Source organism: Aquimarina sp. AU474 (assembly GCF_900312815.1).
Classification (GTDB): Bacteria; Bacteroidota; Bacteroidia; order Flavobacteriales; family Flavobacteriaceae; genus Aquimarina.
In genome coordinates, this window is the sequence record NZ_OMPE01000009.1 from 1,499,461 (window position 1) to 1,557,131 (window position 57,671).

Annotated in this window: 42 protein-coding genes and 1 tRNA gene (2 of these 43 only partly in view); 23 read left to right on the forward strand and 20 right to left on the reverse strand. The window is 33.0% G+C overall.

Annotated features, from left to right (window positions below; all coding sequences use genetic code 11):
- The 7 genes from topA to DK508_RS20005 form a co-directional block, all read left to right on the forward strand.
- Positions 1 to 961: the 3' portion of a type I DNA topoisomerase gene (gene topA, locus DK508_RS19975; RefSeq protein WP_109302542.1), read on the forward strand. It extends 1,547 nt beyond the left edge of the window; 961 of the gene's 2,508 nt are visible here — the last part of the coding sequence; the start codon falls outside the window, past its left edge; the stop codon is at positions 959 to 961.
- 3 nt (positions 962 to 964) lie between these two features.
- Positions 965 to 2,128, forward strand: coding sequence for a formimidoylglutamase (locus DK508_RS19980; protein ID WP_109302543.1), 1,164 nt, complete (start codon positions 965 to 967; stop codon positions 2,126 to 2,128).
- Between the two features lie 110 nt (positions 2,129 to 2,238).
- On the forward strand, positions 2,239 to 3,612 hold the full coding sequence (gene gldK / locus DK508_RS19985; RefSeq protein ID WP_109302544.1) for a gliding motility lipoprotein GldK: 1,374 nt from the start codon (positions 2,239 to 2,241) through the stop codon (positions 3,610 to 3,612).
- A gap of 77 nt (positions 3,613 to 3,689) precedes the next feature.
- Positions 3,690 to 4,316, forward strand: coding sequence for a gliding motility protein GldL (gene gldL, locus DK508_RS19990; protein WP_109302545.1), 627 nt, complete (start codon positions 3,690 to 3,692; stop codon positions 4,314 to 4,316).
- 51 nt (positions 4,317 to 4,367) lie between these two features.
- The gene (gene gldM, locus DK508_RS19995; protein ID WP_109302546.1) at positions 4,368 to 5,915 is read left to right on the forward strand and encodes a gliding motility protein GldM; all 1,548 of its coding nucleotides are present in this window, start codon (positions 4,368 to 4,370) and stop codon (positions 5,913 to 5,915) included.
- A gap of 16 nt (positions 5,916 to 5,931) precedes the next feature.
- Entirely contained in the window at positions 5,932 to 6,825 is an 894-nt protein-coding gene (gene gldN, locus DK508_RS20000; protein WP_109302547.1) for a gliding motility protein GldN, read from the forward strand.
- A gap of 69 nt (positions 6,826 to 6,894) precedes the next feature.
- Entirely contained in the window at positions 6,895 to 7,950 is a 1,056-nt protein-coding gene (locus DK508_RS20005; protein ID WP_109302548.1) for an FAD-binding oxidoreductase, read from the forward strand.
- On the opposite strand, the gene DK508_RS20010 is transcribed toward DK508_RS20005, so the two are convergent.
- Entirely contained in the window at positions 7,923 to 8,309 is a 387-nt protein-coding gene (locus DK508_RS20010) for a DUF983 domain-containing protein (protein WP_109302549.1), read from the reverse strand. The genes DK508_RS20005 and DK508_RS20010 overlap by 28 nt on opposite strands.
- Positions 8,310 to 8,367: 58 nt before the next feature.
- Between DK508_RS20010 and DK508_RS20015 the strand changes: the two genes are divergently transcribed.
- The 7 genes from DK508_RS20015 (at position 8,368) to DK508_RS20045 (ending at position 17,277) form a co-directional block, all read left to right on the forward strand.
- Positions 8,368 to 10,287, forward strand: a complete 1,920-nt coding sequence (locus DK508_RS20015) for an ATP-binding cassette domain-containing protein (RefSeq protein ID WP_109302550.1) — start codon at positions 8,368 to 8,370, stop codon at positions 10,285 to 10,287.
- 224 nt (positions 10,288 to 10,511) lie between these two features.
- Entirely contained in the window at positions 10,512 to 10,970 is a 459-nt protein-coding gene (locus DK508_RS20020; protein WP_109302551.1) for a MarR family winged helix-turn-helix transcriptional regulator, read from the forward strand.
- Positions 10,971 to 11,145: 175 nt separating this feature from the next.
- Complete coding sequence (locus DK508_RS20025) at positions 11,146 to 12,300, forward strand: efflux RND transporter periplasmic adaptor subunit (RefSeq protein WP_109302552.1); 1,155 nt, start codon at positions 11,146 to 11,148, stop codon at positions 12,298 to 12,300.
- Positions 12,300 to 15,530 carry an efflux RND transporter permease subunit gene (locus tag DK508_RS20030; RefSeq protein ID WP_109302553.1) on the forward strand — a complete coding sequence of 1,077 codons (3,231 nt, stop codon included), beginning with the start codon at positions 12,300 to 12,302 and terminating at the stop codon, positions 15,528 to 15,530. Before DK508_RS20025 ends, DK508_RS20030 begins: the two co-directional genes overlap by 1 nt.
- Positions 15,499 to 16,872: a TolC family protein gene (locus DK508_RS20035; RefSeq protein WP_235016444.1), complete on the forward strand. Its 1,374-nt coding sequence runs from the start codon at positions 15,499 to 15,501 to the stop codon at positions 16,870 to 16,872. Before DK508_RS20030 ends, DK508_RS20035 begins: the two co-directional genes overlap by 32 nt.
- A 48-nt stretch (positions 16,873 to 16,920) precedes the next feature.
- Complete coding sequence (locus DK508_RS20040) at positions 16,921 to 17,103, forward strand: CPXCG motif-containing cysteine-rich protein (RefSeq protein WP_109302555.1); 183 nt, start codon at positions 16,921 to 16,923, stop codon at positions 17,101 to 17,103.
- A 101-nt stretch (positions 17,104 to 17,204) separates the two neighbouring features.
- Positions 17,205 to 17,277: transfer RNA gene (locus DK508_RS20045), tRNA-Met, on the forward strand.
- 154 nt (positions 17,278 to 17,431) lie between these two features.
- On the opposite strand, the gene DK508_RS20050 is transcribed toward DK508_RS20045, so the two are convergent.
- The 8 genes from DK508_RS20050 to DK508_RS20085 form a co-directional block, all read right to left on the reverse strand.
- On the reverse strand, positions 17,432 to 19,408 hold the full coding sequence (locus tag DK508_RS20050; RefSeq protein WP_109302556.1) for a trehalase family glycosidase: 1,977 nt from the start codon (positions 19,406 to 19,408) through the stop codon (positions 17,432 to 17,434).
- Positions 19,405 to 20,472: a proline racemase family protein gene (locus DK508_RS20055; RefSeq protein WP_109302557.1), complete on the reverse strand. Its 1,068-nt coding sequence runs from the start codon at positions 20,470 to 20,472 to the stop codon at positions 19,405 to 19,407. The genes DK508_RS20050 and DK508_RS20055 overlap by 4 nt, the downstream gene beginning before the upstream one ends.
- The gene (locus DK508_RS20060; RefSeq protein ID WP_109302558.1) at positions 20,465 to 21,430 is read right to left on the reverse strand and encodes an ornithine cyclodeaminase family protein; all 966 of its coding nucleotides are present in this window, start codon (positions 21,428 to 21,430) and stop codon (positions 20,465 to 20,467) included. Before DK508_RS20060 ends, DK508_RS20055 begins: the two co-directional genes overlap by 8 nt.
- A gap of 63 nt (positions 21,431 to 21,493) precedes the next feature.
- Positions 21,494 to 23,281 (reverse strand): aminopeptidase P family protein, encoded by a 1,788-nt coding sequence (locus tag DK508_RS20065; RefSeq protein WP_109302559.1) that lies wholly within the window; start codon positions 23,279 to 23,281, stop codon positions 21,494 to 21,496.
- Positions 23,282 to 23,359: 78 nt separating this feature from the next.
- A complete protein-coding gene (locus DK508_RS20070) occupies positions 23,360 to 25,612 on the reverse strand; it encodes a prolyl oligopeptidase family serine peptidase (RefSeq protein ID WP_109302560.1) in 2,253 nt (750 codons plus the stop codon).
- Positions 25,613 to 25,899: 287 nt separating this feature from the next.
- Complete coding sequence (locus tag DK508_RS20075) at positions 25,900 to 26,115, reverse strand: substrate-binding domain-containing protein (protein WP_370443866.1); 216 nt, start codon at positions 26,113 to 26,115, stop codon at positions 25,900 to 25,902.
- Between the two features lie 109 nt (positions 26,116 to 26,224).
- Positions 26,225 to 27,073 (reverse strand): DUF4249 domain-containing protein, encoded by an 849-nt coding sequence (locus tag DK508_RS20080; protein ID WP_109302561.1) that lies wholly within the window; start codon positions 27,071 to 27,073, stop codon positions 26,225 to 26,227.
- A gap of 3 nt (positions 27,074 to 27,076) precedes the next feature.
- Positions 27,077 to 29,482, reverse strand: a complete 2,406-nt coding sequence (locus DK508_RS20085) for a TonB-dependent receptor (protein ID WP_109302562.1) — start codon at positions 29,480 to 29,482, stop codon at positions 27,077 to 27,079.
- A gap of 156 nt (positions 29,483 to 29,638) precedes the next feature.
- On the opposite strand from DK508_RS20085, the gene DK508_RS20090 reads away from it, so the two are divergent.
- The 5 genes from DK508_RS20090 to DK508_RS20110 all read left to right on the forward strand — a co-directional run bounded on the left by DK508_RS20090 (position 29,639) and on the right by DK508_RS20110 (position 33,777).
- Complete coding sequence (locus DK508_RS20090) at positions 29,639 to 30,181, forward strand: RNA polymerase sigma factor (protein WP_235016445.1); 543 nt, start codon at positions 29,639 to 29,641, stop codon at positions 30,179 to 30,181.
- Positions 30,181 to 30,729, forward strand: coding sequence for a hypothetical protein (locus DK508_RS20095; protein WP_109302564.1), 549 nt, complete (start codon positions 30,181 to 30,183; stop codon positions 30,727 to 30,729). Before DK508_RS20090 ends, DK508_RS20095 begins: the two co-directional genes overlap by 1 nt.
- Positions 30,713 to 31,798 (forward strand): hypothetical protein, encoded by a 1,086-nt coding sequence (locus DK508_RS20100; RefSeq protein WP_160114808.1) that lies wholly within the window; start codon positions 30,713 to 30,715, stop codon positions 31,796 to 31,798. The genes DK508_RS20095 and DK508_RS20100 overlap by 17 nt, the downstream gene beginning before the upstream one ends.
- A gap of 61 nt (positions 31,799 to 31,859) precedes the next feature.
- On the forward strand, positions 31,860 to 32,525 hold the full coding sequence (locus DK508_RS20105) for a hypothetical protein (RefSeq protein ID WP_109302566.1): 666 nt from the start codon (positions 31,860 to 31,862) through the stop codon (positions 32,523 to 32,525).
- Between the two features lie 517 nt (positions 32,526 to 33,042).
- Positions 33,043 to 33,777 (forward strand): hypothetical protein, encoded by a 735-nt coding sequence (locus DK508_RS20110; protein ID WP_109302567.1) that lies wholly within the window; start codon positions 33,043 to 33,045, stop codon positions 33,775 to 33,777.
- 72 nt (positions 33,778 to 33,849) lie between these two features.
- Here the strand turns inward: DK508_RS20110 and DK508_RS20115 are convergent, their stop codons facing one another.
- A complete protein-coding gene (locus DK508_RS20115; protein WP_109302568.1) occupies positions 33,850 to 34,272 on the reverse strand; it encodes a glycosyltransferase in 423 nt (140 codons plus the stop codon).
- A gap of 172 nt (positions 34,273 to 34,444) precedes the next feature.
- Between DK508_RS20115 and DK508_RS20120 the strand changes: the two genes are divergently transcribed.
- The 3 genes from DK508_RS20120 to DK508_RS20130 are packed head-to-tail and all read left to right on the forward strand — an operon-like array spanning position 34,445 to position 40,310.
- The gene (locus DK508_RS20120) at positions 34,445 to 37,534 is read left to right on the forward strand and encodes a hypothetical protein (protein ID WP_109302771.1); all 3,090 of its coding nucleotides are present in this window, start codon (positions 34,445 to 34,447) and stop codon (positions 37,532 to 37,534) included.
- The gene (locus DK508_RS20125; protein WP_235016446.1) at positions 37,534 to 38,766 is read left to right on the forward strand and encodes a hypothetical protein; all 1,233 of its coding nucleotides are present in this window, start codon (positions 37,534 to 37,536) and stop codon (positions 38,764 to 38,766) included. Before DK508_RS20120 ends, DK508_RS20125 begins: the two co-directional genes overlap by 1 nt.
- A complete protein-coding gene (locus DK508_RS20130; protein WP_109302569.1) occupies positions 38,763 to 40,310 on the forward strand; it encodes a glycoside hydrolase family 2 TIM barrel-domain containing protein in 1,548 nt (515 codons plus the stop codon). The genes DK508_RS20125 and DK508_RS20130 overlap by 4 nt, the downstream gene beginning before the upstream one ends.
- A gap of 132 nt (positions 40,311 to 40,442) precedes the next feature.
- Here DK508_RS20130 and DK508_RS20135 read toward each other — a convergent pair whose 3' ends face one another.
- The 9 genes from DK508_RS20135 to DK508_RS20175 form a co-directional block, all read right to left on the reverse strand.
- Positions 40,443 to 41,669 (reverse strand): glycosyltransferase, encoded by a 1,227-nt coding sequence (locus tag DK508_RS20135; RefSeq protein WP_109302570.1) that lies wholly within the window; start codon positions 41,667 to 41,669, stop codon positions 40,443 to 40,445.
- Between the two features lie 245 nt (positions 41,670 to 41,914).
- Positions 41,915 to 42,214, reverse strand: a complete 300-nt coding sequence (locus DK508_RS20140; RefSeq protein ID WP_109302571.1) for a hypothetical protein — start codon at positions 42,212 to 42,214, stop codon at positions 41,915 to 41,917.
- A 26-nt stretch (positions 42,215 to 42,240) separates the two neighbouring features.
- Positions 42,241 to 42,537, reverse strand: a complete 297-nt coding sequence (locus DK508_RS20145; RefSeq protein WP_109302572.1) for an STAS domain-containing protein — start codon at positions 42,535 to 42,537, stop codon at positions 42,241 to 42,243.
- Between the two features lie 112 nt (positions 42,538 to 42,649).
- Positions 42,650 to 43,846 carry an oligosaccharide flippase family protein gene (locus DK508_RS20150; RefSeq protein WP_109302773.1) on the reverse strand — a complete coding sequence of 399 codons (1,197 nt, stop codon included), beginning with the start codon at positions 43,844 to 43,846 and terminating at the stop codon, positions 42,650 to 42,652.
- A gap of 234 nt (positions 43,847 to 44,080) precedes the next feature.
- Positions 44,081 to 48,058: a DUF4114 domain-containing protein gene (locus DK508_RS20155; protein WP_109302573.1), complete on the reverse strand. Its 3,978-nt coding sequence runs from the start codon at positions 48,056 to 48,058 to the stop codon at positions 44,081 to 44,083.
- A gap of 96 nt (positions 48,059 to 48,154) precedes the next feature.
- A complete protein-coding gene (locus tag DK508_RS20160; RefSeq protein WP_109302574.1) occupies positions 48,155 to 48,961 on the reverse strand; it encodes a glycosyltransferase in 807 nt (268 codons plus the stop codon).
- Positions 48,962 to 49,623: 662 nt separating this feature from the next.
- Positions 49,624 to 51,003 carry a glycoside hydrolase family 71/99-like protein gene (locus tag DK508_RS20165; RefSeq protein ID WP_109302575.1) on the reverse strand — a complete coding sequence of 460 codons (1,380 nt, stop codon included), beginning with the start codon at positions 51,001 to 51,003 and terminating at the stop codon, positions 49,624 to 49,626.
- A 316-nt stretch (positions 51,004 to 51,319) separates the two neighbouring features.
- Positions 51,320 to 51,754: a DUF2158 domain-containing protein gene (locus DK508_RS20170; protein ID WP_109302576.1), complete on the reverse strand. Its 435-nt coding sequence runs from the start codon at positions 51,752 to 51,754 to the stop codon at positions 51,320 to 51,322.
- Between the two features lie 137 nt (positions 51,755 to 51,891).
- Positions 51,892 to 52,698, reverse strand: coding sequence for a glycosyltransferase (locus DK508_RS20175; protein WP_109302574.1), 807 nt, complete (start codon positions 52,696 to 52,698; stop codon positions 51,892 to 51,894).
- A 723-nt stretch (positions 52,699 to 53,421) separates the two neighbouring features.
- On the opposite strand from DK508_RS20175, the gene DK508_RS20180 reads away from it, so the two are divergent.
- Positions 53,422 to 55,443: a lipopolysaccharide assembly protein LapB gene (locus DK508_RS20180; protein WP_109302577.1), complete on the forward strand. Its 2,022-nt coding sequence runs from the start codon at positions 53,422 to 53,424 to the stop codon at positions 55,441 to 55,443.
- 34 nt (positions 55,444 to 55,477) lie between these two features.
- Here DK508_RS20180 and DK508_RS20185 read toward each other — a convergent pair whose 3' ends face one another.
- On the reverse strand, positions 55,478 to 57,671 hold the 3' portion of the coding sequence (locus DK508_RS20185) for a DUF4114 domain-containing protein (RefSeq protein WP_109302578.1). It continues 1,814 nt past the right edge of the window; only the last 2,194 of its 4,008 coding nucleotides appear in the window; its start codon lies off the right edge, out of view; it ends in the stop codon at positions 55,478 to 55,480.

The window sequence follows — 57,671 nt, forward strand, 5'->3', positions numbered from 1 at the left end:
TACAGATGTTGGGATGGTGGTTAATGACTTTTTGGTAAATCATTTTTCTTCAATTTTAGATTACAATTTTACAGCCAAAGTAGAACAGGATTTTGATGAAATTGCAGAAGGTCAGGAAGATTGGACAAATGTGATGAGGGAGTTTTATCAAGAATTTCATCCTAGAGTAGAAGATGTGGCACAAAATGCCGATCGCGAAGTTGGTGAACGAATCCTAGGAGAGGATCCTGCTACAGGAAAAGTAGTGAGCGTGCGATTAGGTAAATTTGGACCGATGGTACAAATAGGTACTGTAGACGATGAAGATAAACCAAGATTTGCAAGTCTGCCTCCTGGGCAAACATTAAGTGGGATAACCTTTGAAGAAGCAATGGATCTCTTTCAGTTGCCCAAAGAATTAGGTGATTACAAAGGAGAAACCCTTGTGGTTAATAATGGTAGGTTTGGTCCTTATGTTCGTTATGGTGAGAAGTTTGTTTCCCTGGCAAAAGGAGAAGATCCATTAAATATATCTTTGGATAGAGCTAAGGAACTTATTGATGAAAAGGAAAAAGCAGATGCTCCTATATATACATATGAAAATCTTCCAGTTCAAAAAGGTAAAGGTAGATTTGGTCCATTTATTAAATGGAACGGAATGTTTATCAACGTAAATAAAAAATACGATTTTGATAATTTGTCTGATGAAGATATCGTAAACCTTATCGAAGAAAAAAAGCAAAAAGAAATTGATAAGGTGATTCATAACTGGGAAGAAGAAGGGATTCGTGTAGAAAAAGCAAGATGGGGAAGAAGTAATATTATTAAAGGTAAAGTCAAAATAGAATTACCGAAAACTGTAGATGCTTCAAAATTGACTTTGGATAAAGTGAAAGACCTTATCGAAAAAAATGCTCCGAAGAAAAAAACAGCTAAAAAGAAAACTACTACCAAAAAGAAAACTACTACCAAAAAGAAATAATACATGTCTTTCGAATTTCTTGCTCCAGTTAGTGATTTAGTAGCAGCACATACCAAATTGCTTTCAGATCATTCTTTAGGAAAAAAAATAAAAATTCACACTGTGGATAATGGTGTGCCTAATCTTGAAAAAGTTGATATTGCTATTCTTGGAGTTCAGGAAAATAGAAATGATGTAGATTTTTTGGGTGAGCAGTTGAATTTTGATTCCATTCGAAGATCTTTATATGAATTATATCCAGGTAATTGGGATACGTCTATTGTAGATCTTGGTGATGTAACACCAGGTAATGAAGTTAGTGATACATATTATTTGGTTCAAGAAGTTTTATCTACACTTTTGCAAAAAAATATAATCCCTATTATTTTAGGGGGCAGTCAGGATGTGGTATATGCCCAATACAGATCTTTTGATATTTTAGAACGTATGGTTAATATGGCTAATGTAGATAGTAGATTTGATCTAGGAAATTCTTCTCAGCCAATTACCAACACTTCATTTGTAGGTAAGATTATTGTAGAGCAACCGTATAATCTTTTTAATTATAGTAATATAGGATATCAAACCTATTTTAATGCTCAGGAAGAAATAGATCTTATCGAGAAACTATATTTTGATGCGTATCGCTTGGGTGAGGTAATTTCTGATGTAACTATTGTCGAACCTATTATGCGTGATGCAGATATTGTTACAATAGACATTGGAGTTATGAATTCGAATAGCATGCACGGAGCCGTGGCTTCACCTAATGGTTTTGATGGGAGAGAAATATGTGCGATATCAAGATATGCTGGGATAAGTGATAAGGTCAAAAGTTTTGGGATCTATGAGTTTAAGAATTTTAAAAATGAAGAAACTGCTTCATTATTGATAAGCCAAATTATTTGGTATTTTATCGAAGGAGTTAACTACAGGTCCGAAGAACTGGATGTCAAAAATCAGAAAAGTACACTACATTATAGCGTTCCTATTGAAGACGAAATATTGTCTTTCTACAAGAGTGCTAAAACCGGAAGATGGTGGATAGAAATACCTTTTATTTCATCTGGTAATAATAAATTGAAAAGACACACGTTATTACCTTGCACGTACAACGATTATGAGCGAGCTTGTAATCAAGAAATACCTGAAAGATGGTATAAGGCAAAACGAAAAAACGAAGTTTAACATTTTTATTAGGCAGATTTAAGGTTTTTTTTAGAAAAAAATTGTTTTTCTGGAAATAAATAAATAGGTTTACGTCCTTAAATCTAGAAGATCTTAACCTAAAACACGTTATGAAGAAATTTGTATCACTCTTTGCTATTTTAGCAATGCTCTATAGTTGTGGTGGAGGAAACCGAGGAGAGCTAATAGGAGCACAAGGAAAAAAATGGCACCCGCAAAAGCCGTATGGAATGGCCCTCATCCCCGGAGGATCCTTCATTATGGGTAAGTCGGATGATGACAAAGCAGCGTTAGCAAACGCACCCACCAAGATGGTTACCGTTCGTTCTTTTTACATGGATGAGACGGAAATCACTAATAGTGAATATAGACAGTTTGTTCATTGGGTCCGCGATTCCGTTCTTAGAATGAGATTTGCGATTATGGCTGATGAATTAGGTAAAGCTCCTGGTGACGATGGCATTGGTGAGTACGCATTTCTAGATGCTGATACCGAAGATATGTCTGTTTACGAAAAATACATGTACGATAACTATAGTGGTACAGGAGAAACTGGCTACGAAGGTAGAAGACTTAATAAGGATATCGATATCGAATGGGATATTGATGATTATCCAGACGAGTTTTATGCAGAGGTTATGGATACCATGTATATTCCCCTAGAAGAATCCTATAATGGTAGACGTACATTAGATGTAAGTAAATTTGAGTTTAGATTTACTTGGATGGATATTCAGGCAGCAGCAAGAGCTAGAAAAGGTGGAAGAAAAGATTTTGTAAAAGAAGAAGTTATACAAGTTTATCCAGATACCACTGTGTGGATCAAGGATTTTAACTATTCATATAATGAGCCGATGCACAACGATTACTTCTGGCATAGTGCATATGATGATTACCCTGTAGTAGGTGTTTCTTGGGAACAAGCTAAAGCCTTCTGTAGATGGAGAACTATTGAGAAAAATACCTTTCAAAAGAAAAAAAGTAAAGAATTTGTAAACTATTTTAGATTACCAACTGAGGCCGAATGGGAGTACGCCGCAAGAGGAGGTCTAGAATCGGCAACCTATCCATGGGGAGGACCTTACGCCCTAAATGATAGAGGTTGTTTCCTTGCAAATTTCAAGCCTCTTAGAGGAAACTACGCAGCAGATAACTTCTTATATACTGTCGAAGCCAAAACATTTGAGCCAAATGATTATAATTTATATAACATGGCAGGTAATGTTTCAGAGTGGGTGCAGTCATCCTATGATCCAGCAGCTTACGAATACGTGTCGTCAATGAACCCTAACGTTAATGACGACGATAATAAGCGTAAAGTAGTACGTGGAGGATCCTGGAAAGATGTTGCTTATTTCCTACAAGTAAGCACCAGAGATTACGAGTATGCTGATTCCGCGAGAAGTTATATCGGATTTAGAACCGTTCAGGACTATATGGGTACTGACGTGACTGGAGAAGATAATACCGTGAATCAAAAATAAGTCCCAAAATTTTCTATCAACTTAATTACTAACCCTTTTTTTAAAAATTTAGATTTAAAAAACAAAACAAATTTATTATGGCAAATTCAAAAGCAAGCAAAAAGTTAATGAACATGGTATACGGTCTAGGAGCGGCCGTTGTAATCTTAGGTGCACTATTTAAAATTATGCACTGGCCATTTGGTAATCAAATGCTTATTATTGGTTTGATCACAGAAGCATTTGTATTTACTGTTTCTGCATTCGAACCTGTGGATGACGAAGTAGATTGGTCTCTTGTATATCCTGAACTAGCAGGAGGTAACAAAAAAGATAAAAAAGAAAAAGAAACTCCAGAAGGATTGTTATCTAAGAAATTAGATGATATGCTTAAAGAAGCTAGAGTAGATACTAATTTAATGAACAGCTTAGGCGAAAGTATTCGTAATTTTGAAGGAGCTGCTAAAAATATCTCTCCTACAGTAGATGCAATCCAGGGAACTAAGAAATATAGCGAGGAGATGGCTCATGCAGCTTCTCACCTAGAATCTTTAAATAGCTTATATAAAGTACAGTTAGAATCTTCTGCTAAACAAGCTGAAGCTAATCAAGCTATCGCAGACAATGCTGCAAAACTTAAAGATCAAATGGAAAGTCTTGCTGGTAACCTTTCTTCACTTAATGGAGTATATGGTGGTATGTTAACTGCAATGAATAGAAGTTAACATTTTAGTAATTAAATAATTATATAATAACTACCAAAATCTAAGAAGAATATGGCAGGAGGAAAACTATCCCCAAGGCAGAAGATGATTAACCTAATGTACTTGGTTTTCATCGCGATGATGGCATTAAATATGTCAAAAGAGGTATTATCAGCTTTCGGTTTGATGAACGAAAAACTTACCGAATCTAATACAATCTCTACAGAACGTAATAATTCATTTATGGCTGGTCTGGCTGAAAAAGTAACAGAACAACCTGAGAAATATACACCGCTTAAAGAGAAAGCAGATCAAATTAGTACGCTTTCTAATGAGTTTAATGCATATTTAGACAAGGTTAAAGCCGAAATAACTCAAGACTTAAGCGATCCAACTGATTATGAAACAATGGATAAGTCTCTAACTTTAGATCAAAAGTTTTTTGCAGGAGGTAAAGTTACTCCGGGAGCACAAGAATTTTTGGATAATGTTTCAAAATATAGAGATGGTGTATCTGCTGCAATTAAAGAGGTGAAAGAAGTGGATCCTTCGGTTGCAGATGATGTTATTAAAACTTTTTCTACTAGTGATGTTAAAGACAGAGCTGGTGTAAACAAAAAGTGGTTGAATTACAATTTTGAAGGATTTCCTTTAGTTGCTACTTTAACGAAGCTTACTCAAATGCAAGCAGATGTTAAAACTACTGAAAGTAAAGTGCTTTCTGCTTTATTAGCAGGTCAACAAGCATCAGAACTTTCGTTTAGTAACTATGAGGCAATTGTTGTAGCTGATAAAACAGCATTCTTTAGTGGAGAGAAATTTAAAGGTAGAATCGTTCTAGGACGTTTTGATGCTACACTTAAACCAACCAAAGTAATGGTTAATGGTAAGGAGCAGACAGAAGTTCAAAATGGTCAAATTATGTTAGATTTCCCTGCAGGAAATGTTGGAGAAAGAGATGTAGCAGGTGAGCTTGAATTTAAAGAGGGTGACTCTATAGTAAAAATTCCTATTAAGAGTTCTTATACTGTAATTCCGAGACCAAACTCTGCTGTAATTTCTGCAGATAAAATGAATGTGGTATATCGTGGGGTAAACAACCCAATGACGATTTCTATTCCTGGTGTGCCAAATGTAAATGCTACGGCTCCTGGTTTAAGAAAAACTGGTGGTGCTGGTAAATACATGATGAATGTTACAACTGTAAGAGCACGTGAAGTGAGCATTAAAGTAAGTGGTAAACTTGCTAATGGTACTTCAGTAAGTGATAGTAAGAAATTTAGAATTAAGGATATTCCAAGACCAGTAGGAACTGTTCGTGGAGAAGATGGTGCAATAAAAATGGCAAGAAATGCATTAAATATTTCTTCTATTGGAGCTATCTTACCAGATTTTGATTTCGATATCAAACTTAATGTAACAGCATTTAAGTTTAAAGTAGAAGGACAACCTACTGTAAGCGTACGAGGAAAAAGACTTGATTCTAAGGCTAAATCTGCATTACGTAAAGCAAAAAGAGGTTCTTCTATACAGATTATAGATATAAAAGCACAGTTAACTACAAATGCTGGATATAAATTGAAAAAGATATCTCCGGTTATTGTTGAGTTAACGAACTAAAATAAACGTATTAGTTATGAATTTGAAAAATTTTATATTAACCGTTTTTGGTGTATTGATCTCGGCAGTTGCGCTAGGTCAAACCAATAATATATTAAATGCCGAGCAGCCCGATGATATCGGAAAGAAAACTGCAGAACAAATATTGTATGATAACGATCACCCGTTAGAATATGGTTATGTTGATAAACGAGATGTATTATGGGCTAAAACAACTTGGGAAACTATTGATCTTGATGAGAGAATTAATTTTCCTTTGTATTACCCTATTGATACTTTTAATATAGGTGCTAATCGTCGTTCTTTATATGATGTATTAGTTTCTAATATCAAAAACGGAAAAGTAAAAAGTATTTATTCAGATTCATATTTTACTGAAACGCGTACTTTCGAAGACCTTCAGTCTACAATGTCTAAGATAGACACTACAGATTTAGGGTATGAGCAGTATAATGCAGGTGAAACAGTAGATCCTCAATATATTAATAGAAGAGATATTAATTCTGCAGATATTGCCGAGTATAAAATAAGAGGATATTGGTATTTTGATAAACGCCAAGGAGAATTGAGATACAGATTGCTTGGGTTAGCACCTGTAGCTCCGGATGTAAACTTTATCGATGATGATGAGCCTGATATGGTTGCATTATTTTGGGTATGGTATCCTGATGTAAGAGAAATTCTTCATAATGCGCTTGCTTTCAATAGAAGAAATACCTCCATGCCTTTTACTTTAGATCATATTTTAAATGCTAGGCGATTTAACTCGATTATTTATAAAGAAGATAATGAACAAGGTGACCGTGAGATTAAAGATTATATCGTGGATAACGCCTTAATGCAACTTCTAGAAAGTGAACGAATTAAAGAAAGTATTCGAAATTTCGAAATGGATATGTGGAGCTACTAAGTTCTATTATATAAAATAACTTATACAAAAAACGCCCAACCTAGTTGGGCGTTTTTATATTTTTACATCATGTTAGATTATATTGTTGTCGGTTTTGGGTTATCTGGTTTGTCTTTTATAGAACAATTAGAAAAAAATGATAAGTCATTCTTGGTTTTTGAAGATTCTTCTCAAAAATCCTCTAGAGTGGCAGGCGGGTTATATAATCCAGTAATATTAAAGCGTTTTACCGCTGCATGGAACGCCAAAAAACAACTTCAAAAAGCGATACCTTTTTATAAAAATGTTCAAACTAAACTTAATGAACAATTGGTGTTGGAGCTTCCTGTTTTACGAAGATTTAATTCTGTAGAAGAGCAAAACGCTTGGTTTGAGGCTTGTACCAAACCTATTTTAGAAGATTTTCTGGATCAGGAGCTAATGTATAATAGTAATGAGGGACTGGATATTCCTTTCCATTATGGGAGAGTACATCATACAGGTAGAATAGATATAAAAAACATGCTTTCGTGCTACTTAAACTATCTTGATAAAAAAGATTGTTTGGTAAACGAATCCTTTGATCATGAACAATTAATTATAACAGATAATTTTGTTTCGTATAAGGGTCAAGAAGCGAAAAACATATTATTTTCTGAAGGTTTTGGAGTGCAAAACAACCCTTTCTTTAAATATTTGCCATTGGTTGGTAATAAAGGCGAGTATTTGGTGATATCATCTCCTAAGTTACAATTAAATGAAGCCGTAAAATCTTCAATATTTATTATACCTCTTGGTAATAATCGATACAAAATTGGTGCTACATATAACAATCAAGACACTACTTCAGGGGTTACTTTAGAAGCAAAAGAAGAATTATTACGCAAATTAGAACGTTTTCTCAAGGTACCATATGAAATTATAGACCATGTAGCAGGGATTAGGCCGACAGTTAGAGATCGAAGACCTTTGGTGGGGACTCATCCAAAACATAAAAAGCTACATGTTTTAAATGGCTTAGGAAGCAGAGGTATACTAATAGGGCCTACTGTTGCCGAGAACTTATACGATGCGATTGAAAACGATACTGCTTTAGATAAAGAAATCGATATCAAACGCTACGACAACTTTTTTTCTTTGTTATAATGCATAAAAAAGTTGATCCAAATATTTCTGGATAGCCTTAAAATTATCGGTAATGAGATAATCATAGTCGCTGCAATTAATAAAAAAGTGGCAACTAAATTAAGTTTAAGAAGAAAATAACCAATTAAAAAAGCCGAAACCGCAAAGATAATGCCTACTGGATAGCTTACATACATGGCGCCATAAAAAAAAGAAGGTTCTATTTTATATTTGGTCTCGCAATGACTGCATCGTTCATGCATTTTTAGTGTTTCATTCAGTTTATAGGGGTTAGATACTTGGTACATGCTTTCTTGTTGACAAACCGGACAACTGCCTGTCATAATACTGTAAATCTTAGTTCCTTTTAAGAAGTTCATATGCTGCTTTTATGGTAACACAAAATTAAGCATCTTTGCAGAAAATATTCAAAAGCTCATGTTAAACATACACAACTTATCAATATCATTTGGAGGAGAGTACCTTTTTGAAGAAATCAGCTTCAGATTAAGTGCTGGGGACCGTGTAGGGTTGATAGGAAAAAATGGAGCAGGAAAATCCACAATGCTAAAGATTTTATCCAAAGAGCAAGAACCCGATACCGGGCAAATTGCTATGGATAAAGAGGTGAAAATTGGCTTTTTAAAACAAGACATTGATTTTGTTCAAGGTAGAACAGTATTAGAAGAGGCGTACGAGGCTTTTGTCGAAATTAAAAAGGCAGAACGCCAGATTGATAAAATTAACGCGCAATTGGCAGAACGTACAGATTATGAGAGTGATTCTTATAATGAGCTGATTACAGAACTTAGTGACCTTACACAACATTTCGAAATCATTGGCGGGTATAATTATGAAGGAGATACAGAACGTGTGTTGCAAGGTTTAGGGTTTGTAAGAGAAGATTTTGGTAGATTAACCGATACCTTTTCTGGGGGATGGCGAATGCGTATTGAATTGGCTAAGCTGTTATTGCAAAACAATGATATATTATTACTAGATGAGCCTACTAACCACTTAGATATAGAATCTATAATATGGTTAGAGAACTTCTTAAAGAGCTACTCGGGGGTAGTAATAATAGTATCTCACGATAAAATGTTCCTCGATAACGTTACTAATCGTACCATTGAGATTTCTCTGGGGCGTATTTATGATTACAATACCTATTACTCTAAGTATTTGGTGCTTCGTAAGGAAATGCGAGAACAACAATTAGCAACTCAAAAAAATCAATCCAAACAAATTGAACAAACCGAAAAACTGATTGAAAAGTTTAGAGCAAAGGCTTCTAAAGCTTCGATGGCGCAATCATTGATTAAAAAATTAGATAAAATAGAGCGTATTGAAGTAGATGAAGATGATAATGCAGTTATGAATGTTAGCTTTCCTATAAGTATACAACCAGGAAAAGTGGTAATTGAGGCAGATGATGTAGGTAAATCATATGGCGAAAAAGAGATTCTGAAGGATATTAATCTTTTGGTAGAACGCGGGTCTAAAATAGCATTTGTTGGTCAAAATGGTCAAGGTAAAACTACATTAGCCAAAATTGTTATTGATGAAATATCACATGAAGGAAATCTAAAACTCGGTCATAATGTTCAAATCGGATATTTTGCTCAAAATCAATCCGAATATTTGGATGGTGATATAACTGTTCATGAAACCATGATCAATGCTGCTAATGAGAAAAATCGTAGCAAAGTTCGGGATATGTTAGGTTCTTTTTTATTTAGAGGAGATGAAGTAGATAAAAAAGTAAAAGTGTTATCAGGAGGTGAGCGTAATAGATTAGCATTGTGTAAAATGTTGCTAGAACCTTTTAATGTGTTGGTGATGGATGAACCTACCAATCATTTGGATATTAAATCTAAAAATGTATTAAAAGAAGCCTTAAAAAGTTTTGAAGGTACGCTTATACTCGTTTCGCATGATAGGGATTTTCTTCAGGGATTAAGTAATACCGTTTACGAATTCAAGAATAAACAAATCAAAGAATATCTAGGGGATATAGATTTTTATTTAGAGCAACGCAGGGTTGATGACCTTAGGGATATAGAAAAGAAAGACAAGCAACAAAAAGAAGTATCAAGCACAAAAGAGACTGCAAAACAATCCTATCAAGATCAAAAGAAATTAAAATCACTCAACAATAAATTGAGTAATGTAGAGGCCAAAATCAATAAGCTTGAAAAAGAAATAAAAGAAATTGATTTAGAATTAGCTATCAATTATGATAAAACTATCGAAAAACCCAATTTTTTTGATTCTTATCAAGCAAAAAAGGACCTTTTGGTAACGTTAATGGAAGATTGGGAGACAACGCAAGGAGAAATAGACCAAATAACAAACTAATAAATATTGAGCATATTTTTGTTGAATTCGTAAAATCATCGTGATTATTTTTAATATATATAGTAGTCCGAGGTTTTTTATGAGAATCTTGTAGAATGGTGAGGTTGTTTTACGATTACTAAAAAAATGGTATGTTACTTTTACGATATTTTTGCCTTTAGTTGCAGGTGCAACTAGATTTTTATGAATATTTTTGTACTCTGAAAAATTAAAAGTAAATATCTATGAGTGATACAAAAGTCATCGATTTAAATGCTCATGCTTTGTCTTGGGTGGGTAAAATTCATTATGATTTTGGATTTTTGGTGCAAAAGGCATTTGAGGAAAACGGAATTGATTTATCCAAAGAGCAGTGGAGTGTTTTGAAGAGATTATATGTTGATGATGGACAGCCACAAAATGATCTAGCTTTTATTACCCACAGGGATAAAACCTCAATGACTAGATTAGTGAATACCATGGAAAGTAAAAATCTTGTGGTTCGAAAAAGTGATGAGAATGATCGAAGAGTGAATCGTATCTTTCTAACAAATCATGGTAAAGAGGTTATAGCAAAAGTGCGACCTATAATGTATGATTTGATTCCTATGGTACAAGAAAGTTTGGATGATCAAGAAATAGAAGTTTTAATCACTGCTTTAAAAAAAGTGAAAGCAAAAATTGCAGAGATAGCAGAAGAATAATAGTCATAATTTTTGACCTTTAAAAACACCTATTCAATAGGTGTTTTTTTTGTTTTTATCTCTTCGAAAATTCACCTTTTAATTTTTATGAGTTCTTTAACTGCAACCTAACTGGGTTGTTGATAGTTTTGTGCAGCTTTTTGTAAATAAGAATAAGGCGTAAACAAAATAATGTATGAGAAAAATAGTACTTTCTATACTTGGAGTAGTGTTAATAGCAGTAGCTCTTTTTTTTGCTAAAACAATTGTAGATAGCAAAAAAAGAATTAAACCTCGATCTGCCAAAGTGATCAAAACGGTCTTTGTGGATACCGTACAAAATAGGACTGTGCCTATTATTATTGCTGCCAATGGTACTCTTACCGCAAAAAGACGACTAGAATTGTTCTCAGAGGTGCAAGGTGTGTTTAGAGGAGGATCTAAACTTTTTAAAACAGGTCAAAAATACAGTACAGGTCAAACTTTAATAAGGATTGATGCATCAGAGTATTATGCTAGCGTTCAATCGGCCAAAAGTAATTTGTATAATTTGGTGACTTCGATAATGCCCGATCTGCGATTAGACTATCCTGAGATTTATGATAAATGGCAAGTCTATTTAAATACCTTAGATATGAATAAGACTACGCCACCACTGCCTGAAACCACCTCAGAAAAAGAAAAGTATTTTATTACCGGAAGAAATATCTATTCGACATATTATAATGTTAAAAATCTAGAACAACGTCTGGCAAAATATACCATATCTGCACCATTTGAAGGAGTACTTACTGAAGCTTTGGTAAATGAAGGTACTTTGATACGACAAGGACAAAAATTAGGAGAGTACATTAATACCAATGTATATGAGATGGAAGTCGCCGTTGGAAAAGAATATGGAGATTTACTTGAGATCGGAAAATCAGTAAAACTCTCAGATTTAAATAATACCAAGACATTTACAGGAGTAGTAACTCGAATCAATGGTAGAGTAGACCAATCTACACAAACGATAACCGCTTTTATAGAAATAAAAGAACCTTCACTTAGAGAAGGAATGTATCTCGAAGCTAATCTAGATGCCAAATCCGAAGAAAATGCCATAGAGATTAACAGAAGCTTGCTTCAAGAAGGAAACCAAATCTTTGTAGTTAGAGATAGTATTTTGGATATGATTAATGTAAATCCAGTATATTTTTCGGATAAAAAAGTGGTGCTCAAAGGGATTCCAGATCAGACCATTATTTTGTCAAAAAGTGTTCCTGGTGCTTATGCTGGCATGCTCATTTCTGTATATGGATCTAAGAAAACTAAAGTTAGAGAGAAGTCTAATAGTAAAGCAGCACAATAATGAGAAAGATAATTGCATATTTTATCAAATATCATGTAGCTGTTAATGTAATAGTTCTTGCCTTCCTGATTTTTGGGGTTTTTGGAGCAATTTCATTAAAATCTTCATTCTTCCCTCTGGTAGATTCTAAAAACGTATCTATAAATGTTACCTATCCGGGAGCTTCTCCGCAAGAGGTAGAAGAAGGGATTATTCTCAAAATAGAAGATAATCTAAAAGGATTAGATGGTGTGGATCGAGTAACATCGACATCAAGAGAAAATAGCGGATCTATAAACGTAGAAATCGAAAAAGGAAAAGATATCGATTTTATGCTGTTAGAGGTAAAGAATGCTGTAGATCGTGTTCCTTCTTTTCCAACGGGTATGGAGCCTTTGGTAGTAGCCAAACAAGAAGCAATTCGTCCTACTATTAATTTTTCCGTAAGTGGTAATGATATTCCTTTGGGTACCTTAAAACAAATTGCCAGACAAATAGAAAATGACCTTAGAGGAATAGATGGGATTTCGCAAATTAATATTTCGGGATACCCTGCAGAAGAAATTGAAATAGCCGTAAACGAAAATAGCTTATTAGCATATAATTTGAGTTTCAATCAAGTTGCTCAAGCCGTTAGTCAAGCTAATATTTTAACAACAGGAGGAACAATCAAAACAGATACCGAAGAGTATCTTATTCGAGCTAATAATCGGTCGTATTATGGTCGTGAATTATCTAATCTTATTGTTAAAACAGATCCTTCTGGTCGAACAATACGCTTAAAAGATATTGCAGTATTGCGAGATCGTTTTTCTGAAACACCGAATGCAACATATTTTAATGGTAATCTTGCTGTTGATGTACAAATAACAAGTACAAACACCGAAGATTTGATCTCTTCGGCAGAAAAAGTAAAGGAGTATATAGAAGATTTTAATCAAAAGTATACCAATGTTCAATTAAATGTAATTAGTGATCGATCTATTACTTTGGTGCAACGAACAGAGCTCCTTACCGAAAATGCAATAATAGGGATGATTCTGGTTTTACTTTTTTTATCCTTATTCCTAAATACCCGCTTAGCATTTTGGGTAGCATTTGGATTGCCAATTGCTTTTTTGGGGATGTTTGTTTTTGCAGGACAATTTGGTGTTACTATTAACGTATTATCCTTGTTTGGGATGATAATTGTAATCGGGATTTTAGTAGATGATGGTATTGTAATCGCCGAGAATATATATCAACATTATGAAAAAGGTAAGACCCCGGTACAGGCAGCCATTGATGGTACTATGGAGGTAATACCGCCTATTATATCTGCAATTATCACCACTATATTAGCCTTTAGTATTTTCTTGTTTTTAGATGGTCGTATTGGCGAATTTTTTGGAGAAGTTTCGGTAATTGTAATTCTTACACTTACGGTATCTCTAGTAGAAGCATTGATTATTCTTCCTGCGCATTTGGCGCATTCTAAGGCGTTAAAGAAACAAGGTAAAGAAACCAAAACAGGAATAGCAGCAGTTTTTGCCAAATTAAGATATATCAACACGTTTGGTGATCATATCATGGGGTGGCTAAGAGATAATGTCTATAGCCCTATGTTACGATTTGCATTGCAAAATAAACTGTTTACATTTTCATTATTTATTGTTTTACTGATCCTAACTATTGGTAGTATTGGAGGAGGTATTGTTCGTACATCTATTTTCCCCCAGATTGCAAGTGATCAGGTAAGAATAACGCTTAATATGCCAAATGGTACTAATGAAAAAACAACAGATAGTATTATTTCTTTAATAGAACTAAGAGCGATTGAGGTTAATAAGCAACTTACCAAAGAGCATTTACAAGATCCTATATATGAGGATAAAGAATTATTTAAAAATATAATTAGTAATAGAGGTCCAGGATCTTCGTCAGCCGCGTTGGTGATAAATCTATTGCCAGGAGAGGAACGCCCGGATATAGTATCGGCATCTATGGTAACCAATCTTATTAGACAAAAAATGGGAGAGGTTAATGGAGTAGAAAGTTTGGTGTATGGTAGTGGCGGTAACTTTGGAGGAAGACCGGTTTCAGTGTCTTTATTGGGTAATAATATAGCCGAATTAAAAGCTGCAAAAAAAGAATTAAAAGAAACACTAGTTGGAAATGCGTTATTAAAAGACGTTACCGATAATGACCCTGCCGGAATAAAAGAAATTAAATTAGAGTTAAAAGAGAACGCATACTTGTTGGGGTTAAACTTAAACGATGTGATGAGACAAGTGCGATCAGGTTTCTTTGGAGTTCAAGCACAACGTTTTCAAAGAGGACAAGATGAGATTCGTGTATGGGTAAGGTATGATAGAGATAATCGTTCTTCGATTTCGGATCTAGAAGATATGCGCATCACTACGATATCTGGAGAAAAAATACCTCTTACCGAGATTGCCAATTATAGTATAGAGCGAGGCGACGTTGCCGTAAATCATTTAGATGGGCGAAGAGAAATACAAATTTCTGCAGATCTTAAAAATCCAGAAACTACAAGTTCGACAGATATTCTTACCGAAATCCGTACGGTAACCATGCCAGAGATCTTATCTAAATACCCAACGGTTACACCTTCTTACGAAGGTCAAAATCGTGAGGCGGGCAAATTTTTGGGGTCATTGGGGCCAGTAGGACTTACGGTATTGGTTTTGATTTATATAACCATAGCATTTACGTTTAGAAGCTATAGTCAACCATTATTACTATTATTATTAATCCCATTAAGTTTGCCGGCAGTAGCTTTTGGGCATTGGGCTCATGGTTTTTCAATTAATCTATTATCATTATTAGGAATTATTGCTCTGATCGGGATCATGGTTAATGATGGATTAGTCTTAATAGGTAAATTTAATAGTAATCTTAGAGAAGGGCTTACCTTTGATCAGGCCATTTATGAAGCAGGGAGATCTCGTTTTAGAGCCATTTTTCTTACCTCACTAACCACTATTGCGGGATTAGCACCTCTTATTTTTGAAGAAAGTAGACAAGCAAAATTTTTAATCCCCATGGCTATTGCTATTGCTTACGGAATTGGTTTTGCTACTGTTCTTACACTATTAGTATTACCTTTATTTTTATCATTTAGTAATATGATAAAGGTAGGAACCAAGTGGTTAGTTACAGGTAATGCAATAACCAAAGAAGAAGTAGAACGAGCTATAATAGAGCAAAAAGATGAACATGAAGAACATCATCATGAAGTACAAGTATAAGTCTACCGCTATAGTAGTGTTACTTTTGTTAGTAGTTTCTGTAAGTGCAACTGCCCAAAAATTAACCAAAGCCGAAGCTATAAGGCTTACGTTAGAAAATAATTTCGGGATATTGGTAGCAACCAATAATATTGAAGTATCCAAAAACAATAAAAATATCCTTAATTCTGGATATTTACCAACGCTTAGTGCTGCAGCCGGAGGAACTTATCAATCGGCAAATAGTAATACGAGTTTTCAAGGTGCTATTGATCCTAATACAGGAGCGCCACGAGCAGATATTGAAATAGATGATGCAGAAACACAACGATATAATGCATCATTAAACCTTAACTACACGTTATTTGATGGTTTAGGAAGGTTTTATAATTACAAAAGACTCAAGGAGCAATATAATCTTACCGAATTACAAGCAAGAGAAACGATAGAAAATACGATCGTGCAGTTGTTTACTGTGTATTACGAAGTGGCAAGATTATCAGAAAATATCGGAATTCTTGAAGAAACATTAAGGATCTCACAAGAACGTGTGTCGAGATCTAATTATCAATTTGATTATGGGCAAAATACTAAACTTAATGTACTCAATGCAGAAGTTGATGTCGCTAATGATAGTATTAATTTGTTGAATGCAAAACAACAACTAATTAATACCAAGCGAGATTTAAATGTAATTCTTGCAGATGATTTAGAAAATGAATTTGAAGCAGATACCGTTGTTAAGTTTATTCCAAAATTATTATTAGATGAGTATATGGATTCATCTGTAGAGAATAATGTTACTTTATTACAAAACCAAAGTAATATCAGAATCAGTGAGTATGATATTAGAGTAAGTAAATCTGGATATTTGCCTACGATTGGATTAACAGGTTCTTATGGGTGGAATGAGAACAGAAACCCGCCATCGGCTTTTTTTCCTGGTAATGTAGCCGATACGTATACACTTTCTGCAGGAGTAAATCTTACCTGGAATCTTTTTGATGGAGGAGGAACTGCTACTAGAGTTAAGAATGCAAAAATTGCTTTGGACAATCAAGAAATTGCCAAAAACAGAATAGAACAGGATGTAAAGAGAAATATGGCCAATGCATTAGGTAATTATAAAAACAGACTGAGTGTATACGCCATTCAACGGCAAAATGTACTTACTAATCAAAATAATTTTGAACGATCAAAAGAACGATTCAAATTAGGTCAGATAACCTCTATAGAGTTCAGGCAGGCGCAAATTAATTTGATATTAGCCGAAACGAATAAGAACGCGGCAAAATACGATGCTAAGATAGCCGAGCTGCAACTTTTACAACTTACAGGACAGCTACTTAATATTGAGTTTTAAGTTATATATACTTTTGGTATATTACTAACTTGTACTATATAATACACGATGTTTGAACATTTTTTTCAATGCCCATACTGTTGGGAAGAAATATCGATGCTACTAGATCCTTCTGTAACATATCAAATTTATGTCGAAGATTGTGAGGTATGCTGTAATCCTATAGAGCTACATTCACGATTTGAAGAGCAGGAACTTATAAGTTTTGAAGCTATAAGTATAGAACAATGAATATAACATCTTAATTTGAAGTCACTTGTATTATTTTTTACTTTTTTAATATAAATAGTGTTGTTTAAATTAAAAATGGTTGTATATTTGCCGTCCAATAGCGCGGGATAGAGCAGTAGGCAGCTCGTCGGGCTCATAACCCGAAGGTCACAGGTTCGAGTCCTGTTCCCGCTACGAAGAAAACCAGTTGTGAAAACAACTGGTTTTTTTATACCCAAAAATCTGATGCCCTGCATCAAAGAAAGCCTCTTGATTCATAAAGAAGCTACATTTCCATTTTTATCATTGATGATTTTTGAAACTATAAAATCTTTTTTTCATTTTGAAATTAATCTTCTACCAATAACATAATTACATGTGCAGCACTCCAACTAAAATTTTTGGCATGTAAGCCTTGTCCGCTAATCGGGTGATAATTTTCACGAATTGGTTTCCCTTTTTCTAATAAGCCTTCAGCTCCTTTTAATATTTGGATTGTAGCTTTATTAGCTTCATCATTAAATCCATAATTTCGCAATCCCTTAACGCCAAAATAAGCTTGATCTAGCCAGTTTGGTCCTCGCCAATAGCCTTTTAACGGAGCAAATTTTTCATGATCTGCACTCATGGTTTGAAAAGGTACTTTGGTATAAAACTTATTTGGATTCATCATTCGATTCTTTACTTTTTCTGCTTGATCTTGGGTAGCTACTTTAGCCCAAAGCGCCGTCCAACCTTCACTACCTTCTCCTTTGATAAAGGTTTTTCCGTCTAAAGAAGTATCATAAAACCACCCATCTTCAATACTGAAAAATTGTGTTTGGATAATGTGCTTTAAAGCTTTTGCTTCTTTTAAATAGGTTGCGGCATCAGCACTTTCTAATGCTTTAGCTAATTGAGCGAGGTACAATTTTTCGGCATAGAGATAAGCATTTAGATCTACACTTTCTTGATATAAGGAATAGGCTCCTTCATTATTTTTTACAATTTTAGAATTGTCAAACCGTATGGCGTTATCCATACCACTTTCCCATTTTGCGGCAATTAAACTACCATCTGTTGAGCCATATTCACAAATACCATCTTTATCGTGATCACGTTTGTTATACCACCAATAATGATATTTTTTAAGTTTGGGATACATGTATTTTATAAACTCTAAATCATTATCTTTTTCAAAAACCTTAGTAACTGCCCAAGCTGATAATGGAGGTTTTGTATCTCGGTAATTATGCGCTTCAATCGTAGTATCTCGATAGACGACATCAGCAACAAAACCATCATTATTTTGAAACTCGAACATGAGTTTAATTTGTTTTTTAGCTAAATCGGTGTTATAAAATGAGAGCCCTACACTATGTTTCCAAGAATCCCAAGACCAAAATCCGTTGAACCACTTGTAATGATAACTAGGAAATAAGCCATCGTGTTTAATTTCGCCAGCAGGAATGCGCCAGTTGTTTTGTAAGGTGAGATGCGCTTTCGCCAAAGTTTCCTTATATATGGTATCCTCAAATTGAGACTTTGCATTCGTAAATAATGCCTGTAATTGCTGGTCTTTCTCTATTTTTCTTTGGATTAAAAGCGAGTCAAAATTTGTGTTTTTAATCTTTTTAAGTTCATTTTTCCACGAATATTCAGGAAAAATAAAGCTTTGGGATGTTTGAAGTTTTATGACTTCTTCTGGTTGTAAAGTGATGGTTCTAGGCTCAGTATTATAACTATTGTTTTGACAATTTTCAACGATATCAAAAAACTGTAAATATCCTATGGCTGGAGTTTTTACTGACGTAATTTTGATGCTATTGCCTTCTGCTTTAAGGTTTAAACTATCAGCAAAAACGGGCTTGTTTTTCCATTGATATTTTATAGAAATAGTTCGGCTTGAAGTGTTTTTAATTTCAGATTGAATATGTGCAGTATGTCCAGATGCAAAAATCAATTGCTGGGTAAGTTGAAGCGCATCTGAGGTGAAGATTTGTTCTAAATGACTGTTGTAACTTGCTGTTTTATGTGATTTCCATTCGATATCTGTAATTGATAATTCGGTCAAGGCCTTACTTGCCCAAATTCCATTTTGTTGCGTGAGTAAAAAAGGACCTGTAAAACCTGTTAGGTTGGTTGAATCTGGAAAGCTATAGGCAAACCACGCGCCTTGGTCAGAAAACATTAAACCATCTTTGTCAAACTTATGTTTTGGGATGATTTTATAATTGAGAATGTTTTTAGTGTAAGAAAGTGCTTCAAACCTTTGTATTTGCTGTAGTTCTTTTTGTGTACAACTAAAAAGTAAAACAATGATGATTACGTAAATTAATTTTTTCATCTTAATATAAACCCATTTTTCATTGGGTCGTTAGGATCAATTACAAAAGTTTGCGTTCCTGTGATATATGCGGTACCTTCAACTTGAGGGATTACGGCTTCAAAAGAACCATAATCTTCTTCAGAAATTACCGAACCTTTAAATACCGAACCTGTAATACTTTCAATAGTCATTGTATTACCATAATCGATTTCGCCTCGAACTTTATGAATGGCCATGCGTCCTGAAACACCAGAACCTGTAGGGCAACGATCTATTTCGCCTTCGGCAAAAACGCATACATTTTTACTGTCGTTTCCTGATGATTGTTTCTTATTATCAATAAAAATCGTTCCGTAAAGAAAACTTAAATCCTCTTCAAAAGGATGCAAAATTTCTTTGTCTGCTTGCATTACAGCATGTTTAATATCCATTCCTTTGATGATTAATTCCTTATAAGATTCTGGACTTAAATCAAAATTAAAATTGTTTTTAGCCATATCTACATAGGCATAAAACGCACCTCCATAAGCTAAATCATAAGTCACTTTTCCTAAACCAGGAACATCAACTATTCTGTCTAATCCAATAACAAAACTGGGTACACAGTGAAAACGCACACCAGTAACTTTATCATTTTTCACATTGGTGTATGAAGTAATTCTTCCACAAGGTGCATCAATTTTTAAGACATTATCACCTTCTTGTACCTCGATCCATTGCATTTCTACAGCGAGTGTTGATATAGCAATAATAGCGTGACCACACATAGTAGAATAGCCTTCATTGTGTAGAAATAAAATCCCAAAATCACCTTCTTCATTATTTGGAGGTGTTAAAATACAACCATACATATCTGCATGCCCTCGGGGTTCAAACATTAAAGTTGTACGCAAGTGATCGTAATGTTTTTTACAATATCTGCGATACTCTAGGACTGAATTTCCCTTTAATTTAGGAAACCCATCAACAATAACACGTAAAGGCTCACCACCCGTATGCATATCAATAGTCTTGATCTGCAACCAATTTTCAGGTGATGAGAATTCTGTTTTAGATAATATGTTTTTATAGGTGTTATTCATTGTTGTTATGGTATCGTTTATAATAATAATTGGCAGCAATTAAATCCTCCAGTGCATGCCCTACCGATTTAAAAAGTGTGATTTCATCATTAGACTGCCTTCCTTGTACTTTGCCAGAACATAGTTCGAACAAATCGGCTTTAATATCTTCTTCCTTTAATATTCCGTTTCGAAGAGGAATAACAATATCTCCACTTTCTTTTAACCCACTTTGAAAGGTATCTAAAAAAACAGAAGCTTTAATAATGGCTTCATCATCGGTCTCGCGCATATCCTTTTTGTAGCTCCCAACTAAATCAATGTGTTGTCCTGCTTTCAAATACTTACCTAATACCAAAGGCGATTTTGATAAGGTAGCACAAGAAACAATAGCAACTTCACTTATTTTTTCTTCAATGGTTTTTATCGCTGAAACAGAAAAATCTTCATCTTTTAGTAGTGATGCAATGGCTCTTGCTTTCTCGAAAGTGCGCCCCCATACATATACTTTTTTGATGGGTCTAACACTGGAGTGAGCCTTAATAAGATTTGTTGAGAGAGCCCCAGTACCGATCATTAATAATGATGAGGCATCTGGTTTAGACAAAAAAGAAGAGGCAAGCGCAGAAGCCGCAGCCGTTCGTTTTACAGTTAAACTTTTGGCTTCTAGTATGGCTTTTAAAGTGCCTTTTACAGCATCAAAATAAATGTAAATACCTTGAATAGATGGTAGATTAAATTGTGCATTTTTAGGACTTACTGTTACCATTTTTACACCTGCATTTTTACTAGGATTCCATGCAGGCATTAACAACAGGGTAGAATCTGCATTAACTTCAGGATTTGGAAAATCGTAATGCTGTCGCATAGGAATAATAACTTCCTTTGAAGAAAATCCCGTTTTTAATTCTGAAATTAATTCTGAAAAAACGGTTTGTTCTTCGATAAAATCAGCAGATATTTGAGTAACTATATTCATTTTTTAAAAATACAGACTTCTATATGTCTAGTTATCTATCAATCGATTAGAATATGAGTGCAATTAATGAGTCATCTTACATTTATTTTTAAGCCATTTTAATTCTTCTTTATTTAATAATGGACCGAGCAATTCTATTACATGTTTGTGATAGTTGTTTAACCAGTTAATGTCATTTTTGGTTAATAATTCAAAATCGATAAGATTTGTATCTATATAACATAGCGTTAATGGTTCAAAGCTCAAAAACACACCAAATTTGGTTTTGTTAATGATTCTAGAAAGTACTACATTTTCAATTCTAATTCCAAATTCTTTAGCCACGTAACATCCTGGTTCTATCGTTGTCAATTGATTTGCTAGATGTGGTGTTGTTCCTCTTTTGGTAGTTGCTGTAGTTGCAAACCCTTGGTCAGGTTCATGAACCATCCCAAAACTTCCGATTCCATGACCGGTACCATGTGGATAATCAAGCCCGTTTTTCCATAAATAAGCTCTAGCAAAAGCGTCAATTTGCACACCTGCGGTTCCTTCCGGAAATTGTAATTGTTCTAGTTCTATGTAGCCTTTCAAAACTGAAGTATATGCTCTCTTTAGTTCTTCTGAAGGCGTCCCACCCAACCAAACAGTTCTGGTAATATCTGTAGTGCCATCTTTGTATTGCGCACCACTATCAACTAATAATATACCTTCATTTGAAACCATTGTTGAATCTTCCTTGGGCGCTGTATAATGGATAATAGCACCATTACCTTTGTATCCAACAATAGCTGCAAAAGATTCTCCTATATAATGTTCTCGCTGTTGCCTAAAACCTTCAAGTTTTTTACCAATTTCATATTCAGAAATTGCTCTTTTTTCTAATTCTTTTTCTAACCAGATAAAAAATTTCGTTAAGGCTACGCCATCCTTTAACATACATTTCTTTACCCCTTCAACCTCAATAGTATTTTTAATGGCTTTTAGTTCTTTCGCTAATGAGTTTTCAAAAACAAACGTTCCACGAACAGCTTCAAAAGTTGCATAATTTAAAGAAGATGCGTCTGTAATTATTATTTTATTTTGAGTTAAAGATGGTAGCATTGCAGCAATGCTATCATAATCATGTATAGAAATATTTAACTCTTGAAACATTGAGATTGCAGAAGCAGAGAATCGATGTTTATCGCAAAATAAAATCGAAGTTTTTTTTCCTACTAAAGCATAAGCCGTTACTAAAGGTGTGAAATCAACATCTTTGGAGCGCATGTTAAATAACCAAGCGATTTCATCCAAAGAAGAAAAAAAATAAAAATCTGCTTGTTGGTTTTTGATTTTTTCTTTTACTTTTTTAAGTTTTGAAGCTGTTGATTCACCGCTAAACTCTATTGGGTGTATGGTTATTGAATGATTTGGTACATCTGGCCTGTTGGTCCAAATTTCTTTAGCAAAATGTGGGAGATTTTGAAGTTCTATATTTTTTAATCTAGTAAAACCTTGGATATAGTCGATTTGCGCTTTTGAAAATTGGCGATAATCAAGCCCAATACTAGAATGTTCATCCAATATATTGCATATCCATTCTATATGTTCGGGAGCATGAGGAATAGATTGCTTGTAGAGTGTTACTTCATTGTTTTTACATTCTTCTTCAACTTGCAAAAAATAGCGAGAATCTGTCCATAAGGCGGCTATATCTTTGGTAACAACCAATATTCCTGCAGAACCCGTAAAACCAGAAAAATATGCTCGAAGTTTCCAATGATCAGCAACATATTCGGATTGATGTGGATCGGTAGAAGGGATAATAAAAGCATGTATTCTTTTTGAATGCATATATGCCCTTAGATTGCCTATTCTTTCTGTTATCATTAATAAAACTTGCGATTAAAAAATGTTTACGTTAAAGCCGATATATTTATCTATTGTTTATACTATGGGTAATACGTTTCATTCCCATCTGAAATCCCAGATAGTTTCAGCACCTAATAAATGTTTTACAAAATAATTCCATCGTTTTTTAATAAAATATTTTCTATGGATATCTTGATATCCATGACGCTGACTTGGTAAAATCAATAAATCAAAATCCTTATCGGCTTTTATTAAAGCCTCAGCTAGTTTGAAAGTAGCAGATGGATTAACATTTTCATCAATACCACCATGTGTAATCAGTAATTTTCCTTTAAGATTTTTGGCATTTGTAATATTTGATACGTTATGATAGGTTGAATCAATAGGCCAACCTTGATACATTTCTGGCCACCATGCTTTTTCCATCCTAAAGTCATGATCTGCAGAACTTGCTACACCTACTTTATAAAAATCTGGGAAAGTTAATAGTGCTCTTCCTGTATCAAAACCACCGGCAGAATGACCAAAAACTCCAACTTTGTTTATATCAATAAACGAATGAATATTTGCCAAGTGTTTTATTGCCAAAACATGATCTTCCAAATTATTTCCCATGTTTTTATACGAGTGATCATGAAATTTTTTTGAACGCCCAGAAGTTCCTAATCCATCAATTCTGATCACAATAAATCCTAATTCGGCTAATGATTGTTCGTTAAAAACACTTTCAAAAGATTTAGGGAAACGCTGAGTATGGGGGCCAGTATAAGTAGCATCTATAATTGGATATTTTTTAGAAGCATCGAAAAATGTGGGCTTCCAAAAAGCTCCATAGATAGTCGTTTTATAATCCTTTGCTGTTAAGCTAAATGTTTCTGGTACTTGATATCCTTTGCCTATGGCGTTGGAAATATCTGCTTGAGTTAATTGAACAATTACTTGCCCATTTTTAGCATTTCTTAAAACTGTTTTTGTAGGAGTTTGAATGGTCGAATAGTTGTCTACAAAGTAGTTCCCATCTTTTGAGAAATTAACAATGTGATGAGTCTTTTCGGGCGTTAAAAGTGAAACATTTCCTTTAAAATCTACTTTATATAACTGTTGATGATAGGGATTGTTTCCTTCTTCCTTTCCGGAAGCCAAAAAGTAAATGATCTCTTTTTTTTCATCAATATGTTGAATAGAATTGATGTAGTAATTTCCTTTGGTTAGCCGCTTAGTTTCATTATTCTTTAAATCCAAAAGATACATCTGTCGCCAACCACTTAACTCTGATAAAAACACTAACTTTTGATTGTCTTCTATAGTTCTATACGTAAAATTATCTATTCCAGTATCACTGATCTCTTCGATTAATGTTTGCTCTTTTCCAGAATTAAGATCAATCAATTTTGTAAACTCTTTTAAATACCCTCTCTCTGCATAATTTGCAATAAACTTACCAGATTCCTTCATCCAATCTCCATTAACAGAATTTATATGAGTACCTGTCGGTAAATTTGTTTTTACTTCTTTTTTAGTCTCAACATTATAAAACACAGGGGTTATTCTTACCATAGTTGTATCACCGGGAGAACCTCTGTAGTACGACAGTAATTTTGGTTTATATAAAGAGTCTATACTCCAATCAAGTAAATACATTTTTTCAGCATTTCTAGTATCTACAATACTAGTAGCAATCCATTTAGAATCTTTAGACCAATCAACATAAAACCGCTTGGGACGTTCCCCGTTTTCTCCTTCCATTTTATCATACCAACCATACCATGAGGCATATTCATAACCGTTTTTTCCTTTATTACTTAGCGGATATGCTTTTCCAGTAGTTGTTGATTTAATATAAAGGTTGTAATCTTTGGTGTAGGCAATCCATTTACCATCTGGCGATTTACTCTCGTTAGGGTTTGTTTCTTCGTTTTTCTCTTCTTGAAGTTTTAAATTATACGTTTTTAAATCTAAACAATAACGCTTTTTTTTAGTTGAAAATTCTAACGTGTCAGACCTTTTTTCAATGTTTGAAAGTGATAAGTTATTGGCTTTAAACTTTTCTTGAGTAAGATTGCTTAAAGCTTCTGCTAATTGTTTTTGATCAAATAGATCAACAATCTTTTTTTCTTTAAATGTTAATGTTTTATAGGACTTACCATTAGTATGATGATTTATAAACCAAATCCCCGAGTTATCTTTAAACCAGTATACATCTGTGAATAGGTTAAAAGCTGTTTTATTATTGAAATTATCATACATAAAACTTACAGCACTGTCATAGTTTTCTTTTGTAACTTCTTGAGCTTTCAAATAAAATATTCCAACTAGAAACAGGAAAATAGATAAATAACGTCTATTCATAAAAAATGTTTAGATATAAAAAATGAATAAATTGTAGAAAATATAGCTAAGCTCTCTAACAAAATTATCACTTGTTTCCTGGTTTAAATAATTAATTTTTACCTATTTATGGTATTATATTATCCTTAACTAATCTTTAAAGACATAACTATGGTTAATTTATTACAAAAAAAGTAATATGTAATGTGAATAATAATTTGAGTTTTTGTTACTACAATAAGATTTATTCTATAGTAGTTTTGTTTAAACCTTCATGAACCCTGCTGTATTGAGTTATATTGTAATGTTTAAAAAATCTTGAAAGTTGATGCTCTAACAATTAATTCGGTTTTTACCTCTACTGTTTTATTCATGGTAATATCATTTGCGTCGTCATTTTCGATTTCTTCAATTAAGTATTTTATTGCTGTTTTTCCCATCGTATTCCCAGGTTGATCGACTGTGGTAAGTTTAGGCTCAATTACAGTGGAGTGTTTAGAATTACTAAACCCAATGACTGCAATTTCCTAGGGGATGTTGATGTTGAATTTATTGAGCATAGAGAAAAATTTATATAAATAAAAAAGGTGCCAAGCTCTAGAAACTTGACACCGAACATCAAACAAACCTAATCTAATCTTCTTGAAAAGTGTAACTCATTTTGACTACTTCTGTTAATCTGAAATATCCAAAAGCGTAATTATCTGCATTTGTTTCGTTGATACAATTACCTTTTACGGCGACAGGTGTAGCTTCAAAAAGCCCTACACCTCCTAATTGCGAAATCAAAATCTTTATATAGTCGTAATATGGTCTAGAAATACCAAACAGCTCAATGTCTACGATGTCACCAGGTTCAAACGGAACCCGATTCTCATCCTCATCTTCTTCAATCTCGTACCACCAATCGATTTCATTACCATTTACGAATTCGTCTTCTGCTACTTCCAAATCTGGTAATAAATCTCCTCTTCGTTGAAATTTAAACAAGTAATTGTCTCCTTCTTGAGCAGGATCTGTGAAAACCAAATGTACTTCCAACTCATCCTCATCAAACCCTTCTTCTCTGGATTGAAAAATATTTGTAACCTCAGGAACCGATGTCATCGTTTCTGTTGCAGTGTACACCTCTCCATTATAATCAACGCGAAGCGAATACGATTGCCCAATAATTGGTTCAAAATTGACGGTACTGTATGCTCCGTTATTTTGATCAATAAAAATATATGTTTCACCACTAGTGTTATTAGTAATTGCCACAGAGGCTCCTGTAACTTGAGTGATACTATTGGTATCAAAAAATGGAGTTGATTTCCGTAATTGAATGGTCTGTTCGTTTCCAGCAGTTCCTTTTTCCCAATCGATAGAGGCTTCAATAACCAGTCGTTCTGGACCTTTTTGCACTTCAATGTCGATCACATCTTCACAAGAAGTTAAAAAGGCAATTATAAGTACTAAAATGTATTTTATTAATGTTTTCATGGCTTAAAATGTAAAGTTGTAAGTTAATGAGGGTACAATACCAAAAATGGCAGTTCGAGTAGCTTGGTTAGCTCCAGTTTCGAGGTTTTGTCCAAAAGAAATGGAAGCCGCATTTTTTCTATGATAAAGATTATATACACTTAGTACCCATTCTCCTTTAAAACGCTTGTTTTTGTATTTCTTTGGTTTATAATTTAAAGAAACGTCCATTCTATGATATGCGGGTAATCGATCTGAGTTTCTTGGAGCATAACTAGCAATAGACAAATCTTCGTATTCATACTGCCCGTTGGGATATGTTACAGGTCTACCTGTTTGAAACACCATATTTGCCCCAAAACTCCATTGATCATCGAATCGATATGTACCTGAAATAGAAATATCATGAGTTCTGTCAAAAACCGCATTGTACCACGCGCCATTATTGATGCCAGGACCTCCTGCATTTCCTCCTGGAGTACGCTGCTCGGATTTAGAAAGTGTATATGCTATCCATCCTTTTAAATTACCTTTGTTTTTACGAAGTAAAAGTTCCAGACCGTAGGCACGCATCTCTCCATTCAAAATTTCTGTTTCAATGTTGTTTTGACCAATCAATTCTGATCCATCTATATAATCGATTCGATTGCTTACAGTTTTGTAGTATGTCTCAACTTCTAATGAATAGGTCTTATCTAAAAAATTCCGGAAATATCCTAAGGCATACTGATTAGAAAGTTGAGGTTTAATAAAAGGTCCACTGGGTGTCCAAACATCCAAAGGAGTAACCGATGATGTATTTGATAACAAATGAATATATTGTGCCGTTCTTGAAAATCCAGCTTTAATTGAGGAATCTTCATTTAACAAATAGGCCAACGACAAACGAGGCTCAAAATTTCCAAAAGTCTTGATAACATCACTTTTTGTATGATTGGTCTCACCCACTTCTTCTCCTCGTTGGTAAATATCCAAAGTTGAATTGTATACTACAGGTTGGCCATTTGCATATTCGGCAATAGGTTGCTCTCCTAAACGAGAAAAAACACTATATCTCAAGCCAAATTGTGTGGTTAATCTGTCTGTAAGTTTATATTCTGTATTGAGATATAATCCCCCCTCGAAAGCTCGTTTCTGATCCAAAGACAATGCGTTTATTGGCGAGGTTTCGGCAGTAGGTTTTATTTGCCCGGGATCAAAATCGTAGTAAAGCCCATTAGCTCCAAAATCTAAAGTTAACGCATCATTTAGATAGTATTTAAAGTCATACTTAAGATTATAATTGGTTATTGAAGATACCCACTCAAACTCATCTTGAGCGAATTCTAAATCATAATCATAACGACTCCAGATTGCGGAAAGATTTGAGAATAAACGATCGTTAAAAATATGATTCCAGCGTATATTGCCTGATGTGTTGCCATAACTGCTATCAAAACTATTTCCTAGTTTAAAGGCATCTCTACCAAAATAACCGCTTAAAAAGATCTTGTTATTTTTATTGATGTTGTAATTAGTCTTTAGGTTTAGATCGTAAAAGGAGACACTATTTTTTTCTCCAGCCGCTTTAAGTATCAAGTCAACATATGATCGTCGGCCTGCAATCAAAAAAGAACCTTTATCCCCAAAAACAGGGCCTTCGGCAGTTAATCGGCTAGAAATCAAACCGATTCCGCCAGTTAATCCAAAGTTTTTACGATTTCCGTCTTTTTGACGTATATCCAACACCGAAGAAACCCTCCCTCCAAAACGAGCAGGGATACCCCCTTTGTATAGTTTTACATCTTTGATAGCATCTGCGTTAAACACCGAAAAAAAGCCAAACATATGTGAAGTGTTATAAATTACAGCTTCATCAAGTAGTACTAAATTTTGATCCTGTGCTCCTCCTCTTACATGGAAACCCCCTGTACCTTCACCATTGTTCGTTACCCCTGGTAGCATTTGAAGGGATTTCAGCACATCCACTTCACCCAAAACAACTGGCATTTGTTTCACTGTTCCAATGTTCATCTTGGCAACACTCATCTGTGGTTTTCGAAGAATAGCTCGTTCTGTTCTTTCTGTGGTAACAATAACTTCATCAAGTTCTGCAGACAATTCAGCAATCTCTACATCATGTCTAGTATTCTGGTTCAAGTTGATTTTAACATTAATATCACTATACCCCATATATGAAATATTTAAGGTATACTCTCCTGAAGGAGCGGTAATAGAATAAAATCCATATTCATTAGTAATTCCACCAATTGTAGTGCCTGTAAGGAATACAGAAGCACCAAAGATAGTTTCACCATTACTACTATCGGTAATAATACCACTAATGGTATGATTGGTTTGAGCAACTGCCATCGAGTAACTTAAAAAGAATAGCCACAGCAACCATAGGTTGATTTTGATTGTTGGGCTTAGGTACGATTGATTGTTCATTTTTTGATTTTTAAAAGTTGTATAAAATTTTCATAACTATGGACAAACCAAAAAATAAAGGGTTGCATCTATTAATATTTTTCAAAGTTTTTATCTAGAAATGCAACCCTTTATTTTTTACTTTGTCTTTTGCATACAAGACATCTACCTAAACCTTTGAAAACCGACATCCGTTTTACGCATAAAATGCTGGTTGAGAAATGTAAGACCGGTAATACCAGTTCACAATTTGAACTGTATGGCCTATATGTAGATGCTATGTATAATGTTGGGCTTCGGTTTTTGGGTAATAAGGAAGAAGCTGAAGATATTGTGCAAGACAGCTTTGTAGATGCGTTTAAAAATCTAAACAATTTTAAGTATGATAGTAGTTTTGGTGCTTGGCTAAAACGAATCGTCATCAATAAGAGTATTAATCGCCTTAAGGCTAAAAAAATACCTTTAGTCTCAATGGAAACACATGAGTTTTATCTTACAGATGAAGAACCTTTAGAAGCAACTGAAACCGTAGATGTAAAAAAGGTACAATGGGGTATTGCAAAATTGCCCGATGGGTATCAGCAGATTATTAATTTATACCTAATTGAAGGATATGATCATGTAGAAATTGGAGAAATATTGGGGATATCGACCAGTACATCCAAATCACAATACCACAGAGCAAAGAAAAAATTATTGACAATTATAAACGCAATGTAATGGATAATTTCGAAAAACATATTCGAGAGAATGCTGCTGAGTTTGATGAACACAAAGCAGATCGTGCCAAATTATGGGCACATATCTCTACAGAACTTCAAAAGGAAGAATCAAAAGAAACAAAAGTAATTCCTCTTTGGGTTTGGTCTACACTACGTATAGCTTGCTTTGTAGTTCTATTACTAAGTATAGGTGGTTTTATTGGCTTTTCTATTTATAAAAGTGGTACTCCAAAAGAGCAATTCGTATCCAAGGAGCTACAGGAGATAAATATGCACTATAAAGATCTACTTGCTTACCAAGTTGAACTAGTTCAGAAAAACCCTAATCTCTCTAAAGAAGATAAAACAGAATTTTTGTCCTTTATGGACGAACTTGATACCGAATACGAAACTCTTCGTTTAGAAATGCATAAGAATTTAGACAATGAGCAAGTGCTAGAAGCTATTGTAGCTAATTACCAAAAGCGCATTGATCTCATTACCAATTTATTGCAAAAGATAAATGATTCGAAAAAACTTGATGATACTTATGGATATACCTTATAAATTGGTCTTGTTAATGACCTTGTCTTTGTTTTTGGTAACGGTTAGTATTGCTCAGGAAGGGATGTCTAAGACCGTTCAAAAAACTTTCCCCCTAACTAATGGAGGTGAACTAAATTTAGAAAATAAGTATGGTAATGTAACGTTGACTGGATGGGACCAAGAGAAAGTAGCGGTTACTATTCAGATTAAAGTAAATCATCGAAAAAAAGAAAGTGCCAAAGATTTATTGAGCCGTATAAATCCTGAAATTCAATCAACAAGTGGGTACGTTTCTATTGTTTCTGAAATTGCAAATAAGAATACCGGCTGGTTTGCCGATTTTTTTAATCGTAATAATCCTATTGATTTTGATCGAAGTTATGTAAAGATAGATTATGAAGTGTTTTTACCTAAAAAAGCTAAGCTTCAGGTAACAAATCGCTTTGGTGATGTGTTTATTGAAGATTGGAGTGGCCCACTTAATATTGTTATAGAACACGGTGATCTTTGGTTGGGAGAAGATTTGGATAAAGCAGATATCAAATTAAAATTTGGAAAGGTTAGAGCTAATGATTTGAACTATGCCAACCTTACACTAAAGAATGGTGAACTTGATATGAAAAACTCGCAAAGTCTACACCTAAGTAGTAATGGAACTGATATCAAAATCAATATGGTAAACTCCTTAGAAATTTTTTCGAATAAAGATGATATCATATTAGAAGAAGCAGGAACAATTTACGGGAGTTTAAAGTTTACCACTTTAAATTTAAATCGCTTGATTGAAGATGTGAATTTGAGTATGAAAATAGCCGATTTCCGTATAAAACAAATTTTAAGTTCAGAAGCAAAAATTGAAATAGAACAAGAATCTTCGGATATCAATCTTACAGTCGCCAATTTTTCACACCGTTTTATAGCCAAATTAGAGCAAGGTGTAGTTCGACTACCGAAGTCGTTTGAAAATGTTAATTCTACCATGCTTAACAAAGCAAAAAAACTCCGTGAAATTGAAGCTACGTATGGTAAGAAGCAACAGGGGCTTATATCTATTCTAGGAACTAAAGGAATAGTGACACTAAACGATTAAAAATTAAAGCAATACATCTACAAAAATTATAATCATCAACAAAACCAATAAAACCTACAAAATGAACAATCAAAAAGCGATTATACTTTTATTACTATCAATATTTGCACTAAGTAGTTATGCTCAAGATAACGAAGGAAACTATATTACTTTTAATGACCGTAGAAATGTTGTTCATGGAGTATATGTAGGATTCACACTTGGGTATGGTGAAATTGAAGGAGAAGATACCTATGTCACTGGTTTTAAAGTTGCATATGTTGCCAATCAACAATTCGAAGTGGGTTTCTTGGCCAAAGGATTATATTCACGACAAAATATTTATAACCCTAGGTCTAGGGACAACGATGATTTATTTGCTGGCTATGCGGGGTTTCATTTGGAACCGATTTTTTTTGGTAAATCTAGAGTAAGTCTTTCTTTTCCGATCTTTATAGGAGGTGGAGCAGTAGGTTATGTTGATCGAGATATTGTGAAGAGCGAAGAAGATTTTGATGTAGATGATGATGATTTGGATGCAATTTTTGTATTAGAACCTGGGGTGAGCGCTCTTTTTAATATTTCGAGATATGTACAAATAGAAGCTGGTGTTAAGTATCGATTCTCTAGCGAGATAGAGTTAGTCGACAGCCCTATAAATCGTATAAATGGTTTTACTACTGAAATCGGAATAAAATTGGGGATATTCAATATGGGGCGTAATCGCTATAAAAAACAATTGGACTAATGAAAAGGGATACAAACCATCATCAAACACCAATTAAGACGATTCGAGTGTATTCAAAAAATCAACAAGTGTTTATTAAAAATAGAAACGAAAATTGGCTTCCAATTTCTTTTAGGTGGATTCAATCATGTTTTCTAGAAAGTTGAGACGGTAAAGGATCAACTTTAGTTTTTAAATATTCCTCCCCTAAGCGTTAATAATTCTAAGTAAATATTTTTTATTAGAATATTTTTAAGTTTATCTTTAAACTAGTAAATATACCCCACAAAGACGTTTGGATGAGCATCTATGAATAGAAGCCTCACAAAAATCCATGTGCAAATCAATACATAGTTATATACGTAGTAGTGTTATTAAGAAGATCTGTTTAAAGACATTTCTTCTGGTGCATATCGATTTGTGAAAAAATGAACGCCTTACAAAGTATAAATTGTAGAGTTAAATTAATGTAATATCAAGGTGTTAGAAACCTCCTTGATGAGCTTTATATAAATAATGATTAATTCATTTCAGGGATATGACAACTGAAGAACTTGATATAAAAAAATTTGAACTTGAGCAAAAGATAAAACTTGAGGAATTAGAACTGAAAAAAAGAGAGTTAGATTTAAGACTTTTAGAACTTAAAAGAAAAAAATTCTCTACTCCACTTATTATTTCTGTTATTGGCGGATTAATAACTATAATCACAGGGATTACTTTAAATTACTTTGAAAGTAGTACAGAACATTCTTTGGAAGATAAGAAATTTCAATCTTCTTTATTACTAAAAGTAACAGATTCTGAAACGTATGAAGAATTCTCGAATAGACTTGTCGCATTGCAAGAAAATGGATTGTTATCCATTGATTCCACTAAAATTGCTCGTTACAGAAAGGAAAGACTAATTGCACAAGAAACAGAAAAATTTATTAAAGCTGATTCTATAATTGATAATACCAGTAAATCAGGGTTGCCGCAACCTAATAAAAATGTCGTTTGGACAATAGTTGCCGGTGGAGACTCGAATATGGAAGGAGCAAGTTTTGAAAAATCGAAAGCCGAAAAAAATGGTTTTAGCAATGTGAGTATTTGGTATCGTAATAACGCTTATAGAACATGTATGGGTAGGTATTCATCAAATACCGAGGCCCTCAATTATCTTTTTAATGCGAAAGAAAAAATCAATCAAATAGCTCATATTGTACGATTAGATAATTGGTGTCCTAATTCTATATATGATGCCGATAAAAAAATATACATATGTAATTAAAGTTTGATAAACCACTTCATTTAATAAGAGGTCATCTTTCTAAGGGTACTTCACTGATCGAAACATATTTTATTAAAAGAGTAGAAATAAATAGATGACTATTGACAATAAAGGATTTTTGGTGTTAGAATCGAAGATCGTACCTAATCTTGCGTTTTCTTTTATCACCTTTAAAAAACCATCAAAATCGCTAAAATTTGTTGATAAATCGGCATCAAGAAAACGTACATGTTTTATATCTCCTCTGCTATGAAGATAACGAGCACCTGCCTTAACGGCAGTAGCCTTACCTGAGTTTTTTTTCATGTCGACTACGCTTACTTTGGCAGGGTTAGAAAATTGAATTTCTTTTAAAATCAAAATAGTATTGTCTTTACTTCCGTAGTTCACAAAACATATGTGAAATTCATTTTCTTGATGTATAAGATTTAGAAAAGCAGTTTTATTTAAATTTTTTTCTTCGTTATAGCAAGGAACAATGATTCCGATTTTCATACTATATTAATTAGGGGTTCATTCCGAAATTAATATGAATTGACCTCTTATTACAATGCATTTCGATGATTTGAAAATTGCTATCGATGAATGGTATTTATCGCCAGACCAACTATTCGTCGAAAATGAAACCTTTGTTGTATATTTAAAACAAATTCTACGGCGAGTCTTTATGGATAAATCCACAAACAAGTATTTAATTAGTGCATTATTAATTGGAGTGATTTTTCATGGTACGTCGATTTTTTTCACATTAGAATCTACATACGATGCACTAATTCATCTTTTTTTTGGTAATCATTATGCAAATAGTTGGTTCGAACCCTGGAGTTATAGTTGGTATACAGGATTTACCGTTATGGGATATCCTCCTTTGGTACATCAAAGTATTGGGTTACTCTCTTATATAGGTGGACTTAAGTTTGGGATGTTTACAGTAGCTGTTATTGGGATTATTCTATTTATCACTGGGATATATCGTTTTGCATTACTGCTTACTTCTAATAGAAATGTGGCTGGATATACAGCAATTTTCGCAGTATTTTCATCAACTTTTATAGAGACGCTACATGTATTTGGGCAATTACCTAGTATTATAGGACTCTCGGTTTTGTTACATACTTTACCAGAAATTTACCTTTGGATCAAAATAGGGAAATATAAATATTTGGTAAATGCTTTAAGTTTACTTGCTGTTACAGTGACTTCTCATCATGTAACTCCAATTTTTGGAATGATCTTTTTTATTTTTCCATTAATAGGAATGGTAATTATGGACGCTTCTAGAGAGAAAGTTAATTCGTATAAAGAAGTTAGGTTTCTTCTTTTTTTTAAGACATTTCTATCACTTTTTAAAAGAATTGTAAGTTTTGGCTTTGGATCATTGGTATTAATTATAATATGTATCCTTCCGTATTGGATCAACACCAAAAAAAATCCAATTACTCAGGTTCCGATTCCTCATGGTTCAAGAGATAACTTTTTAGAAGTTGCCTCATCTGGTTTAGTGTTTTTTTTAATACCCTGGGGTATTTTGTTATTTATATTACCCTATATATATTATAGATTTTATAGTAAACGATATTTGTTCTTTGGTTTATCGTTTACACTTTTGACAATTTTAGGTACAGGAGGAACTACTCCAATCCCTAGAATGATGCTAGGCGATAACGCATTTAACATTCTTACATTAGATAGATTTACCTTATGGGCATCGATAATGGCTTTGCCTATATTTGGCGAATTTGGATATCGTTTTGTTGAGGGGGATTTAAAGAAAAGTCTCGAAGAGAAATTTGGAAGTTTATATCGTAGAATTTTAGGAGGATTATTTATGGGGACCTTTGTGTTCATTGTCTTCTTTACAATGAGTTTAGGATATTTTAGGCCTTTCCAACCACAAAAAATAAAAATGCTTCCTATTCTTAACTTTTTACAGCAAGATCAGCATGATCATTGGCGTTATTTACCTTTAGGATTTGGAGATCAAATGGCTTGGCTCTCTGCCCAAACCAAAGCTATGACAGTAGATGGTAATTATCATTCTGCACGAAGATTACCAGAGTTAACCACAAGAGCGGTAGAGCGATTAGAGAATTCAAAATTTAGAGGTTTTGAAGGTATAGGATCTTTACAACAGTTTCTCACCGTACCAGAGAAATATAATTTAAAATATGTGTTTTCTAATGATAAGTTTTATGATCCGATTTTATATTTCTGTGGTTGGCAAAGATTGCGGCAGCTAGAAAATGGAATTATGGTTTGGGAAAAATTAAATGTACCTCCACTATCAAGTATTTTGCCTAAAGATGATGTGCCTACATTTCAAAAATTGATGTGGGGATTAATACCTATAAGTACTGTTTTATTGGCGCTAATTATAAATATACAATTTATCTGGATACATGGATTAAAGGCTAAGCACAAAAGCTTTCCTGTGTATTTTAAATTTGGAATCGCCTATGAAGGGTTTAAAGGAAAAATCATAAGAATATCGCACGTTTGGGCTGGTATTGTAATTATTGCATTTGCCATTGGGATTTATATGTTTTATATAAAAAATGCAAAACAGATTAGTCCTGTGAATTTAACAGAGGCTTATTATGATGCCTTAGACTTTAAAGAATTCGAACAGGCATATTCTTATTTGGATCCTAAAAGTAATAAAACGAAAGATCAATTCATGCTCGAGATTGCCGTAACAGATGGTTTATTAAGTTCGTACGCGAAATTGAATAAGATTGATGTTGAGATTATTAAACAAACTGATAGTACCGCGAGAATTAAAGCATATACAAGTTGGATTACTCCTTTAGAAAAAATTGATAAAACCTTTTATCATGAACTAGTAAAGCAAAATAAAAAATGGTTTGTAAAACCATCACTATATGATTTAGATATTCCTCCGGATCAATTGTTTGCAGAAAACAATACTACATATTTTAATCACGGTAGACGTAGAATCACTTCAGAACAAACACATCATGAGGATGTACTTAAACAACCAGTTCTTGAAGTATTATCGGCAAAAATTGTAGAACTCGATAACCAATATGCAATCATTGGAGAATTGCAAAATATAGATAACGTACCTGCGGATGTAGTAATTACAGGAACATTATATAATCAAGAAGATAAGATACTGGCACGATATAATGCCAAGGATCAAATGAAACATAAATTAATGCCCAAAGAAACAACAAGTTTTAGAGTTAATTTTGAGGGGATAGCATGGGTGAACCATGAAGAACGCAAACCAAAAACGTTTGATCCTAATGAGTTTACAGCAATGGATTTTTTAGAAACACCAAGCATTTTTAATTTGCAATGTGCAGGAAATGTAGCCAATGTTGATTTGTATAAAGGAGTAACGGTTAATGAACTTACGATAAAAGAAAATCATATTGAAGGAGTTTTGTTTAATTCGGGTTTAGAGGAAGTTACGATTCCTCTATTGTTGATTTCATATTATAACGAAAAGAATGAACTAATATGGGTTGATCACCAATATCTCCCCGAGGGTATCCGACCTCAGCGCAAACAATATTTTAGTTATGCGTTTAAAGATTTGCTACAACTTAAAAAAGGAGATAACGACCTAAAGAATGTTTTTGTAAATGGTTTATTAAATACAGAAATTAGTAACAAGGTCGTTCCCGAGCGAAAACACGATCATCAATCGGCACCACTACTACCTGTAGATGGAAAAGGGTATAGTTATGTGAAATTAGAAATTAACACCTATATAGGAGCACCTAATTAATGAAGTTTAACATACGACATATTGTTTTTTTGTTAGCGATATTGCTACTTTTTGTAAGTATTTCTTTTACTAGCGTTTTAAAGGAAACCGAAAATATCTCGGGGGTGTTGCTTACAAAACAAACTACTTTTGAGGCAGGTAACAATATAAAGCTAGTATTTAAACTTAACATACCCGCTCGTACAGATCTTTTATTACACTCTTCTTACGGAAGTACAATGATAGCCCCTGATAATTTTAATACGGGACAATTTACAATACCAGAGTTTATATCATATAAAAAAGGAGTGGTTACGTATACACTGTTTCATGATACTAAAGTTTTGACTCAAGGAAGTATTTGCGTAACTTCTAATGAGAAAACCAAAGTACATCTAGAATCTTACATTGGTCCACCGAGTATTATTGCAGGAGGAAAAGATTATACAATGCAAGTAGTTTTACCAACAGATTCTTACGATAATCCTATGCCCGATAGCACAGCTGTTTTAATGAAACATCAGTTCTTGAGTATAGAAAAAGAAAGAATGATCTACAGTAAAGATATGATAGGTTGGATCAATATATTTTCATACAAACCATCAGGTAGATTATTATTGTTTTCTAAAGTAGGTAATACAGTATCCAAAGAATTTACTGTAGATGTGTTTCCAGATTTACCTGAAAATTTCACAATCCTTCCTCAACGAAGACATACGTATGCAGATGGAAATCAAATCACCAAATTTATAACCTCTATCATAAAGGATGAACACGGTAATATTATAAGTGATGGTACCTTAGTTGATTTTGTAATTAAGGATACTAGTGGGGCACTATTGCGTACCCAAGGGACAACAATTAGCGGTCAAGCAATTGCAAAGATGTTACACCCAGATCATGAAGAAACCTGGAAAGTTAAGGCTTATGTGCATGGAATGGCAGAAAGTGATACACTAGAGGTAAGGTATACCCGAGTCATAGAGGATTTTGATGTACAATTTAGAGAAGATAATCGTGAGATAACGATAGGCCCATTAATGAGCTTTATGGAACAATTAATTCCTGATGGGGCTATTGTAAAGGTTAATGTGTCCAAAGAAGGTAAAAAGTTGGATATACTCGTAAAAACATCTTCTAAAGGATTAGTTAAGTTTTTGCTTCAAGAAGGTTTTTATCCTTCAGGAACTTACGATATCGACATTGAAGCCTTAGGAGTTCGTAAAACATATAAAAATATAGCATTACAATGATAGGTTGGAATAGAAATATATATAGATCCCTTATTTTTCTGTCTTTTATAGGAGTGATTGCATTAATGCTCTTTGGCATTGGTCAAACATTATCATACCTAAACACAGGCGCGGATAGAACTTCGATGCTACATTTAGCTTTGAAAAAAGATGAGGTGTATTTACCCAAAGTAAAATGGGAAGATACATTAAATCCAGGACGCCCAATAGAAAAACAAACGCTGCAGGATATAGAACAAGATTATCTTAATTCTTGGTATATACGTAATACTGCGTATCAAACCAATACGATAGAGGGGATAGATGATTATTATACCAAAAGTGCCCGAAAAAATATTATAAAATTGGTGCAGGCTAATTCACAAAAAGACATAGCGGTACATAGTACGACAATCAACCATAATATTGAACTTGATTTTTATAGCGCAGATGGCCAGTTGGTTGTGTTATCTGATAAAAATGTACAAGAATATCAAAGAGTCTATAAAGGCGAGAAATTACTATCCGAATCGAAAATACAATCGGATTATCAAATCTTGTTGATGTTAGAAGACGGGTTTTGGAGAATACGCCATATCGTAAAAGAAGAAACCTATCCATTAGATACCAAAGAACAAGGTAATACCTTTGCTAAGGTGTTAAATGGTAAAATTTATATTAATGATAATGAGTATCAAATAAAAGGAATTAATTATTACCCGCAACAGACACCATGGAACATGTTTGGAGATGAATTTGATCGTAATGTCATAGCCAAAGATTTTGATATCATGAACAAGGCAGGTTTAAATACGATACGAATTTTTGTTCCTTATGAAGCTTTTGGAAAAGCTAAAATTGACACAGCAAAATTGGATAAATTAAAACAAGTTTTGGATGAAGCCGAAACTAAAAACCTTAAAGTTGTGGTTACATTATTTGATTTTTATGGAGATTATAGTGTGATTGATTGGACACTAACTCACCGTCATGCCGAACAAATTGTTAGTGCATTTGCCAATCATAAAGCCATTTTGGCTTGGGATATCAAAAATGAACCTAACTTAGACTTTGAGAGCAGAGGTAAAGAAAATGTATTGGCTTGGTTAAAAGAAATGATCCAACAAGTAAAACAATACGATCCTAATCATCTAGTTACTATTGGTTGGTCTAATACAGAATCAGTACACTTATTGCAAAATGAAGTGGATATGATTTCATTTCATTATTACAATGATATTGACCAGTTTAATGCAGATTATTTGGAGGTAAATTTCCAAAACAAAAAACCGATCGTTTTGCAAGAGTTTGGTTTGCCTTCGAGCAGAGGGTTTTGGAACCCTCTAGGCCCTTCAGAAAAGAAACAGGCTGCTTACCACAAGCAATTTCAAGAAGTAATTAAACAGAATAACCTGCATTACCTTTCTTGGACCTTGTACGATTTCGAAGAAGTTCCAGAAGGAGTAGTAGGTAAATTACCCTGGCGAAAACATAAACAAAAGCATTTTGGTTTTATAGACCGTAAAGGTAAAAAGAAAGCTGCTTTTGAGTTTATTGCTAAGTAGTGAAATCGCAACTTCAAAGTCGAAAATACACATCAAATGTATTCTCATTCTTATATAGCAAAAGTAAAGCACCAATTATATTGGTGCTTTACAATTACAATAATTTAATAAATTTTGGGGGATATATTTTTGTTAAAAATAAATACTTTGGTTTGAAGTACTTTTAACTCTTTTATACGGTTTTTTCTTTTCGATAATAGTTTCAAAATTCTCGAGATACATCTTGGTAATTCTACTCATAGGATATGCAGTTGCGGCAGCGTAATTGGCTTTTCCTAATTCTGTTCTATATTCTGTGTCTATTACAATTTCTTCAATAGCAGATGCCAAACTATCCACACTTTTTGGATTAAAAAACTCGCCTCGATAACCCTCTTCTTTGACTAGAATTGCTAAGTCTCCAAGATCGGGCATTACTACCGCTTTACCATAACTCCCTGCTTGATGCAATACACCAGAGCTTCCGGTAGTTGATGTGTAAGGGAATACCACCATGGCACTTTCTCCAAAAATAACAGGAACATCTTCTTCTTTGACATAACCAGTAAAAGTTAATTGCGGTACGTTATAATATTTTTCTTGCATAGATGCTAAATATCCTGGTACATTAGGATTGTCTGTGCCTGCAATTACAATCTCCAAATTTTTACCAGTTTTTGACCTTACCTTTTCAACAGCCTCAATTAGAATTTCTACTTTCTTATACGTTCCAAATTTTCCAAATGTCATAATCTTTAATGGGCCTTCGGGTAACTTAAAGGATGGTTCTTCGATGAGTTCAAAGGTTCCGTGCGGAATCAATACTACATTCTTAGCATTATATTTTTGTTCTAGGATTTCTACATATTTACTAATGGTAACGGCAACTGTATCTGCAGAAAGTATAAATCGTGTTAGCGTTGTACCGATGAGGTTATATATTTTTTGAAGTAATTTGTTTTTGGTAAAACCTGCACTCTGTAAATCTACTTGCTCCAAGATATTATGTAATAATACAATTGTAGGGATCTTTTTCATTTTACAAAGCAAAGGAAGTAATAGACCTAAGGCAGCAACAATTTTTTTATCTCCAAACTTCATGAATTGAAGATTAAATAAAATAGCATCTGGGTTAGTTTGTTTTACTGCTTTCATTACAGAAAAGACATTACGATACTTATTAAATGTCCAGCATTGTTTAACTACAACTTTACAACCATCTTCTGTAAAATTAATATCTGCATTTTCGGGATTAACATCGGTTAGTAGTATCAGTTCAGACACATCGTTTTGTTGTCTAAAATGCTTTACCAAATGATATGCATATTCATTTAAGGTTACTTTGCTGGGTGGGTAGGCAGTTACAATAGCTAGTTTCATCTTTGAGCTTTATATTTTTTTAGAAAATAGACAGAGACGAATTAAAATCTGAAAGGAATTACATCAATTAAGTTGTTTATTCATGATTTTAGGACGAATGGGGTACGTCTTTATGAATTCATATACAATTTATAGTTACTATATTGAAAAAGCAAAAGAAATTGACTCTAATACGTTTTATATATGGATCATTTTAATTTTACGTAGTACTTTTTTTAAAAATATTAATATTGCTAATAGAGATTTTAATAATTGTCTTTGAAAAAATGGGTTACTTTATTTTTCTTAAAAGCTTTAGAAATTATTTTATTCTCTTTACCATAAACAAATAAAATTTTACTTCTTCTTTGCGCTTTGGCATAAACCTCTTTAAGCACATTTACTGCTTTTTGATCTATTTTTTTAACTTTATTAAGACACATAACTATTTCTTCATAGTGATCTAAAAGGTAGTTAAAATGAGCTCTTACTAATTCGGTGTCTTGTAGGATAAAATCTCCTTCTATTTCATATGTTCCTGTAGCATTTATAATTTGTAGTTTCATGATATATTATTTTGGGAATTGGTTTTTTAAACGAAATCATTTCTTAGTACATAACTGCAATCGCCAAAGGCTTTGCGAACTTTTTCATTCTCTTTTCCTATTACAAAAAATACTTTGTTATTTTTCATCGCGTTTTTAAATAAGGTGGTCAAAACATTAACTCCGGTAACATCTATTTTTTTTACTTTATCTACACATAATATCACTTTGTCAGAAGTGTGTAGTAATTGTTCAAAATGACGTTTTAGTGAAGAGGCATTTTCTCTTACGATACTTCCTTTGATCTCAAATATTCCTTGATTATTTGTAATTTTTAGGGCCATAATTCTCTTTTTATTTAATGTTTATAATTCAAATTTCAATAATTTATTTAGTAATTAAAGCCGAGTTTCGGTGAGTTGCGTGAATGTTGCGATGAGTTGTTCTAATGTGTAGCTAACCTTTTTTAGAAAATCGCCAATATCCTGTAAAGTAGAGTAGTTGAAAGACGAGCAGGATGGTCATGGCTATGATTTGCACGATGACCACTTCGGCTAGAGTGCTATGATAAAATACTATCAAAACAACTTGAAGGATTCCTAAGATTGAAGATATGATTACTGGTATATATTGATCTAATGACAAGAAATAGTAAGCAAAGATGTTAGAGATCGCAAATAATGAGGTGGCTATCGCGTATTTCCAGAGTAATGGTGCAATACTAATGTATTTACTACCAAACATAATATTGATAACTAACTCAGGAAAAAGATAACATCCTATTACAATTGTCGTAGACAGTAACGTAATATATAGTACGTATTTAAATAGTATTGGATAATGAGATTCTCCATCTTTTTGTTTTTGTACAACCTTAGGAAGTAATAACATGACAAACATCCAGGCCACAAAGTATACTACCCTTCCTATCAAAGCCAAAGAAGCATACAAACCGGCATTATAGGTGTCAAAATAATGTTTAACCATTAAAATGTCGCTATTATTAATGATGATTTGAGTAAGTTCATAAAAGGCAGTTAACAAGAAAAAACGAAGAAGATATTTGTTTTCGGTACTTGGTAATTTGTGGGTAGCAAATACGTCTATATCTTTTTTATAAAACGGTAGTAATCCAAATATAAATGATAAAGCGATACCTAACGATACCAATATTGAAGATTGTAAAGTTGTTGTGTAAATTAAGATTAATGTCAATATAAGTCGACTTAGCATCTCACCTTGGTAGGTTATGGCCAACTTATCAAATTTTTTCTTCCCTTGAAATATGCCTCGATTGACACTCATGATAAAATACAACGGAATCCCAATTCCAAAAATGACAAACATGATAGAGGATTGGGTATTAAAAAGTATTTGAAGTTGTTTGGATAAAACAATAAGCGTTACTCCAAAAACAATACCCGCAATAGTAGAATATTTGTAAACTATATTGATGAAACTTTTAAATATTTCATTTTCAAAAAGCACAGAAAATTTTGCTGTAGATAACTGAAAAGTCATGGCTATAAATGATAATACCAAAAGAAAAGTAATTAATAAAGCAGCATCAGCAAATTGTTCTGGGCCTAGTATTCTACCTAAAATAAGATTATAAAGGTAATTACCACCGTTTACAACAATTACACTGATCATGAACTTTTGTTCAGCGTCTAATTTCTTTAGTATGTTACGATTTAATATCATTTATAAGATTAACTTTCGTTTTTAAGGTTTTTTTCGACACCTCATAAAGTTACTTCCTTTTTTAGTATAAGCTACCGTACTTTAAAAATAAAGTACAGCAGCTTTACATTAAAAAACAATTAAAGTCAAAATATAAAACTTCGAAACTTTCTTACGGCAATAAGTCGAAGCAATCTACTATCGTTATTGTATCAAGAAACTCCCTTCATACCTCTTTTTGAAGTTATCTCCTCGAACAATATATTTATATACACCTTGTGATAAACTATTAGCTACAAACGTAAAGGTTGTTGATAGCCTTCCTTCATTTGTTAATTCTTCTTCTTGTACAATTCTTCCTAACATATCTACCACTGTAATGGTTATCTTCTCATTTTCAGTTGGCATTTTTATGACCGTTTGAGTTTTAAATGGGTTAGGAGAGTTAATTATTGAAGTTATGTTGCCTGTTGTAGGAACTTCTTCAGCGATATCTTTTTCATTAGTAAAAGCAAGTTTAGCCACATCAATGATAAAAGGATTAAAACTTTTATAATCTCCTTGAATAGAAAACACAACACTTCTAAGATCGGTTATTGAAATAGAACGTTTCGTTTTATTAGTGAAATCTGAAAAAGGTATAATATACTTCTGTTGCTTTCCTTTATTATCATCTGCTTTTATTGTATACCTTAATCGTTCATTCCAATCGGTTAAGTCTTTGGTAACTAGAATTACTTCAACATCAGTGTCAGAAAACATTTCAAATGTTACTGCTTCATACTCAGAAACATCTAAGGCGAGATCACCGCCAAGAATGTTTCTAAATAAATTCATAGTTTGTTTTACATCACCACTCACTTTTACATCTCTTTCTACAAGGTAATCATCACTATTTGTATTGGATGTAGTGTTTTTCAAAATTTCAAAGTCAGAAATAGCAGCTCCTTCTGCGAGGTAATCTAATCCCCAAGGGCCGTCTGCTAGATAAAGTGCATCAGATTTGCTTGAGTCGTCACCCTTAATAGCAAATCCAATATCAAATAAAAATCCAGTATCTATAGTAACACGTTGATGATATTCTCCGGTTAGAGCAATGGTTTTAGTAATCAATTCTTCTTCGGCTGATTCGGTTGTTCTTTTGTTTCCTCTGAAATAAAATTGACTTTCTTCGAACTTGTTAACCATATTCAAAACCAATTTACCATTTCGATAAAATCCTTTTTGTACAAATACAGAAGGAACATTATTAGGAATAAATGTTTTTGCCAAAGGCTTTTCAGTTTTTAATCTATTTAGGATTGAATTCGCCATATTCATTACCTGCGGTATAGAACCACCCCATATTTGAAAATTAAGATAATCTCCTTCAGGGTATTGATCAATATTCCATAAACTATATAATTCATTTGCAAATTCGTCTATTCGCACTGAGAAATGCAATGCCTGTTCAACCTCTCCGGTAATTCGTTTTATTTTGGTGTTTACCAAAGTGTGATTACCTATTTTTAATGTTCTTATATCTTCTAATATAGAGCCATTGAGTCGATCACAAATCGTTTTAGAATGGTCATAAACAGATCCAGTAGTAGCAATTGCTAATGCGGCGCCCACTCTATCATCTTTATTATAATAATCGATAGAAAACACATCGGTAGCATTGGTAATACCAATTAGATCATCTGGACTAGAAACATATGATGTTTCTGTTCCCAAAACTCCTGTGGTAGGGAAATAAATACTTAAATCTATGTTATTAGCAGATATATACGACTTTTTTGATGGTTCAAAACGTTGTTGCAATCTCTTTTGATTATATACTTTGTTGGTTTTAAATCGTAAGAAATTTCGTTTTGCAATCAAACTAGCAAGGTCACCATTACTTTCTAATCCACCATCGTTACCCGAAGTAACTACTCCTTCTTCTGTTAATTCAGGTACATTAGTTGTTTTTAAAGATGCGTATTGATCTGCTCGAATATGAAATAATACATCGTTAAAATCATGATCTGCACCTGGATAATCTCTCCTTGCGTCTTCAAATCCTAATACAATTGTTTGATTTGCTGTATCGGCCAATAAGATATTATGAGGGCGTAATGTTTCGTCGCACTCTGGGTTATAGTCCGGATTAGTGTATAACTGCCATAATCCTGAGTCTACAGATGTACCGTTCCAACCGTCTACAAGTAATACCCATCCAATGCCTGTATCTTCAGGAAAATTACCAATATTTACTGTGTTGCCCGAATTTAATTCACCATCACTACCCACTTTAGAAGCATTAGGGAAAACAATAGTGATGTCTTCAGGATTTGGAACAGTAGTAGATGGATTATTGATATCATAGGTATAAAACCCTAATGTGTTTTTGTAGTTGGTATTTTCGCCAATAAAAGTTACCGAAATATCTGCAGTGTTTTCTAAAATAATATCAGTATCATATCCTGAATAGATGTAATTGGGATTAAGGTTGGGGATCGAACTTCCTTCTGGTAATGCATCATTTATTCTTGTCGTATAATCTGAAGTTAAAGTTTCATTTGTTCCTAAATAGTTTGGAGTGCCATTTGTGTTAAATGTTCCTATATATTGATATCGTTCGCCTACGCTTAATATAGGGAAACTACCAGGAGTTTGATTTCCGTTTTTGGAGTCAAAAACAGTTTCTTTAAGGTCAAAATTATCATCAAGTCCATCTTGATCAAAATCATTACCAATAGGCATAGTATCTGCGATACCATCATTATTAGTATCATATCCATCGATCATATCTAAAATGCCATCATTATTGGAATCTGTATCCATAAAATCTGGAGTATCGGTGTTATCTGTGTTCACATATCCTTGGGGTGTACCACCATTATCGGGATCAAATGCATTATCCATACCGTCTCTATCCGTATCTAATCCAGATAGAGTTATGAAAGAAGCACTATTTTGCCCTTCGATTAAATCAATAATTCCATCTTGATCAGAATCAATATCGTAAGGATCATAAATTAAATCGCCATCGGTATCTGTGGGATAAAAAGCTACTCCTGTTTGATCAACATCTACGATATCTGCTATTCCATCTAAATCAGAGTCTACAAAATTTGTATCCAGTGCATTAAAAAAACCATCACCGTTTGTGTCGTAACTTCCTAAGCCAGCTTCTACAATATCAAAAATACCATCATTGTCACTATCTAAATCTAGTACATTAGGGACACCATCTCTATCCGTATCAAAAGCTAAAGATACTCCGCTATTACAGGTAGCACCAAAATCTGGATCGAGGTAATTAAAAGTTCCATCACCATCATCATCTCCATAAGGATCAACACCACCACCTTCGACAAGGTCAGGAATTCCATCACCGTCAGTATCTTTATCAAAAGGATCTAGTACTTCATCGTTATCAGCATCAATAGGAGACACTCCAATTGCACATTTAAAACCGTCATTAGAGTTGGTTACTTCTGTGTTGTTTAATAATGTGGCATAAGGTGATGCAGTTTCATAATCATTTACCAAGTATAGTCCTCCGCTATTACTGGACACGTATAACCTATTACTAGTATCAGTATAGGATGCACCAAATGTATGATTTGGTAAATCGGTAACATTTTTACTACTAAAAGCAGGTGTATTAGTAGTAAGATCCCATTTGTATACATCCCCTCTGCTACCTCCATATAAATTTCCATTAACAAATACAATATCGGCACATGAATTAGGAGAAGCCTGATCAGAAACGATTATCTCGAATACAGGAGGAGAAGAGCCATCATAATTTTGAAGATTCGGAATTTTATGAAATGACTTCTTATCTAATGAATTTTGAAAAACCCATAAATTACCTTCACTATCCACATCTGCGGCATAACCACCTCCAAACTTAATGGCACCATTATCTGCTACTGCGCCAAGATCGACAATAATATCAGTACCAATACGCAATAAATGCTTGTCACTATTCCGAATTGCATATAAAAAATTATCTATAGGATTATATCCTCCAGCGTTATATGCAGAATGTGTATGCAAAGGATCAGAATAGGTTCCCGTTATTGGATCATATGATCGTAACGCCCCTGAGATTACTTGATAGAATTTTCCATCATTGCAATCAAAAGATTGTTGAGCAGTGGTAATATTAACTATAAGAATTACCAGGATTAGTATAGTTTTTTTCATAGTATGATTATTGTATGTGTTTTAAGACCTTGACTTAAAACATGCTTTTTTTAATTAATTTTTTTAGTATTGATTTTCTTTAAGAAAGGATAGTAGTTATTTTACCATATTGTAATTTAGTTTTAGTTTAAATGTTTCAGATAATTTTTTACTTGAAGTTCTTATTTTCAGGTAGCTAAACCATATTACCAAAAGGTTAATAGGGATTAAGAATGAATCTTTTAGTGTTATTTTAGAGCCTTCTACTTCAATCCAGCTATCTAATGGTTCTTCGCTGATACAGTTCAAAAGATCTTTTAATCCAATATGTTTTTTAAGTCTTAAAAAGATTTCTATATCGAATAACCATCTGCTAATAAATCTTTGACTGTACACATTTTCGATAATATTTTTCTTAAACACTTTGGCTCCACATTGTGTATCTTTAATAGGAAGTTGTAGGATATGGCGAATAAAAAACCCGACAAAATTTGACAACAATTTTCTAATAAAGTTTCTTTCTATATTATTAGCTTCTTCAGTTTTTCTGGATCCAAAAACCATAGATAGTCTAGGGTTATTGTTTAATTTTTGTACCAGATTATCCATTTCTTCTAAAGATGTAGATAGATCTGCATCTAGAAATGCAATGTTTTCAATGAAGCTTAATTGAGCAAGATAGTTGGCTCCGGTTTGTACTGCTGTAGCTTTACCTTGATTAGTTTCTAAGTTAAGTACAGTTATTTTATTGGGGTCAAATTGTTTTAGATCATATAACATTTCTAATGTATTATCAGAACTGCCATCGTTAACAAAACAAAGATGATAATTTGAATTTTCTTTAATGAATTTGCAAAATTTTTCCTTTTCCAGTCTATAATATTCATTATAGCATGGAATAATAATTCCGGTAATTTTCGTCATATTTCTTTAAGATTTGGGTATACTTCTGGGGTGTTGAAGTATAATTTTAAAGAAGGCTTTTTTATTTTGGGGCCTAATCTTTAATATGTTAAACATTCTTCTAGGGTTTTTTGAAGACCATTTGACATTTTGACGAAAACTTACTGTAATAAGTTTTATATATAAATAGGGTTACTAAACTCTTTAATGTTACGTTCTTCTGGGGTGTAGAAGAAAATTTAGCAATTTGACGAAGTTTCTATTTGTGATTGTGATAAGATTTTGTTTCTCAGCACATTGTAAAACTAAAAAGTATTTTTAAAATTCATTTACGGCAAAACCACATATTTTATAAGGAAACGCCAAAAACTATGTATTTCGTCGAAAATTGAGGGTTTTTTACTGAAATTTTAACATTTTTCATCACAAAAATGTAGGTTTAATATTACTAAAGTTAATAACAATGAGGTTTCCCGTATCAATTTTGTGTTAAAAAAACTTGTTTTTTTGCTCTTTTTTGTGAAAAAATATTATATAAAATGTTAAAAAAATCTAATTTGACTTTTTGGTAATACAATAATGCCTATTCATTTTTTTATTAATGTGATATATTTTGTATAAAAATGATAGTATTATAACCAACTTTTTATAAACCTAATACGGTAAAAATTGTTTTTAAAATATTAATAAAAGCGTGTTATCGCTTTTAATACTTTATCAGCCCGTTCGACTTCTAATTTTTTTACATATCTATACGTTCTATTTAATAAACGCTGTACTTGGTTATCGTTTTTGAATTTTTTCCTAATGTTGTATAAATCAACGGCAACTTGAAGATCATCTGGAGTAAAAGGAACACCAGTATACTCCTGAAGAATTTGTAAGTACATGAATCCAAATTCTTGTGTTGGTTCTATCATGGTTCCTTCTCCAAAATCATTCCAGGTAATAATTTGAATAAAATCGGATTGTTCGTGATGTGTATAATTTAATGTTTCGACAAAAGTATTACCGTTATCAGTATTAATAACCCAATCATTTACTCCATTAGACCATCCTCCTTCGGTATAGAAGCTATTAAAACCTGGATACGAAGAACCGACAATAATTTTGTCTTGTGATGCATAAGTGTTATAGTAATACTCATGCGCAAGCAAATGATCTTTATCTACCCATAAAAATTCTCCTGATGAATTAGCACCGACACGATCACTGGCTGCCCATAATGTTAAGTAATTCGGGTAATTTTGAGTTGGTAGTATATCGAATACTTGATTCCATTCGTTTTCTGTTGTGATATAATGTGGTCCGAAAACAAATAGCATTTTTTTATTATTGTATTCTAAGTATTCTGGACTTGAAAAATAAGTATCATTAATGTATAAGAAATCTTCTTGAGCAGCTTCAATGATATTGGGTGACAAACCAGCATCAGAGGATTGTTTTGCAACTCGATCTTCATACATTATAGAGAATTTAAGCCCTAGATCCTCTAGCGTAGTTATAAAAGTTTCTGTAGATTGTTTGATTAATCCGTAATCGTGTAAATCTTTACTTCCGTACCAATCAAAAATAACTCCGTCTACTCCAGATAATTTCATGGTAAGAAAATGATATTCATGCAGATCAGGATCATTTGAAGAATAGGGGCCAATTGTAGGATGATAATACGAGGCAATCTGCGCATTACCATCAGAGTCACTATTATTAGGATCTTGATTGTTCATTGTCCAATGTTGTCCCCAATATCCATCATAATCCTTGCTTTGAAACCACGGAAGGTAATGAACATAAATTTTTTTAGGATTTTCTTTTACAATATCCATGTGTGAAATATCAACTATCCCGTTTTTTTCTTCGATTTTTAAAAACTCGAGTTCCTCGTTAAGAACTTTTAAAAGTTCTTTGTCAGTATAAGTAGTATCTTTAACTGTTTCTGGGATTAGGACTTCTTGAATTTTCGGTTCCTCAAAAGTGGTTAAATCTTCTTTCTCACAAGATGAGAAAATAAGAATTAAGATAATAGCAATGTAAATACATTGATTAGTGTAGTGTTGTTTCATATCTCATAAATTGGTTAAACGTCAAAAAAATAAAAGCCCGGGCTCTAAATGTGATTTTATGAAGTTTAAAAATTCCAAAACAAATCGGAATTTAGGTTTTGACGAAATTGAGAAATCTTTTCTCTATGTGATACGCTACTATTGTGAAAATTATGTATTAATAATCTTTGGAGTGATTTTATAGTAATCATTTGATTATTATGTAATTATAGTTTGCTTTTCTTTAAATATTATAGTGATTTTTTAACTGGTGATTTAATGAATTTTAAATAACAATTCTATGCTCATGAGTATAGAGGAAAACAAAAAGTGAAAATTAATCCGAAGCATTTTCAAGGGAGTAATATGGATAGGATACAGATTTAACTCCAAATTGATCACTCCATTGGCATTCGACATAATCTTTATTAAAACCTATTATTTCCATTTTAGGCCCTCCGGTTTTTAGTTTTACGATATTACCTTCAAAAATATTTATATATGGTAATTCCTCTTTTTCATAGCAAATAGATTCTTTTTCATCTTTGATTTTTATATATCTATAATTGTTGTCATAGGAGATAAAATATTCTATATGATAGATAAGTTCACTTGCGTTATTTAAAAATTCATCTCTAATTAACTTCCCATATTTTAATTTCCCTTTTATATGATAGGTTTTCTTTGAATTGTTCAGAATATTATTCCGTTTCAAAATTCCGATCTCGCCTTTTAACTTAATTTCTTTGTATGTATTAAATAAATTTTCCATAAATATAATTTTTCCAGATTAGCCCTAATATCCAAAACTATATGATAAATATGTTATGGAAAACCGTAGTTACCTATAAACATAACTTTTGATTATTTAAGTAATTATATTTCATTAGTTAATCGAATGCATAGTAGTTATTTTACCATATTGTAATTTAATTTTAGTTTAAATGTTTCAGATAATTTTTTACTTGAAGTTCTTATTTTCAGGTAGCTAAACCATATTACCAAAAGGTTAATAGGGATTAGGAATGAATCTTTTAGTGTTATTTTAGAGCCTTCTACTTCAATCCAGCTATCTAATGGTTCTTCGCTGATACAGTTCAAAAGATCTTTTAATCCAATATGTTTTTTAAGTCTTAAAAAGATTTCTATATCGAATAACCATCTGCTAATAAATCTTTGACTGTACACATTTTCGATAATATTTTTCTTAAACACTTTGGCTCCACATTGTGTATCTTTAATAGGAAGTTGTAGGATATGGCGAATAAAAAACCCGACAAAATTTGACAACAATTTTCTAATAAAGTTTCTTTCTATATTATTAGCTTCTTCAGTTTTTCTGGATCCAAAAACCATAGATAGTCTAGGGTTATTGTTTAATTTTTGTACCAGATTATCCATTTCTTCTAAAGATGTAGATAGATCTGCATCTAGAAATGCAATGTTTTCAATGAAGCTTAATTGAGCAAGATAGTTGGCTCCGGTTTGTACTGCTGTAGCTTTACCTTGATTAGTTTCTAAGTTAAGTACAGTTATTTTATTGGGGTCAAATTGTTTTAGATCATATAACATTTCTAATGTATTATCAGAACTGCCATCGTTAACAAAACAAAGATGATAATTTGAATTTTCTTTAATGAATTTGCAAAATTTTTCCTTTTCCAGTCTATAATATTCATTATAGCATGGAATAATAATTCCGGTAATTTTCGTCATATTTCTTTAAGATTTGGGTATACTTCTGGGGTGTTGAAGTATAATTTTAAAGAAGGCTTTTTTATTTTGGGGCCTAATCTTTAATATGTTAAACATTCTTCTAGGGTTTTTTGAAGACCATTTGACATTTTGACGAAAACTTACTGTAATAAGTTTTATATATAAATAGGGTTACTAAACTCTTTAATGTTACGTTCTTCTGGGGTGTAGAAGAAAATTTAGCAATTTGACGAAGTTTCTATTTGTGATTGTGATAAGATTTTGTTTCTCAACACATTGTAAAACTAAAAAGTATTTTTAAAATTTATTTATGGTAAAACCACAATTTTTGTAAGGAAACACCAAAAACCATGTATTTCATCGAAAATTGAGTGTTTTTTACTGAAATTTTAACATTTTTCATCACAAAAATGTAGGTTTAATATTACTAAAGTTAATAACAATGAGGTTTTCCGTATCAATTTTGTGTTAAAAATTGAGGTTTTCCCTTCTCTTTTGGAGTACTTTTTTGTAATAAAATGTTAAAAAAATCAAATTGGATAGATTATCTAAAAAACTCTGTTAGTCTAATAAAAAACTTATGTGCATTTTAATAGTGACTTTTTGAAGTAATGCTTACTTTAACATTGTTAATCCACTTTTACACAAAAAATAATGCACTTAAAGTCATTTTTTCTAACCCTTGTATTTTTACTATTATATTCATCGTTATTCTCACAGGATATGAAACAAGGTTTCAATTATTTAGAAACAGGGAAATATGTAAAAGCCAAAGAGTTCTTTGAGAATATTCTTGGAGAATTTCCTGAAAATAAAACTGCCAGACTATGTTATGGTAGAGCTGTGGGTTTATCGGGAGATGCTAAAGAGGCTGTAACTATATTCACCAAATTAAAAGAGGAGTACCCAAATGATTTTGAAATTAAATTAAACTATGCCGAATCTCTTCTTTGGGATAAACAGTTTAATAATGCAGAAGGTTTTTACGAAAAATTAGTAGTTGAAAACCCTACAAGTTTTGCTGGAGTTTTGGGATATGCCAATACATTGTCTAATTTAAAAAAATACCCTGAAGCGTTAGAATGGGTAGATAAAGCGCTCAAAATTATCCCTGGGAATGCGAATGCATTATTATCCAAAAAATATATTCGTTTGGGATATGCATCTATCTTATCTCAAAATAAAGAATACAAAAGAGCATTAGAACTCCTAGATCAAAACCTTAAGGATTTTCCTAATGATAAAGAAACACTGCTAAACAAAGCAAATATTTTTCTTCTTACCAATAGATATACTGAGGCCGAACAAAGCTATTTGGGTTTTGCAAATAATGCAAAAGATAGTATTACAGCCATTAACGGATTGGCACTATTGGCTCATAAAAAATATAAAGATAAAAAAGCTCTGCAATTGGCACGAATATCAAAAAAGAAAGTCACACGATTTAAAAATGATAAAAATTTATGGTTATCTACCCAAGAACGTTATATACAAGCCTTACTCTGGAATAGAAAATTCTCTCAAGCTAAAACAGAGATAGGAAAATTGAAAACCAAACTTCCAAATGAAGCTAGAGTTTTGAGTCTTGAAGCTACCTATGGTATGTATACCAGTAATTTTGGAATAAGTTTAGATAGATATAATACTATTTTGAATACATCACAAAATTCGTTTGATGGTAATTTAGGAATTGCAAATGCATATAGAGCTGCGGGGCTGGATATGAAATCTTATGAGTATGCTTTTAAAACCTTGAAATATTATCCCAAACAACCCGATGCCGAAAAATTGATCAAAACTCTTAAGAAATCTCATACTCCATTCTTAGAAGAAAAAACGGCCTATACTTTTGATAATGGAGATAATGAAGCTTTTAATGTTACCGTAAGAGCCGAAATCCCTTTGTCTGTTAAGTTTATTCCTCAAGTACAATATGATTATAGAACTACAAAAAACACCATAACAAATGTTGAGGCTAGTTCTCATGATTTTTCGGCAGGATTTTTATATAAACATAATGGTAAAATTTCCTTGTTTTCGAAGGTAGGGATAACAAGTGCCAAAGGTTTTACTACAGATTTTAATGCATTGGTTGCAGAGGTTATGCTTAAAACAAAGCCTTTTAGGCTTCAGAGTCTTGATGTTGGATTTAAAAGAGATCTACAAAATTTTAATGCAGACTTGTTGAATAGAGAAATTTTAATGAACAATTTTATTTTAAATTATAATTTAGGAACTAATTTTAATTTGGGATGGTATACACAATACATATATACATCTCAGACAGATGATAATTCAAGGAATCTATTGTTTACCTCTTTATATTATACCTTTTTAAGAAGACCAGTGATAAAGGGAGGGATTAATTATCAATATATCACTTTTGAAAATCAGGTGCCTACTATTTATTTCAGTCCTTCACAATTTAATCTTGGAGAAGTGTTTTTAGAAATCCTCAGTGATTCAAACAAAAAATGGTCATATTCGTTAAGTAATGCATTAGGTCGACAGTTTGTCGAGGATGATCCTAGTTCATCTACTTTTAGGGCCGAAGGAAAATTTATGTATCAGTTTTCGGATCGTTTTAAAGCTACGATTTACGGTAAATACAGTAACATAGCATCAGCTACAGCAGCTGGTTTCGAATTTACTGAATTAGGGTTTAAATTAAAATGGCATTTTTTAAGGAAACCTATTTTTGATAAAAAAATAATGGAACAAAAAAATAGCGAGAACAAAAAGTGATTTTGTTCTCGCCATTTACCCAAATCCTGAAACACTAATTCTGTTCTGTTATAAATAAACGTCCTTTACATCTTTGCTTATTATTGCCTCTTATCATGTATTGGTAAATTCCTGGTGTTAGATTTCTAGTTTCAAAAATAACTGTATTTCGATTTACCATTAAGATTTCTTTTCTCACTATTCGACCTACCATATCCACTACCTCAATCTCTATTTTTTCATGAATTCCTGGGATTTCAATAGTAGTATGAGTAACAAATGGGTTAGGATAATTTTTAGCCGTAGTTATTAAATTTTCTTCTTCCATAACGATTAGAACTTCTTCCTCTTCCTCTTCCTCTTCTTCTTCTTCTTCTTCTGTTTCAGTATCTACCTGCTTTGTAAATGCTAATGCAGATATCTCTAGAGTAAAGGGAGTAAAGTTTTGATAATCTCCTTGTACAGAAAATACGATACTTCTTACTTTTTTAAGTATTTCGGCTTGATCATTTCCATTTACAAAATCTGTAAACTTAATTGTATGTACATTTTTATCTGTAGATGCAGGTATTTTAAATCTAAGTCTATTGTTCCAGTCGGTAAGACCTTCTGTTACCAAAATAACTTCTACATCATTATCGTTTTGCATTTCAAATTGTAATGCTTCATACTCAGATACATCTAGCGTTAATTCTCCTGCCAATATATTTCTAAATAAATTTAAAGTTTCTTTTACTTCACCTTTTACTTTGGCGTTACGCTCAACGATATAGGTGTTTTTTTGTTCTATCGAGTTATGTTCAAGTATTTCGAAATTTTCAATAACAACAGTTTCTTCTTTATAATCTATTCCCCAAGGCCCGTCTGCCAAGTATAAAGCATCTAGTTGGGTAGAGTTTTCTCCTTTGATCGAAAACCCAATGTCAAATAAGTATCCAGTTTCTACAGTAACTTGTTCATTATATGCTCCAGATAATGCTACTGTTTGCGTATAGTTTTGCTCTTTTGATATTTCTGTTTTTCTAATATTACTATCGAAAACCATGTGTTGAGCAGCTTGCTTATTTACCATATGCAATGTTAATTTTCCGTTAGAATACCACCCTTGTTGTACAAAAACTGTAGGAACACGATTCGCTACTTTATGACTTCTTAAAGGTTTGTTCGATACGAATTTATTAAGGATATGATTAGCAATATTAGCTACTTGGGATACGGATCCACCCCATACCTGGAAGTTTGTATAATCTCCTTCAGGGTAATCAGCTATATTCCATAAACTATAGATCTCATTTTCAGACTCTCCTTTCTTCACAGAAAATGTCAATGCATATTCAATTTCTCCACTAGCTCTTTCAATTCTTGTGCTTACTACAGTATGATTTTTGATCATTACTGTTCGCACATCTAATAGTTTAGAACCGTTTAATCGATCACAAATCGTCTTAGAATGATCATAAATACCTCCCTTGGTTACTGTTGCTAATGCCGCAGCTACTCTTTTTTCGGCTTGGTAATAATCTACAGAAAATATAGCCTGTGCATTTGTAATTCCGATTAAATCTTCTGGACTTGATACATAAGTAGATTCGTTCCCAATTATTCCTGTTTTTGGGAAATATACACTTAAATCATCACCACTAGCAGATTTATAGGACATAGTCTCTGGTTGAAAACGTTGTTGTGATTTTTTAGTGTTATAGAATGAATTTGTTTTTGTTCTATTAAAATTTCGTTTAGCAATAAGGTTAGCCAAATCACCATTACTTTCTAATCCTCCATCATTTGCCGAAGTAACATCTGTAGCAGTATCAATATCAACATAATTATCTGTTTTGATTGCCGTATAAGGGCTTGCTGTGATATAAAACAAAGCATCATTAAAATCTTGATCACAAGATGCATAATCTCTTCTGATATCCTCAAATCCAAGGATTATTCTTTGGTTATTAGGATCAGATAATAAAACATTATGATAACGTAAGTTAGGGTCGCTTTCTGGATTATAATCCGCATTAGAATGTAATTGCCAGTTTCCTGTTCCTACACATCCATCTGACCATGCATTGGCAAGTAAAACCCATCCAATCCCAACGTTAGGAGCAAATCGCCCAATATTTACCTTATCTCCAACTTCTAGACTACCACCGCTTCCTACTGCCGAAACATTCGGGAAAATAATAGTGATATCCTCAGGAACGGGCATCGCTGGATTTGGATCATTAATATCATATGTATAAAATCCTAAT

Coding starts and splice junctions, on each gene's coding strand:
- DK508_RS19980 (WP_109302543.1), top strand. CDS start 965: ATGTCTTTCGAATTTCTTGCTCCAGTTAGTGATTTAGTAGCAGCACAT.
- gldK (WP_109302544.1), top strand. CDS start 2,239: ATGAAGAAATTTGTATCACTCTTTGCTATTTTAGCAATGCTCTATAGT.
- gldL (WP_109302545.1), top strand. CDS start 3,690: ATGGCAAATTCAAAAGCAAGCAAAAAGTTAATGAACATGGTATACGGT.
- gldM (WP_109302546.1), top strand. CDS start 4,368: ATGGCAGGAGGAAAACTATCCCCAAGGCAGAAGATGATTAACCTAATG.
- gldN (WP_109302547.1), top strand. CDS start 5,932: ATGAATTTGAAAAATTTTATATTAACCGTTTTTGGTGTATTGATCTCG.
- DK508_RS20005 (WP_109302548.1), top strand. CDS start 6,895: ATGTTAGATTATATTGTTGTCGGTTTTGGGTTATCTGGTTTGTCTTTT.
- DK508_RS20010 (WP_109302549.1), bottom strand. CDS start 8,309: ATGAACTTCTTAAAAGGAACTAAGATTTACAGTATTATGACAGGCAGT.
- DK508_RS20015 (WP_109302550.1), top strand. CDS start 8,368: ATGTTAAACATACACAACTTATCAATATCATTTGGAGGAGAGTACCTT.
- DK508_RS20020 (WP_109302551.1), top strand. CDS start 10,512: ATGAGTGATACAAAAGTCATCGATTTAAATGCTCATGCTTTGTCTTGG.
- DK508_RS20025 (WP_109302552.1), top strand. CDS start 11,146: ATGAGAAAAATAGTACTTTCTATACTTGGAGTAGTGTTAATAGCAGTA.
- DK508_RS20030 (WP_109302553.1), top strand. CDS start 12,300: ATGAGAAAGATAATTGCATATTTTATCAAATATCATGTAGCTGTTAAT.
- DK508_RS20035 (WP_235016444.1), top strand. CDS start 15,499: ATGAAGAACATCATCATGAAGTACAAGTATAAGTCTACCGCTATAGTA.
- DK508_RS20040 (WP_109302555.1), top strand. CDS start 16,921: ATGTTTGAACATTTTTTTCAATGCCCATACTGTTGGGAAGAAATATCG.
- DK508_RS20050 (WP_109302556.1), bottom strand. CDS start 19,408: ATGAAAAAATTAATTTACGTAATCATCATTGTTTTACTTTTTAGTTGT.
- DK508_RS20055 (WP_109302557.1), bottom strand. CDS start 20,472: ATGAATAACACCTATAAAAACATATTATCTAAAACAGAATTCTCATCA.
- DK508_RS20060 (WP_109302558.1), bottom strand. CDS start 21,430: ATGAATATAGTTACTCAAATATCTGCTGATTTTATCGAAGAACAAACC.
- DK508_RS20065 (WP_109302559.1), bottom strand. CDS start 23,281: ATGATAACAGAAAGAATAGGCAATCTAAGGGCATATATGCATTCAAAA.
- DK508_RS20070 (WP_109302560.1), bottom strand. CDS start 25,612: ATGAATAGACGTTATTTATCTATTTTCCTGTTTCTAGTTGGAATATTT.
- DK508_RS20080 (WP_109302561.1), bottom strand. CDS start 27,073: ATGAAAACATTAATAAAATACATTTTAGTACTTATAATTGCCTTTTTA.
- DK508_RS20085 (WP_109302562.1), bottom strand. CDS start 29,482: ATGAACAATCAATCGTACCTAAGCCCAACAATCAAAATCAACCTATGG.
- DK508_RS20095 (WP_109302564.1), top strand. CDS start 30,181: ATGGATAATTTCGAAAAACATATTCGAGAGAATGCTGCTGAGTTTGAT.
- DK508_RS20100 (WP_160114808.1), top strand. CDS start 30,713: ATGGATATACCTTATAAATTGGTCTTGTTAATGACCTTGTCTTTGTTT.
- DK508_RS20105 (WP_109302566.1), top strand. CDS start 31,860: ATGAACAATCAAAAAGCGATTATACTTTTATTACTATCAATATTTGCA.
- DK508_RS20110 (WP_109302567.1), top strand. CDS start 33,043: ATGACAACTGAAGAACTTGATATAAAAAAATTTGAACTTGAGCAAAAG.
- DK508_RS20115 (WP_109302568.1), bottom strand. CDS start 34,272: ATGAAAATCGGAATCATTGTTCCTTGCTATAACGAAGAAAAAAATTTA.
- DK508_RS20120 (WP_109302771.1), top strand. CDS start 34,445: ATGGATAAATCCACAAACAAGTATTTAATTAGTGCATTATTAATTGGA.
- DK508_RS20125 (WP_235016446.1), top strand. CDS start 37,534: ATGAAGTTTAACATACGACATATTGTTTTTTTGTTAGCGATATTGCTA.
- DK508_RS20130 (WP_109302569.1), top strand. CDS start 38,763: ATGATAGGTTGGAATAGAAATATATATAGATCCCTTATTTTTCTGTCT.
- DK508_RS20135 (WP_109302570.1), bottom strand. CDS start 41,669: ATGAAACTAGCTATTGTAACTGCCTACCCACCCAGCAAAGTAACCTTA.
- DK508_RS20140 (WP_109302571.1), bottom strand. CDS start 42,214: ATGAAACTACAAATTATAAATGCTACAGGAACATATGAAATAGAAGGA.
- DK508_RS20145 (WP_109302572.1), bottom strand. CDS start 42,537: ATGGCCCTAAAAATTACAAATAATCAAGGAATATTTGAGATCAAAGGA.
- DK508_RS20150 (WP_109302773.1), bottom strand. CDS start 43,846: ATGATCAGTGTAATTGTTGTAAACGGTGGTAATTACCTTTATAATCTT.
- DK508_RS20155 (WP_109302573.1), bottom strand. CDS start 48,058: ATGAAAAAAACTATACTAATCCTGGTAATTCTTATAGTTAATATTACC.
- DK508_RS20160 (WP_109302574.1), bottom strand. CDS start 48,961: ATGACGAAAATTACCGGAATTATTATTCCATGCTATAATGAATATTAT.
- DK508_RS20165 (WP_109302575.1), bottom strand. CDS start 51,003: ATGAAACAACACTACACTAATCAATGTATTTACATTGCTATTATCTTA.
- DK508_RS20170 (WP_109302576.1), bottom strand. CDS start 51,754: ATGGAAAATTTATTTAATACATACAAAGAAATTAAGTTAAAAGGCGAG.
- DK508_RS20175 (WP_109302574.1), bottom strand. CDS start 52,698: ATGACGAAAATTACCGGAATTATTATTCCATGCTATAATGAATATTAT.
- DK508_RS20180 (WP_109302577.1), top strand. CDS start 53,422: ATGAAACAAGGTTTCAATTATTTAGAAACAGGGAAATATGTAAAAGCC.